Source organism: Bacteroidetes Order II. bacterium, from assembly GCA_016788705.1.
In the GTDB taxonomy this organism is placed as follows: Bacteria; Bacteroidota; Rhodothermia; order Rhodothermales; family UBA2364; genus UBA2364.
In genome coordinates this window covers 1-57,671 of the sequence record JAEUSQ010000063.1, presented here as the reverse complement: position 1 = coordinate 57,671, position 57,671 = coordinate 1, and the positions used below count along the sequence as shown (strand labels likewise).

General features: G+C 48.3%; 56 protein-coding genes (1 of these 56 running past the window's edge). 28 read left to right on the top strand and 28 right to left on the bottom strand.

What is annotated here, in order from left to right; genetic code table 11:
• The 3 genes in view from trpD to JNN12_16540 are tightly spaced (at most 5 nt apart) and all read left to right on the top strand, a layout consistent with a single transcriptional unit that may run on beyond the window.
• On the top strand, window positions 1-756 hold the 3' portion of the coding sequence (gene trpD / locus JNN12_16550; GenBank protein MBL7979950.1) for an anthranilate phosphoribosyltransferase. Its footprint begins 267 nt before the window's first position; the window shows 756 of its 1,023 coding nt (coding positions 268-1,023); the start codon falls outside the window, past its left edge; it ends in the stop codon at window positions 754-756.
• 4 nt (window positions 757-760) lie between these two features.
• A complete protein-coding gene (gene trpC / locus JNN12_16545; protein ID MBL7979949.1) occupies window positions 761-1,570 on the top strand; it encodes an indole-3-glycerol phosphate synthase TrpC in 810 nt (269 codons plus the stop codon).
• A 5-nt stretch (window positions 1,571-1,575) separates the two neighbouring features.
• Window positions 1,576-2,214, top strand: a complete 639-nt coding sequence (locus tag JNN12_16540; GenBank protein MBL7979948.1) for a phosphoribosylanthranilate isomerase — start codon at window positions 1,576-1,578, stop codon at window positions 2,212-2,214.
• A 94-nt stretch (window positions 2,215-2,308) separates the two neighbouring features.
• Here JNN12_16540 and JNN12_16535 read toward each other — a convergent pair whose 3' ends face one another.
• Window positions 2,309-2,893: a hypothetical protein gene (locus JNN12_16535; GenBank protein ID MBL7979947.1), complete on the bottom strand. Its 585-nt coding sequence runs from the start codon at window positions 2,891-2,893 to the stop codon at window positions 2,309-2,311.
• 222 nt (window positions 2,894-3,115) lie between these two features.
• On the opposite strand from JNN12_16535, the gene JNN12_16530 reads away from it, so the two are divergent.
• Window positions 3,116-4,657 (top strand): phosphatidylserine/phosphatidylglycerophosphate/cardiolipin synthase family protein, encoded by a 1,542-nt coding sequence (locus JNN12_16530; protein ID MBL7979946.1) that lies wholly within the window; start codon window positions 3,116-3,118, stop codon window positions 4,655-4,657.
• Window positions 4,658-4,806: 149 nt separating this feature from the next.
• Here the strand turns inward: JNN12_16530 and JNN12_16525 are convergent, their stop codons facing one another.
• The 7 genes from JNN12_16525 to JNN12_16495 all read right to left on the bottom strand — a co-directional run bounded on the left by JNN12_16525 (window position 4,807) and on the right by JNN12_16495 (window position 13,949).
• Window positions 4,807-6,348, bottom strand: coding sequence for a YifB family Mg chelatase-like AAA ATPase (locus JNN12_16525; protein ID MBL7979945.1), 1,542 nt, complete (start codon window positions 6,346-6,348; stop codon window positions 4,807-4,809).
• Between the two features lie 209 nt (window positions 6,349-6,557).
• Window positions 6,558-6,770, bottom strand: coding sequence for an FMN-binding negative transcriptional regulator (locus JNN12_16520; protein MBL7979944.1), 213 nt, complete (start codon window positions 6,768-6,770; stop codon window positions 6,558-6,560).
• Window positions 6,771-6,874: 104 nt separating this feature from the next.
• Complete coding sequence (locus tag JNN12_16515) at window positions 6,875-9,091, bottom strand: right-handed parallel beta-helix repeat-containing protein (GenBank protein ID MBL7979943.1); 2,217 nt, start codon at window positions 9,089-9,091, stop codon at window positions 6,875-6,877.
• Between the two features lie 48 nt (window positions 9,092-9,139).
• A complete protein-coding gene (gene glpK / locus JNN12_16510) occupies window positions 9,140-10,618 on the bottom strand; it encodes a glycerol kinase GlpK (protein MBL7979942.1) in 1,479 nt (492 codons plus the stop codon).
• A 154-nt stretch (window positions 10,619-10,772) separates the two neighbouring features.
• Window positions 10,773-11,735, bottom strand: coding sequence for a methylmalonyl-CoA epimerase (mce, locus tag JNN12_16505; protein MBL7979941.1), 963 nt, complete (start codon window positions 11,733-11,735; stop codon window positions 10,773-10,775).
• 35 nt (window positions 11,736-11,770) lie between these two features.
• Window positions 11,771-12,265, bottom strand: coding sequence for an Lrp/AsnC family transcriptional regulator (locus JNN12_16500; GenBank protein ID MBL7979940.1), 495 nt, complete (start codon window positions 12,263-12,265; stop codon window positions 11,771-11,773).
• Between the two features lie 103 nt (window positions 12,266-12,368).
• The gene (locus JNN12_16495) at window positions 12,369-13,949 is read right to left on the bottom strand and encodes an amidohydrolase (protein MBL7979939.1); all 1,581 of its coding nucleotides are present in this window, start codon (window positions 13,947-13,949) and stop codon (window positions 12,369-12,371) included.
• A 167-nt stretch (window positions 13,950-14,116) separates the two neighbouring features.
• Between JNN12_16495 and proC the strand changes: the two genes are divergently transcribed.
• Window positions 14,117-14,938 carry a pyrroline-5-carboxylate reductase gene (proC, locus tag JNN12_16490; protein ID MBL7979938.1) on the top strand — a complete coding sequence of 274 codons (822 nt, stop codon included), beginning with the start codon at window positions 14,117-14,119 and terminating at the stop codon, window positions 14,936-14,938.
• A gap of 13 nt (window positions 14,939-14,951) precedes the next feature.
• Complete coding sequence (locus JNN12_16485; GenBank protein ID MBL7979937.1) at window positions 14,952-15,698, top strand: hypothetical protein; 747 nt, start codon at window positions 14,952-14,954, stop codon at window positions 15,696-15,698.
• Window positions 15,699-15,790: 92 nt separating this feature from the next.
• Here the strand turns inward: JNN12_16485 and JNN12_16480 are convergent, their stop codons facing one another.
• A complete protein-coding gene (locus JNN12_16480) occupies window positions 15,791-16,960 on the bottom strand; it encodes a PD40 domain-containing protein (protein ID MBL7979936.1) in 1,170 nt (389 codons plus the stop codon).
• Between the two features lie 200 nt (window positions 16,961-17,160).
• Here JNN12_16480 and trxA point away from each other — a divergent pair, with 200 nt between their 5' ends.
• Window positions 17,161-17,997, top strand: a complete 837-nt coding sequence (gene trxA / locus JNN12_16475; protein MBL7979935.1) for a thioredoxin — start codon at window positions 17,161-17,163, stop codon at window positions 17,995-17,997.
• Window positions 17,998-18,001: 4 nt separating this feature from the next.
• On the opposite strand, the gene JNN12_16470 is transcribed toward trxA, so the two are convergent.
• Complete coding sequence (locus tag JNN12_16470; GenBank protein ID MBL7979934.1) at window positions 18,002-18,691, bottom strand: DUF2461 domain-containing protein; 690 nt, start codon at window positions 18,689-18,691, stop codon at window positions 18,002-18,004.
• A gap of 227 nt (window positions 18,692-18,918) precedes the next feature.
• Here JNN12_16470 and JNN12_16465 point away from each other — a divergent pair, with 227 nt between their 5' ends.
• The 3 genes from JNN12_16465 (at window position 18,919) to JNN12_16455 (ending at window position 21,919) form a co-directional block, all read left to right on the top strand.
• A complete protein-coding gene (locus JNN12_16465; GenBank protein MBL7979933.1) occupies window positions 18,919-19,785 on the top strand; it encodes a DUF58 domain-containing protein in 867 nt (288 codons plus the stop codon).
• Window positions 19,786-19,979: 194 nt separating this feature from the next.
• Complete coding sequence (locus JNN12_16460) at window positions 19,980-20,990, top strand: hypothetical protein (GenBank protein ID MBL7979932.1); 1,011 nt, start codon at window positions 19,980-19,982, stop codon at window positions 20,988-20,990.
• A gap of 29 nt (window positions 20,991-21,019) precedes the next feature.
• On the top strand, window positions 21,020-21,919 hold the full coding sequence (locus tag JNN12_16455; GenBank protein ID MBL7979931.1) for a hypothetical protein: 900 nt from the start codon (window positions 21,020-21,022) through the stop codon (window positions 21,917-21,919).
• A gap of 62 nt (window positions 21,920-21,981) precedes the next feature.
• Here the strand turns inward: JNN12_16455 and JNN12_16450 are convergent, their stop codons facing one another.
• Window positions 21,982-22,488 carry an SRPBCC domain-containing protein gene (locus JNN12_16450; GenBank protein MBL7979930.1) on the bottom strand — a complete coding sequence of 169 codons (507 nt, stop codon included), beginning with the start codon at window positions 22,486-22,488 and terminating at the stop codon, window positions 21,982-21,984.
• On the bottom strand, window positions 22,485-22,805 hold the full coding sequence (locus JNN12_16445) for a winged helix-turn-helix transcriptional regulator (GenBank protein ID MBL7979929.1): 321 nt from the start codon (window positions 22,803-22,805) through the stop codon (window positions 22,485-22,487). The genes JNN12_16450 and JNN12_16445 overlap by 4 nt, the downstream gene beginning before the upstream one ends.
• A 215-nt stretch (window positions 22,806-23,020) precedes the next feature.
• Between JNN12_16445 and fabD the strand changes: the two genes are divergently transcribed.
• On the top strand, window positions 23,021-23,965 hold the full coding sequence (gene fabD / locus JNN12_16440; protein ID MBL7979928.1) for an ACP S-malonyltransferase: 945 nt from the start codon (window positions 23,021-23,023) through the stop codon (window positions 23,963-23,965).
• A 7-nt stretch (window positions 23,966-23,972) separates the two neighbouring features.
• On the opposite strand, the gene JNN12_16435 is transcribed toward fabD, so the two are convergent.
• The 3 genes from JNN12_16435 to JNN12_16425 form a co-directional block, all read right to left on the bottom strand.
• Window positions 23,973-24,686 carry a hypothetical protein gene (locus tag JNN12_16435; protein MBL7979927.1) on the bottom strand — a complete coding sequence of 238 codons (714 nt, stop codon included), beginning with the start codon at window positions 24,684-24,686 and terminating at the stop codon, window positions 23,973-23,975.
• 31 nt (window positions 24,687-24,717) lie between these two features.
• On the bottom strand, window positions 24,718-25,164 hold the full coding sequence (gene tsaE / locus JNN12_16430) for a tRNA (adenosine(37)-N6)-threonylcarbamoyltransferase complex ATPase subunit type 1 TsaE (GenBank protein ID MBL7979926.1): 447 nt from the start codon (window positions 25,162-25,164) through the stop codon (window positions 24,718-24,720).
• A 77-nt stretch (window positions 25,165-25,241) separates the two neighbouring features.
• A complete protein-coding gene (locus JNN12_16425; GenBank protein ID MBL7979925.1) occupies window positions 25,242-25,514 on the bottom strand; it encodes a hypothetical protein in 273 nt (90 codons plus the stop codon).
• Window positions 25,515-25,780: 266 nt separating this feature from the next.
• On the opposite strand from JNN12_16425, the gene JNN12_16420 reads away from it, so the two are divergent.
• Window positions 25,781-26,710 (top strand): M28 family peptidase, encoded by a 930-nt coding sequence (locus JNN12_16420; protein ID MBL7979924.1) that lies wholly within the window; start codon window positions 25,781-25,783, stop codon window positions 26,708-26,710.
• A gap of 96 nt (window positions 26,711-26,806) precedes the next feature.
• Here the strand turns inward: JNN12_16420 and JNN12_16415 are convergent, their stop codons facing one another.
• Window positions 26,807-27,208 carry a hypothetical protein gene (locus JNN12_16415; GenBank protein MBL7979923.1) on the bottom strand — a complete coding sequence of 134 codons (402 nt, stop codon included), beginning with the start codon at window positions 27,206-27,208 and terminating at the stop codon, window positions 26,807-26,809.
• A gap of 175 nt (window positions 27,209-27,383) precedes the next feature.
• Complete coding sequence (locus tag JNN12_16410) at window positions 27,384-28,727, bottom strand: L-lysine 6-transaminase (GenBank protein MBL7979922.1); 1,344 nt, start codon at window positions 28,725-28,727, stop codon at window positions 27,384-27,386.
• Between the two features lie 383 nt (window positions 28,728-29,110).
• On the opposite strand from JNN12_16410, the gene lipA reads away from it, so the two are divergent.
• The 5 genes from lipA (at window position 29,111) to JNN12_16385 (ending at window position 33,498) form a co-directional block, all read left to right on the top strand.
• Window positions 29,111-29,998, top strand: a complete 888-nt coding sequence (lipA, locus tag JNN12_16405) for a lipoyl synthase (GenBank protein MBL7979921.1) — start codon at window positions 29,111-29,113, stop codon at window positions 29,996-29,998.
• Entirely contained in the window at window positions 29,979-30,488 is a 510-nt protein-coding gene (locus JNN12_16400; protein ID MBL7979920.1) for a TlpA family protein disulfide reductase, read from the top strand. The genes lipA and JNN12_16400 overlap by 20 nt, the downstream gene beginning before the upstream one ends.
• Window positions 30,489-30,520: 32 nt before the next feature.
• Entirely contained in the window at window positions 30,521-31,747 is a 1,227-nt protein-coding gene (locus JNN12_16395; GenBank protein MBL7979919.1) for a geranylgeranyl reductase family protein, read from the top strand.
• 151 nt (window positions 31,748-31,898) lie between these two features.
• Window positions 31,899-32,177, top strand: a complete 279-nt coding sequence (gene yajC, locus JNN12_16390; GenBank protein MBL7979918.1) for a preprotein translocase subunit YajC — start codon at window positions 31,899-31,901, stop codon at window positions 32,175-32,177.
• A gap of 55 nt (window positions 32,178-32,232) precedes the next feature.
• Window positions 32,233-33,498, top strand: coding sequence for a bifunctional 3,4-dihydroxy-2-butanone-4-phosphate synthase/GTP cyclohydrolase II (locus JNN12_16385; GenBank protein ID MBL7979917.1), 1,266 nt, complete (start codon window positions 32,233-32,235; stop codon window positions 33,496-33,498).
• 130 nt (window positions 33,499-33,628) lie between these two features.
• Here the strand turns inward: JNN12_16385 and nhaA are convergent, their stop codons facing one another.
• Together nhaA and JNN12_16375 are read right to left on the bottom strand one after the other, a co-directional pair.
• Complete coding sequence (gene nhaA / locus JNN12_16380) at window positions 33,629-34,795, bottom strand: Na+/H+ antiporter NhaA (GenBank protein MBL7979916.1); 1,167 nt, start codon at window positions 34,793-34,795, stop codon at window positions 33,629-33,631.
• A 161-nt stretch (window positions 34,796-34,956) separates the two neighbouring features.
• Window positions 34,957-37,908 carry a TonB-dependent receptor gene (locus JNN12_16375; GenBank protein ID MBL7979915.1) on the bottom strand — a complete coding sequence of 984 codons (2,952 nt, stop codon included), beginning with the start codon at window positions 37,906-37,908 and terminating at the stop codon, window positions 34,957-34,959.
• Between the two features lie 209 nt (window positions 37,909-38,117).
• Here JNN12_16375 and JNN12_16370 point away from each other — a divergent pair, with 209 nt between their 5' ends.
• From JNN12_16370 to JNN12_16345, 6 genes are all read left to right on the top strand, one after another.
• A complete protein-coding gene (locus JNN12_16370; GenBank protein MBL7979914.1) occupies window positions 38,118-38,825 on the top strand; it encodes a TIGR02206 family membrane protein in 708 nt (235 codons plus the stop codon).
• Window positions 38,826-39,105: 280 nt separating this feature from the next.
• Window positions 39,106-39,708 (top strand): sigma-70 family RNA polymerase sigma factor, encoded by a 603-nt coding sequence (locus JNN12_16365; protein MBL7979913.1) that lies wholly within the window; start codon window positions 39,106-39,108, stop codon window positions 39,706-39,708.
• 59 nt (window positions 39,709-39,767) lie between these two features.
• Window positions 39,768-40,538, top strand: a complete 771-nt coding sequence (locus JNN12_16360) for a hypothetical protein (GenBank protein MBL7979912.1) — start codon at window positions 39,768-39,770, stop codon at window positions 40,536-40,538.
• Window positions 40,539-40,585: 47 nt separating this feature from the next.
• Entirely contained in the window at window positions 40,586-41,335 is a 750-nt protein-coding gene (locus tag JNN12_16355; protein ID MBL7979911.1) for a hypothetical protein, read from the top strand.
• A 123-nt stretch (window positions 41,336-41,458) separates the two neighbouring features.
• Window positions 41,459-42,601: a hypothetical protein gene (locus JNN12_16350; protein MBL7979910.1), complete on the top strand. Its 1,143-nt coding sequence runs from the start codon at window positions 41,459-41,461 to the stop codon at window positions 42,599-42,601.
• Window positions 42,602-42,912: 311 nt separating this feature from the next.
• Complete coding sequence (locus JNN12_16345; protein ID MBL7979909.1) at window positions 42,913-43,650, top strand: polyprenol monophosphomannose synthase; 738 nt, start codon at window positions 42,913-42,915, stop codon at window positions 43,648-43,650.
• A 22-nt stretch (window positions 43,651-43,672) separates the two neighbouring features.
• On the opposite strand, the gene JNN12_16340 is transcribed toward JNN12_16345, so the two are convergent.
• The 3 genes from JNN12_16340 to JNN12_16330 all read right to left on the bottom strand — a co-directional run bounded on the left by JNN12_16340 (window position 43,673) and on the right by JNN12_16330 (window position 46,435).
• Window positions 43,673-44,692, bottom strand: coding sequence for a dipeptide epimerase (locus tag JNN12_16340; GenBank protein MBL7979908.1), 1,020 nt, complete (start codon window positions 44,690-44,692; stop codon window positions 43,673-43,675).
• A 224-nt stretch (window positions 44,693-44,916) separates the two neighbouring features.
• Window positions 44,917-45,177, bottom strand: a complete 261-nt coding sequence (locus JNN12_16335; protein ID MBL7979907.1) for a hypothetical protein — start codon at window positions 45,175-45,177, stop codon at window positions 44,917-44,919.
• A gap of 241 nt (window positions 45,178-45,418) precedes the next feature.
• Complete coding sequence (locus JNN12_16330; GenBank protein MBL7979906.1) at window positions 45,419-46,435, bottom strand: ketoacyl-ACP synthase III; 1,017 nt, start codon at window positions 46,433-46,435, stop codon at window positions 45,419-45,421.
• A gap of 188 nt (window positions 46,436-46,623) precedes the next feature.
• Between JNN12_16330 and JNN12_16325 the strand changes: the two genes are divergently transcribed.
• A complete protein-coding gene (locus JNN12_16325) occupies window positions 46,624-47,295 on the top strand; it encodes a Fic family protein (protein MBL7979905.1) in 672 nt (223 codons plus the stop codon).
• A 443-nt stretch (window positions 47,296-47,738) separates the two neighbouring features.
• Here the strand turns inward: JNN12_16325 and JNN12_16320 are convergent, their stop codons facing one another.
• Complete coding sequence (locus tag JNN12_16320) at window positions 47,739-49,727, bottom strand: protein kinase (protein ID MBL7979904.1); 1,989 nt, start codon at window positions 49,725-49,727, stop codon at window positions 47,739-47,741.
• Between the two features lie 310 nt (window positions 49,728-50,037).
• Here JNN12_16320 and JNN12_16315 point away from each other — a divergent pair, with 310 nt between their 5' ends.
• The 4 genes from JNN12_16315 (at window position 50,038) to JNN12_16300 (ending at window position 53,836) form a co-directional block, all read left to right on the top strand.
• A complete protein-coding gene (locus JNN12_16315; GenBank protein ID MBL7979903.1) occupies window positions 50,038-50,373 on the top strand; it encodes an SCP2 sterol-binding domain-containing protein in 336 nt (111 codons plus the stop codon).
• A gap of 333 nt (window positions 50,374-50,706) precedes the next feature.
• The gene (tatC, locus tag JNN12_16310; protein MBL7979902.1) at window positions 50,707-51,474 is read left to right on the top strand and encodes a twin-arginine translocase subunit TatC; all 768 of its coding nucleotides are present in this window, start codon (window positions 50,707-50,709) and stop codon (window positions 51,472-51,474) included.
• Window positions 51,475-51,571: 97 nt separating this feature from the next.
• Complete coding sequence (locus JNN12_16305) at window positions 51,572-53,227, top strand: S41 family peptidase (GenBank protein MBL7979901.1); 1,656 nt, start codon at window positions 51,572-51,574, stop codon at window positions 53,225-53,227.
• A 45-nt stretch (window positions 53,228-53,272) separates the two neighbouring features.
• A complete protein-coding gene (locus JNN12_16300) occupies window positions 53,273-53,836 on the top strand; it encodes an AAA family ATPase (GenBank protein ID MBL7979900.1) in 564 nt (187 codons plus the stop codon).
• 133 nt (window positions 53,837-53,969) lie between these two features.
• Here JNN12_16300 and JNN12_16295 read toward each other — a convergent pair whose 3' ends face one another.
• The 5 genes from JNN12_16295 to JNN12_16275 all read right to left on the bottom strand — a co-directional run.
• Window positions 53,970-54,971: a MoxR family ATPase gene (locus tag JNN12_16295; protein MBL7979899.1), complete on the bottom strand. Its 1,002-nt coding sequence runs from the start codon at window positions 54,969-54,971 to the stop codon at window positions 53,970-53,972.
• A 143-nt stretch (window positions 54,972-55,114) separates the two neighbouring features.
• Window positions 55,115-56,425, bottom strand: a complete 1,311-nt coding sequence (locus JNN12_16290) for a PD40 domain-containing protein (GenBank protein ID MBL7979898.1) — start codon at window positions 56,423-56,425, stop codon at window positions 55,115-55,117.
• A gap of 71 nt (window positions 56,426-56,496) precedes the next feature.
• The gene (locus tag JNN12_16285) at window positions 56,497-56,928 is read right to left on the bottom strand and encodes a hypothetical protein (protein MBL7979897.1); all 432 of its coding nucleotides are present in this window, start codon (window positions 56,926-56,928) and stop codon (window positions 56,497-56,499) included.
• Window position 56,929: 1 nt separating this feature from the next.
• A complete protein-coding gene (locus tag JNN12_16280) occupies window positions 56,930-57,424 on the bottom strand; it encodes a hypothetical protein (GenBank protein ID MBL7979896.1) in 495 nt (164 codons plus the stop codon).
• Window positions 57,421-57,671: hypothetical protein (locus tag JNN12_16275; protein MBL7979895.1), on the bottom strand; the 251-nt coding region annotated here is incomplete at its 5' end. The genes JNN12_16280 and JNN12_16275, both read right to left, overlap by 4 nt.

The window sequence follows — 57,671 nt, the reverse complement described above, 5'->3', positions numbered from 1 at the left end:
GTCTCGACCACGGTTGCATTTGTTTGCGCAGGGGCTGGTGTGACCGTAGCCAAACACGGCAATCGGTCGGTTTCCTCCCAGTCTGGTTCGGCAGATGTATTGGAGGCATTAGGCGTGAAGTCCGAGTTGGGCAAAGAAGCCGTGGAGGTTTGTTTAGACGAAGTGGGAATTGCGTTCATCTTTGCCCCGTTGTTCCATCCCGCTCTAAGGCACGTCATGCCTGTGCGGAGGGCACTGGGCGTTCGGACATTTTTCAATATTTTAGGTCCGCTTTGTAATCCAGCACGGGTAAAGCGGCAATTGGTGGGGGCATTCAGCAAAGAAGTAGCCCATACCATGACCGAAATTTTGGCGAGATTGGGAAGTGAAAACGTTATAGCCGTTCATGCACACGATGGCTTAGACGAATTTTCGACTTCTACGGCAACAGATGTTTTTGGGTACACGACCAAGCAAAACCTATGGCACAAAACCGTTATCCCAGAGCAGTTTGGCCTTCGACGGGTAGATCCTGTACAACTCAAAGGCGGCAATGCAACCGAAAATGCCCGGATTCTGAAAGCGATCTTATCTGGCGAAAAAGGACCACATCGCGAAATTGTACTATTGAATGCGGCATATGCTCTCTTCGTCTCTGGACAAGTGGGCGATCTGGAACAGGCCTTTGTCGCGGCCAAAACCAGCATAGACAGTGGGGCTGCACAAGCGAAGTTGAGCGCCCTCATCCGTGCCTCCCACCTCGTTAACCCTGACTGATTTCATGAGCATCCTAAACCGTATTATTGAAGATACCCGTCTGTTGGTGGGCGAACGGAAGCAGCGGATTCCAGTGGATGATTTAGAACGAAGTTCGCACTTTAGGGCGCCTACCCTTTCTTTGGCATATGCCTTACGAAAGCCTGACCTCACCGTGATTGCGGAAATTAAAAAAGCCTCGCCTTCCAAAGGATTGATCCGCGCCGAGTTTCCGGTTCAAGAATTGGCATTGTCCTACAAACATGGGGGCGCACACGCCCTATCGGTACTGACGGAGCCTAAATATTTTCTTGGTTCGCCGGAATACCTGAAGCATGTCCGCCGGACGGTAGATTTACCCCTCCTCCGTAAAGACTTTATGGTAGATCCGTATCAGGTCTATGAAGCACGAGCTTGGGGGGCGGATGCCATTTTATTGATTGCTGCCGTGTTAGACAAAGCTTTGCTTTTCGACTTACACCAATTGGCGGACGAATTGGGCCTTTCTTGCCTAGTAGAAGTACATGATCCTTCCGAATTGGATAAATTGGATTTAGATCAAGTGAAGGTGGTGGGCGTAAACAACCGAAATCTACACGATTTTTCAGTGGACTTAGACCAAAGCCTGCGGGTTTTTGCCCAAGTACCCGCACCAATTGTTCGTGTTGCGGAAAGCGGCCTCCGTACCCCACAAGACTTGGCTTATTTGCGCCAAAATGGAATAGATGCGGTACTAATTGGCGAAACCTTTATGAGGGCAACCCAACCGGGAGATGCCCTCCGAAAGCTCTTGCAAGACACCCAAACCCTGCTCGAATCCACAATCCTTGCCTAAAAACCATGAAACTCAAAATCTGCGGTCTTACCAATTTGCCCGACGCCCGCTATTGTGCTGCCGCTGGCGCAGATTTCCTCGGCTTTATTCGCTACCCCAAAAGTCCACGGTTCATCTCGGAGAACGATGCCAAAGAAATCGTGGATTGGATAGGCGGCTCCGAAACGGTGGGGGTTTATGTCAATACCGATCCCGAAACCATCAATCGGGAAGTAGCAAAAACAGGTTTTACCTATGTCCAACTTAGCGGCGACGAAACGCCAGAAGACTGCGGCCAAATCCAGCGACCCGTTATCAAGGGCTTTCGCGTATCAGATGACGATACAGCACAAAGCCTTGGAAGAAAAATGGAGTCCTATAGAGGGCAAGTGGCTTTTTTCTTGTTGGATACACACCGTGCAGGGGAGTTTGGTGGTACTGGTGCGGTATTTAATTGGGAAATTGCCCGCGAACTGGCAAAAAACTTCCCACTTTTCTTGGCGGGTGGGCTTTCCTACGAAAACGCACAAAACGCCGCAGAAACCGTCCGGCCCTTTGGCTTAGACCTTTCTTCCCGCCTCGAAGAAAAGCCCGGAATCAAGGATTTCGATAAGGTAGATGCATTTTTCAACCTGTGGGCTAGCATCCAAGATCAAGAACGCTGATCAGATTCTGAGAAAAGGCTCGTCATTACAGTCATAGCAATGTACGTATGAAAAGCAATTAGTAATCGAAGGATTGAGTCCTAAATGAATGATGCTACCTAAGCCACATTGGATCCCACCAAAAAGGCGGTTCAACCCAAATTAAAAACACAAGTACACCCACCATCATGGCCACAGGTCGCCAACGGGTGTCTTCTTTTTTGCGATAGAACCGGAACAAGAAGGCACTGGCCACCACCAGGAGCAAGGCTTCGGCGGGTGTCCGTACAAGCCGTAATACCAGATAATTGGCCACAATTTGCCCACAAAGCAACCAAATAAACGAACCTGCCATTGGAAAAACCCCAAAAGGCGACTTAATGAGCGCCCCTCCCTGCCATTTTTTCGGAAACAGATCGAAACACATATGGATGGCATATCCAGGAAAAAAGCCCAATCCAAAAAAACGCAATAACCGCGACCAGTCTTCGGCATTTAGTTTAGCATCTTCAAAATACGGATCAGCAATGCTATACCCCGAAACCAATAACCACCAAACGGTTATCGGCACAATCATGCCATGAGTCCAGAAAGAACGATGGTCCAATAAAGGCAACTTGTGGTCCCAGTCGGCCATGTGCAGGCCAATAGAAACACCCGTAGCAAGGGTCAGAAGATTGGGAATCCATTCCTGAGTCATATCATTTACATATGTTAAAGAAGTGTGTAATATAGCTTATTGCAAAAACAGATACAAATTTTTTCGGAGTGTCTGGCAAAAAATTCCGCACTTCAAGCCAATCATTAGGCGCTGTATCAAACGCCCTACGAAACCAATCGGATGTTTTGATACAAGAACGGCATACAATATCGTTCTTTATTAGAGTATCTTATGAAGTTTAACCACCTATCACCGATGCACATGCAGAAAACCCTTGTAGGACTGATTTTGGGGCTGATTTGTACCATGCCCGGCATGGGCCAGGGTTCCCCCAATTGCCCTGCCGAATCCCTTGTTCGCAGAGACGACTCGGCTTTATACCAGATTGTGGCGGGGCCGCACCACATCCGGTTGGTGGATGAAGGGGCATTGGCCATGCAACTACGCTTAGACATGATCGAACGAGCGCAGTGTTTTATTTTGCTGGAATACATTATTTATTATACCGATGAGGCTGGGCGAATGGTGGCACAAGCCTTAATTGCGAAAAAGCGAAAAGACCCCCATGTGCGCATCCGTTTGTTGTTAGATTCCCCGCCGCCAGTATGGGTTATGCTGGATGATTACCACGTCTCTGAGCTGATCAAAAATGGGATAGAAGTCCGGCATTATAATCCAGGCTGGAACCTCCGGAACATCACCCATCGGAATCATCGTAAATTGTTTATGACCGAGCAAGAAGCGATTACGGGCGGGCGCAATATCGGGAACCACTATTTTGATATGAGCGATGCGTTTAATTTTGACGACCGCGAACTATGGATCAGAGGCCCCGGCTTACGTGCGCTGGCCGAAGTTTTCGAGATGTATTGGCAGAGTAATCGGGTCAAAATACCCAGATGGCCACTTCCTCCTAATCCACATACGCTGAGTCGCGAACCATTGATTCCGGACTCAACCGACGAAACCGGGCTTTTCTGGCCCCCTACGGATGCTGGAATGACCGACAAGAGCCGTTTTCTGGCGTTGCAGGCAGTGTATGCCGAGAAGAAAAAGTATGCACATCACTTCATTACACCCAATGAGCGCGATCGGTATTTGCGTAGCCGTGTTCTCGAAATTGCTATCGCACAAAATGCACAAGAACCTGTTTTTGTTGTAGATACACTTTCCTTTATTTCTGACCATCCAGACTTTCATCATCCGAATGCCAATGTCACGGGCTTGGCGGCATATCCTTTTATGCGTACCGCACGCGATAGTGTTTGGCTGGAAAATGGGTACTTCATTCCGCAAAAAGCAGAAAAACGCATGATCCGAGAATGGATGAGGCGCGGGGTGAAAGTCCGGTTATTGACCAATAGCCGGGCTTCTACCAACGAGTTTGCCCCCAACACCTTTACCCAGTGGCGGGCCAAAGAGTTGGGTCGTGATGGAATGGGTGTATGGCTCTATTATGGTAATATCCCGACGAACCAATTGCCGGACTCCACATTTTCGCAACATGCCGTTTGGACCACCCATGCCAAAACCATTTTGGTAGATAACCGCGATACCTGGATTGGGACGATGAATTTCGACCCGCGTTCAATCCGTCGTTTAAATGCCGAAATGGCGATTATTGTCCATAATAATCCCATTTTTGCACAACATGTAAGCAGGCATCTCTACGAACGCTTGGCCCAATCCCGACCGATGAATATGAATGGTGCCGATGCCCGCGAGCGGCTTAGGTCTGCAAAACAATGGTTTAAAGTATTGTTTTTACATTTCGGGGTAGCCGTTGCCGAGAGCCAGTTTTGACCACTTCATGGGTTGGTTTTTGGTGCTGAAAGGTATCCAGAAAGCCTAAGAGATTGCTTGTGCCCCCTTGTTCAGACATGCGTTGGAGGAAGTGTTTCTCGCTCTTGGCTCGCACGCTCATGTCTTGGCAGAATAAGCATCTCATAACATTAACCTTGCCAACGACTACGGTCTAAGGATCGGTATTGGATGGCCTCAGCCACGTGTTCTGCCTGAATACGCGGGCTTGCAGAGAGATCGGCGAGGGTACGGGCCACTTTCAGCACCCGATCATAGCCTCGTGCGGAAAGTCCCAGTCGCTGAATGGCCATTTTAATAAGTTGCGTTCCTGTGGTGTCTAACTCGGCGTGTTTGCGGACAAGGCGAGCGCCCATTTGGGCATTGCAATAAACCCCCATCTCTCCCCGAAATCGTTCTTGTTGGATTGCACGCGCAGCTTCCACCCTTTCCCGAATGGCGGCGCTACTTTCGGAGACGGTGCGGCTATGCAACTCGTCGAACGGAACCGGAGACACTTCAATATGCAGGTCTATACGGTCCATCAGGGGGCCAGAAATCTTGGCGAGATAACGTTGTACTTGATGCGGCGAGCAAGTACACTCCCGTTTAGGGTTGTTCAGGTGGCCACACGGACAAGGATTCATACTGGCAATGAGCATAAACCGTGCGGGATAATCTACGGTATAGCGTGCCCGGCTGATTGTAATGTGTCCGTCTTCCAGTGGTTGCCGCAAGACCTCTAGCGCTTGTCGGTTAAATTCTGGAAGTTCGTCCAAAAACAGAAGACCATTGTGGGCCAGCGAAATCTCACCGGGCAAAGGATTGGAGCCCCCGCCACAAAGCCCAGCATCGGAGATGGTATGATGGGGTGCGCGGAAGGGTCGGGTGGCAATTAATCCGTGCTTGGCGCGGAGTTTCCCGCCTACAGAGTGAATTTTGGTGGTTTCCAGCGCTTCATCGGAGGTCAGGGGCGGTAAAATGGTTGGGATGCGTTGGGCAAGCATGGTTTTTCCTGCCCCCGGAGGGCCAACCATCAGCGCATTATGTCCTCCGGCAGCCGCTACTTCGAGGGCACGTTTTACATTTTCCTGTCCTCGAACGTCGGACATATCTACCGCATAGACTTGGGCTTCCTCGAAAAGTGCGCCCAAATCTCGTTCAAAAACCGGAATTTCCTCCCGTCCAGTGAGGTGTTGAAATGCCTGACGGATGTGTTGAACCGGAAAAACCCTGATCCCCTCTACCACAGACGCTTCTGCGGCATTTTCAGCCGGTAATAGCAGATTCGTCCGGCCTTCCTTACGGGCTTGAAGGGCAATAGGCAGAACGCCTTTTACAGGCCGGAGCGCACCATCCAGTGCCAATTCGCCCAAAATGCAACAGGTGTCTAATTGCGCTTGTGGAATTTGGGCATCGTGTGCTGCAAGCAGACCCAAAGCAATGGGGAGATCATAGGCCGCACCTTCTTTTCGGACGTCTGCTGGTGCTAAATTGATGGTAATAGCGCCATGCGGTGTTTCGAGTCCTGCATTTTTTAAAGCAGCCCAGATGCGGTCGCGGCTTTCACGGACGGCTCCGTCTGGTAGCCCGACAACCGTGTATCGAGGAAGTCCGTTGGCAATATTGGTCTCAATCTCAATGGGAAAGGCAGAGATGCCCTGTACGGCACTGCTCCAAACGTGGGAAAGCATGGGATTGGGGATTGGATGTCTGGTCAAATTTTCGGTTAGACACCGGATCAGGGCGTTTCATAACCTGAGCGCCAAGGCACGGTGTAAAAAGAAACCTTTGTTAAACGGCCTCAAACTCCTTATCCCTTTTGCATCTTTAGACAACGGCACCTAACAATCCTTTGTCGCCCATGCCCAACAAGTACTTCATCCGAGCCTCTTCTTGCATGTCACCTTTTGTCCCCTGAATAATAGGATTTGCACGGGCAATATGCGCCAGTAAGTGCCCATTGTTCACCCGTATGGAACCTCGACTCAAATGGGAGATGATTGACGTCTAAGCCATTTGGCCCATGGAGTACCAGTGCCCAAAGTGGAAACTCGGTTATGACCCGATGAAGGTCTTCTATATGGTTTTCTTCAAAACATGCAGGTAAGTACATTCAATCATATTTTTATGTCACTCCTAATAGGGCGCGGCAGGACAACATTCAAGGCAAAAAAGAAAACCAAAGATGACGCATTTGTTCCGACTGCCTTTTCTCTATCACCGCTCCACCAACTGAACATCGAGGCAAGCAAACCCACCGCCTTCAAAATGCTCCACACGTAGCTTGTGTTTACCCTTCAAAATGACTGGCACAACATCGGTGGTAGGCACATGGATGTCCCAGCGTTCCAGAATTAGCTTATCGTCCAGCCAAACCCGCACACCATCATCCGAGGTAATTTGCAAATTAAACGACCCTTTTGCATCGAAAGTGGTTTCTGCACGGGTTGCAAAGCGATCGGGTGGAATGGCCGCATCATTTTCGGGAGAACGCCACCAATTGTAGCCTAAGTCGCGGGTTTGGATGCTCCGAATGGGTTTTCTATCCAAAATTTGCCGGAAAGCTTCGGGATGTTTAAGCGGATGGGAAGCCTCATCGTAGGCAAAGAAATGTACGTCCCAACGCCACGCCGGCTCGATCCAGCGCGTTTCAAACAAATGGATTTGGTTGGCTGAAACAACTTCTCCAAAAGCCGTCTCGAACGCTGGCCCAGTATAAGCCAGTGTGATGGCTACTTCGTTACCAGATGCCCGCTCAGCCGTGATTTCAGCCGGAAAACGACCTGTTTGTGCCGATAAATTCTTGAGTCCTCTGATGGATTGTACCCGCCATTGTCCCGCTTTCCCCAAGACAGAGAACCGATACACATCCCCTGAAAGCGAGTCTAAGCGGATATGTGGATACCCAAAATTATACGGGCCATAGGCCGTCATCAGGATAAATTTTCTGCCTCTTGGATGATTGGCAGGGAGCATGGCATCCATACCGTCGGATAGGGGATTGGGCAAGCGCAGTCCTTTTAGACCCAAATCAGCGGAAAAATCCGCGATACTGATTTTATTTTCGGATTGCCAGTCTTCTAAACCTGTACCCCATTGGGCCACCTCGCTTAAGCCATTCCCATAAACCAGAATGTCTGCAGAAGTTGCGTTTTTCACAGAAACGAAGCGCTCGGATGCCGTTACCTTATTGTTGTAGAACCGCAAATGTTGTCCACGCTCCACCTCCAATACGGTTTTGTGTCCAGTAAAACGATTGCTTGTCATGTGGTAGTGGCGGTTTCTAGTGTCGCGTTTTTGGGCATAAATCCAATCTTCTGGCTCTTTTTCTCTTTGCCATAGCCGGATTGCGGTTTGATCTCTTTGAAAGGAATTGTTTAGAATATTATTGAATTGCCCGTGTTCAATCGCAATGGCAATGCGGTTATCCGCAAAATCATTTCCTTGGACGAGGCTTTCAAAACTGTATCCTCCCCAAATGCCGTGATCGCACTCGTGGATGCGATTTTGGAGGATGATGCTCCGGCTAAAGGTCACTTCTATGCCATTGGTGGGCGCATGAGAAAAGTCGTTCCGATATAGCAAGTTGTCGTTACATCCGCCTTGTCCGGTATCCATGGTGCTTTGTCCGGCCCAGAGGAAAAACCCATCGCCGGAGTGTGTGGCCGAGTTGTAGGCAAAAATATTTTCGTTGGATTGTTCATAAATGAGAATCCCTGCCGAGTCTTGGCCACGTTGATAAAACCCGTGACTATATCCCCGCACATTCCAGTCTAAGCGGTTGTGTAGGATGCGGTTCCGACTGCTACGATACATCCCAATCCCCAAACCAGAATTGAAGGAAAAGTTATTGTTATAGATTAAACCATCGTTCACCCGCATCAGCATCAGGCCATTAAAGCCATTTTGGGCCTCCACCCGTCGGATGGTGGGTTTTTGGCAGTCTTTTAGGTAAAGCGCCATGCCATAGTTCAGCCATTCATCCTTTTCGTTTTGGTGAAAAGACAACCAATCATCTATGTTTTCGCGGGTACGCTGGCTTTTGAGTTTGGGCCGATAATTATAGCTCAGGCTCAGGTCTTCCAGTACCAGCCCTTCCACATTCTCTGCCATGAGGGCCACTTTATAGCCACGGATGGCGAGGTTTTTTAGGTGGATATTTTTGCCATTCTTAATCAGAATCCCCAATCCTCCAAATGAATCCGGACGGTTTACGTTGGGGCTTCCCCTCAGTATGGCCCCGCCAAAGTCTATGGTGAGGTTCTCTCCGGTAATGGTGAGTACGGGCGAGTCGAGGTTTTTTGCCCCGGAAAAATCATAAACCCCACCGGAAAAAGAAACGGAGCGGCTAATGACCTGACCTTGTTGTAAGGTATTTTGTCCAAAGGTCGCAAAGGGAAGGCATAACCAAAGTAGAAAAACAAAGCGTTTCATATGGATAACAATGGATTAATAGGGCCTTAATATTTATGTGTGAATATTTTAATTTGTCCAGTTTTGCGACCGTCCGATGGCCTTGGCCCAACCTACACGGCTCTCAGCCACTTTTTGTGGCGACGCAATGGGAATAAACCGTCTATCGGTGGCCCATAGTTCGGCAATTTCGTCGGTATTGCGCCAGAATCGAACCGTAAGACCCGCCAAGAAAGCAGCTCCGAGGGCCGTGGTCTCGGTGACAATGGGACGAATGACGGGCTTTTGGAGTAAGTCTGCCTGAATCTGCAAAAGCAAGTTATTGGCGGTCGCACCGCCATCCACACGCAATTCTTCGAGTGCAAATCCGGCATCGGCTTGCATGGCCTCCAGTAGGTCGCAGGTTTGGTGTGCCATGCTTTCGAGTGCCGCCCGTGCCAAATGAGCGGCTTTGGTTCCGCGTGTAAGTCCGGTAATGGTTCCGCGTGCATAGGGGTCCCAATAGGGCGCACCCAAGCCCGCAAAGGCCGGAACCAGGTACACGCCCTCGGTATCGGACACTTCGGCGGCCAATTGTTCCACCTCGCCCGAAGTTTGGATGATACCGAGTCCGTCACGAAGCCATTGTACAACGGCTCCGGCAATAAATACGCTCCCTTCGAGGGCATAAGTCCGGCAGCCATTCATTTCCCAAGCTACTGTTGTAATTAGGTTGTTTTCGGAAACAACAGGGGTTTCTCCTGTATTCATTAACATAAAACAGCCCGTTCCATAGGTATTTTTAGCCATGCCTTTTCGGTGGCAGGCTTGTCCGAAGAGGGCGGCTTGCTGGTCTCCGGCAATTCCCGCAATGGGTGTGAAGCCACCCAAAAGACCCGTATGCCCAAAAACCTCGCCATTGGTGCGAATTTCAGGCAAGAGGGCGTGCGGAATTTTCAATAGATCCAGTAATTCATCGTCCCATTGACCCGTATGTAAATTATAGAGCAACGTTCGGCTCGCATTGGTGGCATCGGTCGCATGAACTTTCCCATCTGTAAGGTTCCAAAGCAACCATGTATCCACTGTTCCGAAGGCTAATTCGCCCGCCTCGGCGCGTGGTCTTATGTCTGGCCACGTATCCAACATCCAGCGGAGCTTGGTTCCGGAGAAATAGGGATCCAGCAACAAGCCCGTTTTTTCTCGAAAGAGCGACAAGAGGCCGTAGTCCCGTAATTCATCGCAGATGAATGCTGTACGACGGTCTTGCCAAACAATGGCAGGACCGAGGGGTTTTCCGGTTTTGCGGTCCCATAGCAAAGTGGTTTCCCGTTGGTTGGTAATGCCTATGGCCGCAATTTCTTCGGGGGCAATACCGGAGGTAACGGCCTCCATCACCCGTTTTTGCGATTCCCAAATATCCATCGGATTGTGTTCCACCCAGCCCGGCTGCGGGAAAAACTGTTTAAATTCGCGTTGGGCTACGCCGTGAATTTGGCCGCTGCGGTCAAAAAGAATGGCACGGCTACTGGTGGTTCCTTGGTCTAAGGCGAGGATAAATCGCGACATGGGGTTTCTAATAGGTTATTGTTGAGGGAAAGATACGTCTGCATTGGACGAAGCGATTCAGTTTTCCACCCATGCCCATAAAAAAAGGGATGTCCACACAACGGTCGGACATCCCCCATAAAGTGGGCTGGCTGGGAGGCCAAACCCACAGGTTTCACGAATTGCACCACCACTTTATGAAACCTGAATCGGATAATACCGAGAGGGTTGAATGGGATGTGGTTGAATTCGACGAACAGGTCTTTGAAGCAGGCAATACAGCGATTTCGACCGATGGAACAAGGTTTTTTATCGAAAAAAGGTGGGGGGCTTCTGGGTGCGTATCGTCGCAGGCCAACAAAATCGGATGCTGGATCTGGCCTAAAAATGCCGTACCGACTTTGGATAGTGGAAAATTGTAGAGCACCATTTTCTGGATGGCTTTGGGCTGGTTTCGGGCCACCTCCAGCGCCAAAACACTGGTTTCGGAGTCTGCAACCACATAAGCATCTGCCAACTGGAGTTGTCGGAGGGTGTTTTCTATCTTTCCAACCGTTAGCGCTTGCGGGTCGAAGACCAACACCCGAAATTGTTGCTCCAGCGTTAATACAAGCCCCGCCCAATCCGTGGACGGCGTATCTAAGTTGGGGAGAAGCAATAGTACAGGATTGGAAACAGCACCGCGTTCACACATTCGGACGGTTCCGCCAGTTGTTTCGTAATCCGTATAATCAAAGAATACGGGTGTGGATTGGCACAATTCCACCAAAACGCCCTGTGTTTGTTTGGGATGTAGAAAAAAAATGCGCTTTCCGTCTGCTCCTGCTTTGGGCGCTTCGGCAAGCGGCTTGAAGCCAGCATCCACCAACCGACGCATGGCTTCGTCGGCATCGTCCACCTCAAATGCCAAATGATGTAAGCCCTGCCCTTTCGAAGCAAGGTACTTGGCAACAGGAGAAGACTCGTGTAGGGCTTCCAATAATTCAAGTTTAACGTTTCCGGCAGCCAGAAAATGGGTACGGACCCCTTCGCGTTCTACGGTTTCGGTTTTGTAGCGGACAATCCCCAAAATCGTGTTATAGAGGGCTTCAACGGTTTTTACGTCTTGCACCGCTATCCCAATATGCTCGAGTTTCATGTGTTACAGGATAAGTGGATAAACGCACCAATGGATTAGTTCTCAGACCAATTTCTGGTCTCCAATGGGCGTACTAAATGTAGGTCTGGCTGGGCTATTTTATAAACCCGCAAATACATAGTGGTTTTTGTACTGAAAATCCCGTCAATTTTGTGGACGCGGTTCATGATTTCGATGAGGTGCTGGTTGTTGCGGCACATCACATTAACCTCCAACTCATAATCTCCCGATATCATGGCAAGGAACGAGACTTCGGTAATGGCAGCAATTTCGGCAGCCACTTCGTCTATTCGCGAGGCGGGACGAACGGCAATTTGCACATGTGCATACACATTTAAGCCGATATGTTCTGGGTTTACACGTCCAAATACCGTGAGGGTTTTTTCCTCTGCTAGACGATGATAGCGGTTACGAATAGTCCCTACCGAGGCATTAAGCTCTTTTGCCAAATCAGTGAAAGACATTCGTCCATCTTTTTGAAGGGCGCGAAGGATGGCAAAGTCCAGTTCGTCTAATTGTATCACTGCCATTGGGATTGTGGGATTAGGTGGCGGAGGATTGTTGCGTAAGTCAAGGATAGTAATTTTTATTAGAGTTCGCAATGGGTGTGCCAACCATAAAACGATTTGTGGTTTAGGCGGCAAATACCCGTTTTCCGCCCACCCACGTCTCTTTAATCTTAACTTCCGGAAGTCGTTCCGGATCAACTGCAAGCGGCGAGGTCTCTAAAATTACAAAATCTGCGAATTTGCCCGGCGTAAGCGATCCGATCTGGTCTTCCATACTGTTGGCAATCGCTCCACCCATCGTGCATGCGTACAAACCTTCCATCACCGAGACCGATTCTTCGGGTGTGATGACGCCACCCGTGAGGTCGCGCCGGAAGTAGGCCGCATGTAGGTTTTCCAATGGATGAATTCGCTTTACGACAGGTGCATCCGAAGAAAATGCCACCGTTATGCCAGCCTCCAGCATAGATCGTATGGGGTAGCACTGTGCCAAAAAGGCATCATCTAAATATTGTCGGAAGTTTCCACCCAATTCCCGCAAAAACATCGGCTGTGGTGCTACCGCAATGCCAGCAGCCGACACCCGTTTCAGATGATCCGAATTCGGCAACCCCAAATGTTCTATACGGTGTCGGGCAGGCGAGGGCGTCTCCCGATATAAGCGCTCGTAGGTGGACAAAATACCTTCTATCGCAACATCGCCAATGGCATGTGTGGCAATTTTCCACCCTTTCTCGTGGGGTTCATGCGCCAATTCATAAAAAAAGTCTGGTGGTAAACGCAAAACGCCGAACTCGTTTGCAGTCCCACGATACGGACGGCTTACCGCCGAGGTCTTTCCACTAAGGCCGCCATCGGCAAAGAACTTGACTGTATTGATGGTCAAAAAATCGGAGGAAGAGCGTTCGGGCAGGGGCAATGCGGTCTTCCCACCATCTGGCAACCGAATAGGCATCACATTAAAACGCATTCTAAGGCGTTTTTCTGCCTCCATCTTTCGGTAAACCGTCAAGAGATCCGGCATTACCCCAGGATCTGTGGCGGTAGTGAAGCCATGTGCGAGGAGTGTTTCGGTTGCCGCCGAGATCATGGTAACGTAGTCGGCTTCGGTAAAGGCTGGAGCCGCACCAAACCCCAAACCTTGCGCCGTTTCTGTAAGGATCCCATTGGGGTAGCCATCTGGCCCCAAATGAATTTCACCACCAATGGGTGGAGACGTCTCTGCGGTGATGTCGGCATATGCAAGCGCTAAACTGTTCAAAACCAAGATATGGGCACACGTTCGTTGAACCAAAACGGGGCGATCTGGTACAACGGCATCCAAATCTTCGCGCGTAGGCATTCTACGCTCTAACATGGCTGCTTCATTAAACCCACGGGCCTGAATCCAGGCCGCCTCTGGACGCTCCGCTGCAAATGCCCGGAGTTGCTCTTGTAGATCGAGGATACTGGTGGTGCCACGCAAATCGAGTGTATGGGTTTGGAGATTTCCCACTTTCCAGACATGGATGTGCGCCTCCACAAATCCGGGAAGAAGGCATTGACCATTCAAGGAGTAGTGTTCGGCATCAGGTGCAAGGTAGGTCAACTCTTTAAACGTACCAACCGCTCGTATGCGGTCATTCTCTACCCAAACCGCTTCTGCTTCGGGCATCTTCGGATCCATGGTCAGAATGGGGCCATTAACAAAAAGAATAGATGACATAGATTGAGGATGATTAGCAAATAATTCGTTTATTTTTATCGTACTTCATGGAACGGAATGCGGATTCACTTTTTGAAAAGTAGTAATTTTACCAACCTGAATTCGTTTTATTTATCTTAATTCGGATGGCAATCTCCAGTCCTTTCAGAAATTAAACCTTTTTTACTTTGCTAACCAATAAAACCATTGCTTTTTTGGGTGCAGGGAACATTGCCCGTGCCCTGATCGGTGGCCTCATCAGAGGCGGGAACGTCCGGCCAGATCAAATCTGGGCTACCCGAAGGAACCCCTATGCCCTTGAAGAATTAGCGCGTATGTTCCCCGGTCTTCATACCACTACGGCCAATGCCGAGGCCGCAAGCGTGGCCGATATTGTGGTACTTTCGGTGAAACCACAAAGTATTGCTGAAGTACTGGAAGACATTCGTCAGGTTATGACGCCACAAACACAAATTGTTTCGATTCTTGCAGGGATTACCACCAATTCTATCTGCGAAATATTGGCCCAGACCTTACCCGTCGTGCGGGCAATGCCCAATACGCCTGCGTTGGTGGATGCGGCTGCCACCGCTATTGCCGCTGGAACCTATGCCCAAAAGGAACATTGGGACGTAGCCTCAGAGATTTTTAAAGCAGTAGGACTGGTGGAGAAAGTGCCGGAATACCTGATGGATGCCGTTACCGGGTTGTCGGGAAGTGGTCCTGCGTATATTTATATGGTCATCGAAGCACTAACGGATGGAGGGGTAAACCAAGGGATTCCCCGGAGCGTGGCTTCAAAATTGGCCGTACAAACCGTTTATGGCGCAGCAAAGATGATGATAGAAACAGAAAAACATCCGGCGATTCTACGCGACGAAGTGACCACACCTGGTGGAACGACCATGGCTGCTATCGCGGACTTGGAGCGGAACGGCTTGCGAACCATGTTCATCAATGCCGTCGGTGCTGCCACCGAACGCGCCCACGCCTTAAGCAAGAAAAAATAATCTCCCTAAAAACGTGCTCATCATTCCCACCATAGTCCTACAAAACGGGATGTGTCTGTTCCGTACCGAATACCAGGTAGGGGCCAACCGCACGTTCTTTGACGATCCGGTCAAAATGGCCAAATTATGGCGGTTACAAAATGCCCGTACATTGCTGGTTTTTGATTATGACGCCGCCTATAGTGACAAAAATAATTTTGCCTTTATCGAGACCATCTGCCGAGAATTAGACATTCCGGTAATGGCTTCAGGTGGTGTACGCACCCCCGACGAGGTTGAAGCCTTGCTCTCGCTTCAGGTTCACAAAGTCATTGTGACGGCCCGTTCGCCCGAACAAATGCAAACCCTGTTCCGCTACTTTCCCTCCCACCGGATCGGCGTACACGTAAATGTTACCGAAAACCAGGTTGTCTGTGGTTCCGAGTCCTACGATGCTGTATCCTACCTAAAAGCATTGGAGCAAGCCCGATGTTATCGTGTGGTTTGTACGGTGCGCAATGCACAGCAACAGGCGGTTTTTGCCCCATCGGTCTTCCAAGCACTTGCTTCGGAGGTCCGGAGAATGAAATTAGTCATATCGGGAGGTATTTCGGATTATGCCAAACTGACCATCGCACGCTCCTTAGACAAGCGGATAGATGCTGTCATGATCAACCGTGCCCTATATGAGAACCGCTTTCCATGTCAGGCGTTTTGGTGCTGGCACGCCAAAGAATCTTTAGACCTTGATTGCTTCTCTACGGCCAAATTACGTGGGTAAAGGTGCTGCTGTACGCCACCAAATATAGGTTCTATCCAAAACAAACGGCCTCCCTTAACAAGTAGAGGCCGTTTTCGCATGATAACAAACGCTTATCTCCAACTTTTGAAATTCACATCAACTGGTTCGGGATTGTCCACCCAGTCGGCCACAAACACATTCGTGTCGCGGGTTGGTGTACGGCCAACATTACGATTGGAGGCAAAAACAATTTTTTTTCCGCTAAACGAAAACATCGGAAAAGCCTCAAATGTGCCCGATTTGGTTACCTGTTGCAAACCCGTACCATCTACATTTACCATAAAGATCGCAAATTCGCGTCCGGCCTCGCGTCCGGGGCGGTTCATACTGTGGTGGTTGGAGGCAAACAGTACGCGCTTACCATCCGGCGTAAAGAAGGGTGCCCAATTGGCCCCGGGCAACTGGGTGACACGTCGCACATTCTTGCCCTCAATATCAGCCACATAAAGGTCTAAAGCTTTCGGTTCCACTTGGTTTTGTTTAAGAAGCGCTTTATACGTTTCCGCTTCTTCTCCAACTTTAGGCCGACTGGCACGCCATACGATATGTTTGGAGTCACGAGAAAAAAAGGCGCCGCCGTCGTAACCAAGTTCGGTAGTAAGTTGCTTATGCTCGCCGGTTTGTAGGTTATAGCGCCACAATTCAAGATCGCCACTACGGGTAGAGGTATAAATAATCCACTTACCATCTGGCGAAACGGTTGCTTCGGCATCGTAACCGGAACCGCCAATCAGCACTTTGGGATTTTTGCCCTCTTTATCGGTTACATAAATATCATAGGAATCATAGATACTCCATACATATCGCCCTTGCGAAAACATTGCTGGAGGTGGGCATTCTTTGGCTGCGCCATGAGTAGAACCAAAGACCATCCGGCCATCCGGCAAGAAATAAGAACATGTGGTACGGCCTTTTCCTGTAGAGATCTCTTCATAGGCTTTTCCATTCGGCAGTTTTGAGCCATCGGCATTCATCCGATAAATCTGATCACAACCTTGCCCGTTAATCAGCCCCCAATCACTCTGAAAAATCAACTGTTTATCATCGAAGCTCCAATAGGCTTCTGCATTGTTGCCACCAAAAGTGAGCTGTTTGATGTTCCGGAGGTGTACCTCGCCCGTAAAGCGGAGGGAGTCTGTCGCAGGATTGTATCCCCCAGAAGTCACCTTATTTGGCCGTTCTTTCGGCGCAGAGCAAGCCGCAATACTTAGAAAAATCACAAACAAAACGTAAAATCGCATGGTTGATTATAATGTAATGGTGAAACAAAATAAGCCACTACGATACGAAGTTTAGCGAAATAGTATGATGAATGGCACAATAATTTTTTTCTGCCTAATTATATACTTAAAAGATTAAAATATATAATAACACAATAATATACAAGATGGCGACAAATTATTACACAAACCAATGCCCTCTTTCATTTAAATAATGCTATATGACAAATGATCCAACCGTCCTTAATGTTACCGCAACTCAGTTCGAGGAAGCGGTCATTCGGACCAGCTTTGAAAAACCCGTATTAGTAGATTTCTGGGCACCGTGGTGTGGCCCATGCCGAATGATTGGCCCGATATTGGAAAAATTAGCCGCCGAACAATCGGAGGTGTGGTCTTTGGTGAAACTGAATACCGACGAAAATCCGGACATCTCGGCGCGTTATCAGATTCGCGGAATTCCGGCGGTAAAGTTATTTGCTGGTGGAAATGTGGTGGCTGAATTCACGGGTGCGTTACCGGAGCATGCACTCCGGAAGTGGCTTTCCGAAAACATTCCGTCTCAGGAAAAAAAACTATTTGAAGAAGCCAAGCGCCACCTTGCCGAGGGAGAAACGGGCGCAGGGGTAGCCCTTTTAGAGGAACTCCTCGCCGAAAAGCCGCAACAATTGGAATATGCCCTATCGCTGGCCGAGGTTTTGCTCTTTAGCAATCCCGATCGCGCTTCAGAATTATTGGTCCCACACCAAAACGCCAAACTCTCGTCGGAGTGGTCGCGTATTTCCGGCCTGACCAGTTTGCTTACTTGGCTCACCACCCCGCCAGATACCCTTCCGGAAGGGCCAGGGAAGTCTATATTAGAAGCGGTTTTGGTGGCCATGCGGCAACAAGATTTTGCAACGGTCGCAGCGGGCCTTATTGAGTTACTCCAAAAAGATCGGACGTATTTCAACGATGCGGCCAAAACGCTGGGTGTTGCTTTTTTCTCGTATCTTGGTTTTGCACATCCGGTTGCCAAGCAATACCGACGTTCGTTTGATATGTGGCTCTATGCATAACCGCTTAACCACCCATTATTTCCCAGCCGTACCGCAAGAGAGGTAACATGGCACGGGCGGCGCCGGTGACTTCATGCACAAAGTGAGAGGTCTGCGCCACTTCGTTGGGAAGTTTTTTCATGCAGAAGAAGGACTTCCACTTCAGAAAATCGGCAGCAGGACTCTCACTTTCCTGTTCATACCCTTTGGGCAAACGCTTCAAGGCGCCGTCTGTCATAAGCGGCATCTTGGCACCTTCTAAGGCTTGCGCCATGTGTACAAATCCATGAGGATCATCCGAAATACGCTCCCGAAATTTCTTCAGGAGATCCGGTTCAGGATGCCAATAACCACCGCCAATGAACATTTCGCCCGGCTGGATGTGGATGTATAAATCTCCGATGCCTTTTGTGCCGCCATCCCGCGATAAAACCGCGCCCAGGTGGTTTTTATAAGGCGATTTGTCGGAAGAAAAACGGGTATCACGATAAATTCGGAAGAGTCCTTTTTTAGGATCGCCTAATAATGGGATCCCCTCCATTTGGCATTGCTGCCCGGCATCGTTCAACAAAGAACGCATTGGCGCCAACAATTCGGCCTCATATATTGGCTTATGGATCGCAAACCATTCGCGGTTGTTGTTCTCCGAGAGGTCGTGCAAAAATTGAAAGGCAACGGGGCTAAATCCTGTAAAAGGTGGTATATCGAGAGTCATTTCGGATTGAATAGGGTTGCAGAAACAGCATATGGCTTAAAGTACAACCTTTTCCGACCCGCAAACAAGCACTACAGCAGGCACAATTCTTGCATTCTACGGAACGAAGCCCTATTCATGGCGTTCAGTAACCGCGCCAAGCCGTCTAAAACCCCAACCCTGTGATCGAAACACCTGCAAGTTCACGCCGCTTTTTAGAGCCAGCGACCATCTCGCAACTCAAAAACATGGAGCTTCGTGCCCGCATGATTGTCGAGGGCTTTATCACGGGCTTGCACAAAAGCCCCTATCATGGCTTCTCGGTGGAGTTTGCCGAGCACCGCCCATATAACCCCGGCGACGAATTACGCCACATAGACTGGAAAGTTTTCGCCAAAACGGGTCGCTATCACGTCAAACAATACGAGGAAGAAACCAACCTGCGGCAATATGTCGTCTTAGATACCTCTTCCTCGATGCAATACAAACACCAGAATGGCGTTACGAAACTGGAATATGCCTCGTATCTGGCTGCGGCTTTTCACTATTTGATGACCCTGCAACGAGATGCGACGGGTTTGATTGGGTTTGATGAAAGGGTCCATACCTATATTCCTCCAAAGGCGACCAGTCAACATGTGCGCGGGTTGTTGTCGCAATTAGAACAATTTGTACAAAAACCCGATGCCCGAAAAACCGGGGCAGCAGCGGCGCTTCACGAGGTGGCTGAACGCATTACAAGACGTGCTTTGGTTGTGGTGATGACCGATTTGTTTGAGAATGTGGGTGAACACGAAGAACTACTTCGTGCCCTAAAACACCTACGCCACCGTAAACACGAGGTTTTGGTGTTCCATATCTTGGAATCCGGAACCGAGCGGCACTTCCGCTTCCCCGACTTGCCGATGGTCTTCCGCGATATGGAAACGGGCGAAACCCTTACCCTGCAGCCAGCCCAAATCCGAGACGCCTATACCGAGGCCGTATCGGCCTTTTCGGAATCATTCCGCCGACGTTGCAGAGAATTTAATATAGATTTTGTGGAATTGGATACGGCCACCGCCTACGACAAAGCCATGCTGCACTATCTGAACAAACGCCGAATGCTCATGTAAACGGCATCTGTCCCCCTTCGCGGATATCATATAGGAAACCCTAATTGTGGCATCCGTTTTTTATACCGCAAAACAAGGTTCATGCCCAATAAAATTCAAAAAGCAATCGAAATGATTTCTATCCGGTTTTTTAGTTTTTAACGATGTGAAGAATGGCCTATATTGATCTGCTAACCGTAAATCGAAAAACCGTTATGAACGCTTCGTTTGGATTGTTGCCTCGAATTTTGCTCTTGGGTTACTTCGCCTTCTCGGCTTGTACCCAACCCACCGAGACACCAGAAAATACCAAACCCATACTCAGTAGCGCCCAAGCCACTTCTTTGCCGCCGCTTCAGCCCATAGAACTACTGCGGAACATGCAAGCATACCAGCACAAAGAACTATTGCCTATCAAAAATTTTTCTTATGCTACAGATGAAGACCTAAGTGTCTATGTACGCAAAGAAAAACAAGGAGCAGATTCAGTCTTGCACGCCCTTACCACCAACCGTGTCACACCCGGACGCCAACGGTTAACCTGGCGAGGCAATCAATTTGAAATCTGGAATCGTGGGGGGTTTGCCAACCTAAAAAAACCCGAAAAGATTGCAGGATTTTTTACCGCACAAGGAACTGGGTTTGTGGATGGAGTCTTGTGTTATAAACTGAGTGTGGACAGAAAGCAGTTATTCACCACCGAGGAAGGTCGTTCGTTGTTCTATGATACCCAAACCACTGGAAACGGTCCATTGATTATGTTTGTGGACCCAAACAACTGGTTAATTCGTCGCTTTGAAGGACAATCCGAAGCCAAAGGAAAACCCATAACGGTCATGGTAACATGGAAAGAACCTGTTCGCTTTGGGGGGGTGCATTTTTGGCAACGACGCGAAACCGTGATCACCGGAGAAGGGGTTCTCCTCTCTACTGAAGACCGCAAACAGGTAGAGCAGATGCTTGCCGAAATGCGCCAACAACTCCGGCAAGTAGAGTCGGGAGAAATCCAACTCTCTGAACAAGACAAAACACAAGCAATAGAAGCCTTACAGACCGATATTGTTCGCACAGAAGACCAAATGCGTGCCCTGCAACAAGGCAAAATGACAGAACAGGTTTATCTGAAAAACATTCAAGTAAATAAAGGAGTGCCAGAAGCATTGTTTAATCCTAACGCGCCTGTTCCTCCACCAAAACCGCCGAATATGCAAGGCTTATCTAACTGATTTTTATCATCCTACAATAAATGTTAATCATGAAGTTATCTTTTTTTGCCATACTAAGTATGCTGCTGTTGTGGACAGGCTGTAATCCCAGTTCCTCTGGAAACGGTGGGACGAACGTAAAAGAAGTAAGCGTAACGGATGTCCTGAAACAGGTACGGGGGCGCTGTGCCGAGGACTTGGGCAAGTTTAATCACTACGCCTTGGTGCTGGAGGACGATGCCACTATCTATAACCAAAAAGTCTTGGTGGCTGGAAGTGCCAAAGCCCGTGTAGAAACCCGCGTTGCACGGAAACAAGATGGAAAAGAAACCCCTGTGGGTGACCAGAATATCTATGAAATGTGGGATCGGGCCGCATGTGCTGCTTTGGCTGATAGCGCACTAACACGTATTGCAAAAAATACCACGCTCGACAAGCCAGAAAAGGTGGATGGTGCAGACACCTATGTACTCGCCATGACGCAGTCCAGCGTCGGAACAATGGGCAGTATGGCTTTTGCTGGGATGCCCAAAACGGCTAAAATTGAGATGGTGCGGGTATTTGTGGACCAAAAACACGGCTTCATCCGGCAGATTCGTTCCAATATCACCGAGAAAATTAAAAATAAAGATAAGACCGCTACGGTCACTTCCATCTGGAGAGATTACCGCGATATCAAAGGCTTGATGATTCCGTTTGAAACCGTTTTATTAATGGAAGGCGAAGGTATTGGACTTTCTGACGCTGATAAAGCCCAGATTACCAAAGAATTAGAAGCCAATAAGCAAATGATCGCTCAATTGCCCACCAAAGAGCAACAAGAACAAGCCAAAAAAATGATCGAACGGAATGAGAAACAACTGGCAAAAACTTCGGCAAACCGTGTAGAGCAGGGCCTCAAGTTGTTGGATGCCAAGGTAAACGAACCTTTGCCACCCGGCCTGTTCTAAAACAAACAATTAAATACAAGATAGGGCTGCTTCCATAGAGACGAGGCAGCCCTTTTTTAATGTCATGCGACCAGATCGCCGAGCACCTCGTCTAAATTTCCATGTGCCATTTTCAAACCTTCTTCCATGCCCATATTCAGTACTTCTTGTAATGCTTCCGGATTAGGATATTGCACAAAGGTTTTTACCAAGGTTCCTTCCACTACATCGGTAAAGACATTTTCCCAAGTGGCTACCGGAAGTAGCCCATTGATGTTGCCCTCTTCGTCTGCAAAAGCATCTTCGCCTCTAAAGAAGACTTCTTTCAAAATCTCGGAATAGCGCTGAACAGCGCCATGCCGCTCACCATTTGGCCCCACCATTGCATAGATCCAGCGGCCTCCTTCCCTAAAGTCCATATGCTTTGTTTCACACCTCCAAGGCTTCGGGGCCCACCATTGATCCAATAAATCGGCTTCCGTCCAAGCACGCCAGACCAATGTACGGTTTGCAGCAAATATGCGACTAATTTCCAAGGAACCCTTTTGTATATCTATCATAAAAAGGGTTCCTGTAGCAGATTGATTCATTTTTTCTCTTCTGTTAAAGTTTGTAATACGTTGTCTAACTGTATAAAGCGCGATTCCCAAAGTTGCTGGAAAGGTGCAAGCCAATCGGCCACTTCTTTCATCCTAATGGGATTTAAGTGATAATACACTTCTCGCCCATTCGGCTTTGCATATACCAATTCCGCCTCAGAAAGAAGGTGTATATGTTTAGACACCGCCTGACGACTCATCTCAAAATGGGTCGCCAATGTATTGGGCGTCATTGCTTGGCAGGCAACCAAACCCAAAATAGCACGTCTTGTTGGATCAGCGATCGCCTGAAAAACGTCTCTTTGCATCACGGATATATTTTATGCAACCATACAATTGCTAATATACATGCAATTATTGGGTTGCACAACAGGATCATTGCAAATAGGTGCCATAAAATATACCGAGCACCCCGCTTTGATAAATGGATGTAGGTTGTGACGCTGGTAGCAAGAGAGCCGTATATTTATCCGTCCTTTCATCCGATAACTGGATTTAAACCCTTTTTCCAAACAGTTAATTCATGAAAACCGCTTTCTTATTTCCCGGCCAAGGTTCCCAGTTTGTGGGGATGGGCCGCGACCTATACGAACACAATACGGCTGCACGTGCCATTTTTGAAGAAGCAAACACCGTATTAGGCTTCTCTCTTACCGACCTCATGTTTGGCAAAGGGGGCAATTCTGATGCAGAAGCAGATGAACTGCGCAAAACCCAAAACACACAGCCAGCGCTCTATGTACATGCTATGGCGGCGCTGGCTGCAATGAAGGAGGTTGCGGTTTTTGAGGCTGCCGCCGGACATAGTTTGGGCGAATACTCGGCATTGGCAGCGGTGGGAGCTTGCACCTTTGCAGATGGATTACGGGCTGTACGCCTTCGCGGTGAACTGATGGCGCAGGCAGGAACAAAAAGACCGGGCACCATGGCAGCCATTCTTGGCATGGCCAACCACACCATAGAAGCCCTATGTTCGGAAGTAACCGACTTGGGCGCGGGCGTGGTACAACCAGCAAACTTCAATTCACCAGGGCAAATCGTGATTTCCGGAGATGTATCGGCAGTAGTGCAAGCAATGGCGCTTGCCACCGAAAAAGGAGCAACCAAAGTGGTCCCTCTCTCGGTATCTGGTGCCTTTCACTCCCCTTTGATGGCCTTTGCAGTTCCTGGGCTTGGTATAGGACTTCAAAAAATGGATATACGATCACCACAAGTACCCGTCTATCTGAATGTAACGGCAAAACCAGAAACGCAACCTGTGGTCATCCGAGAGATGCTCCTGGCCCAACTGACAGCGCCTGTCCGGTGGGCGCAGACTTTAGAGCAAATGAAGACCGATGGCTTTGAACGATTTGTGGAAGTTGGCGCAGGCAATGTGTTATCCGGCTTGGTGAAACGTACATTAGGTCGTAACACTCCCACCGTACAAGTGGGTACACTGGACCAACTGGCCAAATTCCTTGGCTAACGCCGCCTTAAAAAGCCAGGACAGCACGCACACCCACGCCATTGGGAGCAACCGAAAAGGATTGTAAGCGGGAATGGTACTTCTGTAGGGAGCGCGGAATGGTCACCATATTGTATAATGTTCCGCCAAAAACAAGTGCCATTCCCACCGATTTATGGCGCAGCTCTTGTCCTGCCGAAAGAGGATTCGTCTCGCGTCGTGCGTCCGGACGCGCTATCAGGACCAAGCCACCCACACGGAGGACACTTCCTAGTATTCCGCGTTTCCAATCACCCGCATATAGATTTCCAACGGCCGGCCCAAACGCCAAACCACCAGCCAAAAGCATCGCACCCGGCATGGAGCCAGCACCTTGGTCTAATTTTAATATCCCTGCACCACCTGCCAAAGAGATCGCCGTCGAAGAAGCCATCCAGCCATAAGCATCAAGGGTAGATTTTGCTTTACGAAGGGTTCTATCGGTAAACGCAGATTGTTCAATGACTTCCCCCGTAAGTTCTACGGGCGCCATAGATGCAACATCGGAGCGCCTAAGCTCCCAAACTTTCCCGGAGTGGCTGCGGATGGTAAGGAAATGAGAGGTTTCCTCAAGGACAGTTCCAAGCAAGAAACCACCTTTGGTAAAGGTAATTCGGTAAAGAGGACGATCTGCTTGGGCAAACAAGAAAACAGGAACAAAGACAAACAACAAAGGGGCCGTTTTGAAAAAACGAACGAACATGGCGGTGTAAATTTAGTGAGGATTGAGGAACTTATGAGCGTAATGAAATAAGGCGCTTGCCTTCGTCCAAATGGGTTAATTGCAGACAAACCGCATCGGCAGGCAACCATTTTACAACACGCTCCGGCCATTCGATGATGCAAACCCCCTTTCCGTAAAAATATTCCTCAAAACCCAACTCCAGAAAAGCTGTAGGGTGCTCTATGCGATACGCATCAAAATGGTAAACAGGAAAATTATTGCCCTGATATTCATTCACCACCGTAAACGTGGGACTGTTTACCATGTCATGCGGAATCCCCCATCCCATACAAAGACCTTTGACCAAATGTGTTTTTCCTGCCCCCATTTCCCCATACAAAGCCAATACACTACCCGGCAACAACAAGGGTGCAAGCAACCTCCCGATATCAAGGGTTTCGGTAACAGACAAAGAGGTATAAGGGAGTAGGGACGTAAATTTAGCAGGCATCTTCATGTTTGGGGTCAACCATCTTAATACAAGGCGCTTGGGCTATTATAACATACAAAAAAAGCCCCTTGCGGGGCCGATACCTAACGTTTGAACTTTTTATAAACCGAAGTCATCCGGTCTCGCGAGATTAGTTGCATATAATCCGCAAGCTCACGCTTTTGCTTCTCCGAAAGCCGATCATCGCCCAAGATTTGATACAAGACCTTGGTTTTGTCCTTGCTGCTGGAGAGTTTTGCCTTATAAGAGGTTACCAATAACATAGTTGTGGTGGTGATGTATGATGTAAGAATACAGACCCGATCGGTATTACTCCCATTACAGATTGGGCCTACGTAAGATGCAGGGACTAGCAAAGGCGTTTAACATAATACGCTTTGCATGGCTTTTGTAGCTCAATTATATAGAGGCGGAGGATGCTGGAATACAGCAGAAGAAAGTTTTGTGCAGATAAGTGACAATATGTAAGACACATAAAGTACATTCATAAAATACAACCTAAAAAAACCTAAAGCGATCGAAAAGGAACGATTAATAACATTTTTTTCTTGTACGCAACCAATTTTATATTATACTGGTTTAAAGGCATTACTCTTCCATACTTCTTATTATCCTATCCGACATGAAAAAAACAATCCTCTGCCTTCTTCTTTTGCCAATGAGCGCCTTTTCACAGGCCTTGTCAGATTCTACTCAGCTGCTTCAAGATCTCCGCTGGCTCTCATCCGACATTCTTGGTGGCCGTCGTCCGGACTCGCCTGGTGGACGAGCAGCGGCCCAGTATATATCGGCTTTTTTTGCCTCTCATAACCTAAAGTTCTTTAAAGACGAATATTTCCATCCATTTACGGTCAGCCGTGGGAATGCGTCCTTAAGTGGGAAAAATGTCATTGGCTACATCGAGGGGGCAGAACAACCCCAAATCTGGATGGTCATCTCCGCGCACTACGACCATGTCGGAACGATGAACAATCAGGTTTATAATGGCGCCGACGACAATGCAAGCGGAACTGCGGGGCTACTGCAAATAGCTGCCTATTTTAGCAAGAACAAACCCAAACACTCAATTCTCTTTGCCGCATGGGATGCCGAGGAGATGGGTTTGCAGGGAGCGCGGGCATTTATGCAAGAACCAGCGGTTCCGGTAGATCAAATTGCCCTCAACCTGAACATGGACATGATTTCTCGAAACGAGCAGAAAGAGATGTATATCACGGGCACCCATCCCTATCCTTTTCTAAAATCCATCGCCGAGGAAGGAACACGGCAAAGCAAGATTCAGATTCGCTATGGACATGACCGGCCAGAAGATCATGGCGCACAAAACTGGGTTTCGGCCTCAGATCATGGTGTGTTTCATCAGGCCGGAGTTCCTTTTTTATACTTTGGTGTGGAAGACCACCCCGACTACCACCGCCCCACTGATGACTTTGAGCGCATCATGCCTTCCTTTTATTTCCAAGCCGTTCAGACGATCCTTCAGGTGGCCATTTCGATGGATCAGCATTTGGATACGGTGATGATTCATCGGAAAGAAGCGGTAGCAAAGTAATAAACAACGTACACTGTGCCCAGCTATGCAATTAAAAAACGGCTCCTTCTGTTTATGAAGGAGCCGTTTTTTATGCCAACCAATACACATAGCAGTTCAAATTAGCCATTCCAAGAAGCTTGTGGCCGCAAAAAAGGCACTATAATGATTCCGATTGTTATGTGATGAACGCTTCTTAGATCGGCGAGAAGGAGTATCAGGATTATTTAAACTAGGCGTATTATCCGCATCATAATTTTCGTAAGTCTTACGTTCACCCGTGGTATAAACCGTTGCAGTGCGGTTCTCGTAGCATTTTAGCTGCAACACACCCCAAAAAAGGAAGGTTTTTTTCTGTGCGTTGAAAGACCCTAATCCGGGAATAAGCGCAAGCCTTCGCCACTTTACAGGGCGGGTGGCATTAATTTCTATGGTGATCCGGCGGGGGAAAAGTCCGAAGTTAACGGCAATGGTTTTCCATTTACCAGTCCTAAGGTGGTAAGCACGGTGACTGCTCATTTCAACAAATAGTGGGCGGGTGTGGTATAATCCAATCTCACTGAAGAGCTTGAAGTACAATGATAGTAAATTACAACCAAAATACAACCCGAATCGGGTTTATACAATGTAAATCCGATCCGAGCAAATAATAGACACCCACAACCTCCAAACGCAAAAAAGGTTTCAGACCCTGTTATCTGCCAAACAATTGCAAAAGCGTGGACTGAATGAGGCCCATCCCTTCTGCAATACCGTTTTCATCTATTGTCAAGGCTGTTCTGAAACGCACCGTACGCGTACCACATCCCAAAATAATGAGGCCATTATCATAGCAAAGATGTCTGAATTTTTCACGAATATCAGTTGAAGGTAAATCAAAAGCACACATCAGTCCCAAACCACGCGGATTTTCCACTTCCTCAAAGGTATCTGCCAACGCCCGAATTTCCTTCATGAGCAGGCTGCCCATATGCCGGACATTTTGTAATAGTTTTTTTTGTTCAATCACTTCAAGTGCTTTTTCGGAGCGTACCATATCTACTAAACTGCCACCCCAAGTGGAGTTGATGCGGCTATGTTTCTCGAATACATTTTCCCGCACTTCCCGTATCCGATCTCCGGCCAAAATACCACAAACCTGCATTTTTTTACCAAATACCAGAATATCTGGCTTAACACCCGTTTGTTCGTGCATCCAAAACGTGCCTGTAAGGCCTACACCCGTCTGCACTTCATCAAAGATGAGAAGCGCCTCGTTTTCATCTGCCAAATCGCGTAAGGCTTTCAAGAATTCCTGTCGGAAGTGATTGTCTCCCCCTTCTGCCTGAATAGGCTCAATGATGATGGCGGCAATATCATCAGGATTATCCGCAAAGTGACGCTTGATTTGGGCAATGGCTATTGTTTCACGAGCAATAACTTCATCCAAGTTCCCTTTTGTAGGCAGTTCGTTGGCATGTGGAGAAACCACGCGGCACCAGTCGAACTTCGGAAAAAGGGCCACTTTGTTCGGATCTGTATTCGTGAGCGTCATCGTATAACCACTACGCCCATGGAATGCCTGTTCAAAGTAGATGACTTTGTGCCCTCGCTCTGAGCGGTATCCTTTGGCAAAATTTTTCCGCACCTTCCAGTCGAAAGCTGCTTTTAGGGCATTTTCCACGGCGAGTGCCCCTCCCGAAATCATAAACAGATTGGGGAGATAGTCTGGGATACCCACCCGTGAGAACGTATCTACAAAGCGGGCCATATGTTCTGTATAGAGGTCCGAGTTTGAGACTTTGTTCAACGCAGCATCCATCAAGCGGTCTAAAAAGTCTTGGTCTTCACGAAATTCCGGTGGATTAAGCCCAAGTGGTACCGAGGCGAAGAAGGTAAAATAATCTATGTACCGTTTTTGGGTGAGTTTATCATAGATGTACAAACCCTGACTGCGCGACATGTCCAAGACCATCGGCATACCATCTGCCAGCATATGGCGATGTAGCGTGCGGTGTACGTCTTCTGCGGGAAAGATGGGGGATACAGAATGAACCATGGGTGTGCTCCGGATTAAGGTATAAGGGAAAAATATTGGACTGTTCAAAAAAACAGCCCGGACACAACCAGCCGGAAGCCAACGTTAAAGGGGACGTTCAGAAAATAGGTCTGCGGCATGATTGCGCCCATGGCGATCATGGAAGCGGTGAGAGGCAAGGTCGTCACTGGGTGAACACCCAAAAAGCTTCGCAAACCATTTGAAGAAAAAAATGATAATTGGATCGTAGATAAGATACGAACTTCGTACATAAAGAAACACCCCCGTCGGATCATTTCTTATATTGATCGTAAAAGTGGATTGTTTTTTTTTGACCCAATTGCACTAAAATGCCAAAAACGTTTCCCCAAGCCCCCCCTCCGTCCATAGGAGACGGACTGGATATGATTGAACTACCGGTGATTCAAAAGCCGTTGGTGGAAAATGTGCAAGGCAAACGACCGGATTGGCTGCGGGTACGGTTGCCTTACGGCCAAACGTTTAACCATGTCAATCAGATCATCGAAGACCATAGCCTGCACACAGTCTGCAAGAGTGCCCGTTGCCCCAATATGGGGGAATGTTGGAGTGCCGGGACCGCTACGTTTATGATCTTGGGAGATATTTGTACCCGAAGTTGCGGTTTCTGTGCCGTAAAAACAGGTCGGGCGTTGCAATACGAATTGGATTATGACGAACCTCGGCGGGTAGCCGAAGCGGCTAAACTCATGGGGTTGAGGCATACGGTGGTCACCAGCATCAACCGCGACGACCGGAAAGACGGGGGCGCACCCATTTTCGCCGAAACGATCCGGCTGATTCGCGAATACCAACCTGGTTGTACCGTAGAAGTATTAATCCCTGATTTTCGCGGATTGTGGGATGCCCTGCAACTGGTGATTGATGCTCGGCCCGAATTGATGAACCATAACATGGAAACCGTGCCGCGTTTATACCGCCGAGTACGCCCACAGGCCAATTATCAGCGCTCTTTAGAGGTGTTAAGGCGCTCCAAGGAAGCGGGACTCCGAACAAAGAGCGGCATTATGGTGGGTCTTGGCGAAACGGACGAGGAAGTGGTGGCGCTGATGAAAGACTTGGTAGCTGTCGGGTTGGATGTGATGACGATTGGGCAATACCTGCAACCCACCAAAATGCACCTGCCCGTAGAAGCCTTCGTTCACCCAGAAAAATTCCGGTGGTATAAGGAAATAGGCGAAGCATTGGGGCTTGGTCACGTAGAAAGCGGCCCGCTGGTGCGGTCGTCGTATCATGCAGAGCGCCATGTTTGAGCGACGGCTTCGTTGGTGTTGGATGGTTCTGATCTTGGGCAGTTCCTCGTCGTGTACGTCGCCTGGCGCATTGCCGCACCTCCAACTTAGGTATTCTTCAGGCGAATCCATAAATATTCCAAACCTTCGTGGAAAAGTGGTGGTCTTGGATTTTTGGGCCTCTTGGTGCGGCCCATGTGTGCGGATTATGCCACAATTGCAACGCCTCTACGAACGCTATGAACAACATCCGAAAGTAGCTTTTGTGGCTATCAATCATTCGGAAACCCCGCAAGAAGCCGAGGCTTTTTTACAACGACTTGGTATTCGGTATCCCAACTATTACGATATAGACCGGAAAACCTCGGCGTATTTTCGGGTTGTAGGTCTCCCAACCACCATTATGCTGTCACCCAAAGGCGAGATTGCATTTATTCACCGTGGTTTTAATCCGCATGACGATGTGGCAGCCTTGCTCTCGCGAGAAGTTGAGGCGCTTCTGGTTCCTTGACTTCTATTCAATCATTATCCCATATCCCTTTTATGAATTCTTTCGACTGTATTATCGTTGGTGCCGGGCCGGGGGGCAGTACGGCGGCGGCATGTGCTGCCCGTGCGGGCTTGAGCGTTTTACTCATAGACAAAGACCTCTTCCCCCGCGACAAAATATGTGGCGATGCGATTTCCGGAAAAAGCATGTCTGTCATCAAACGGTTGGGCATGACAGAGGCCCTACAAAATAGCACCAGTTTACCTTCTTGGGGGGTAACATTCAGCGGACCTTACGGCGACCAGGTGTCTATTCCATTTACCAAAGAGCTTAACAAACCTGTGGCACCGGGCTATATTTGTCGGCGCGAATTTTTTGATGCCTTGGTCTTTGAACAAGCACAAGAGGCGGGGGCTACCATCTGGTTACAAACGACCTTTACAGGCTTGTTACAGGAAAACGGTACTATAAGAGGTATTACGACCAAAGCCGCTGATGGAACGGAGAAACAGGCATTTGCGCCTTTGGTGATCGGTGCCGATGGGGCCTACTCGGCAGTGGCAAAGTCGCTGGGGATGAATCAGTTAGACGAGACCCATTATTGTGGTGGACTGCGGGCGTATTATAAAGGGGTAACAGGCTTTCATCCGCAAAACCATGTTGAATTGCACTTTGTGGACGAGGCCGTTCCTGGTTATTTCTGGATTTTCCCAATGCCCAATGGCGAGGCCAATGTGGGCGTGGGGATGCTGAGTTCGGAAATTAAAAGCCGAAAAGTGAAGTTAAAATCCTTATTAGATAAACTGATTGCCCATCCACGCTTTCGGGATCGGTTTACCCATGCCGAGGCGATCGGCCCTGTAAAAGGGTGGGGCTTGCCACTGGGATCGCGTCCGCGTACAATGGCCGGAGACGGTTGGTTGCTGCTGGGAGATGCCGCCAGTTTAATAGACCCCTTCACCGGCGAGGGTATCGGAAATGCGATGGTAAGCGGCGAACAAGCCGCTATTTGGGCAAAAAAAGCAATGGATACCCAACGGTACGATGCCGCTTTTTTGTCTGGTTACGAAACCGAAGTTCTCCGCATCCTCACCGATGAGTTACGCTTGAGTCATTGGATGCAGCGCCTGACCAATTGGAAGTGGCTGCTCAATACAGTTATTGCCAAAGCCTCGCGGGATCCCAAAATTGCCGATACCATTTCCTGTATGTTTGACGACCATGACCAACGGAAACAACTTATTTCCCCAATGTTTTACCTCCGGTTGCTCATGGCTTAAGCCTGAAACTTTGGAACGGTTTTCAAAATCCCCTCACGCATTATTGCCAAAACAAACCGTAACTTCATGGCTTCATCCGAACACATATTGAACGCGAAGCGTTTAAGCGCTGTTTTTACTTAACCCTTTTCCACTTACTCCCCTACACAATATGGATCCGAACAACCCTTTTATGTCGTTTCTACCGCTGGTACTCATCATGCTGGTCTTTTATTTTCTAATTTTGCGACCACAGCAAAAGAAAGAAAAAGAGCGGAAAGAGCAAATCAATGCCCTTCAAAAAGGGGACGAGGTACTCACGGTAGGGGGCATCTTCGGCAAAGTAACTGAAGTAGCTGAAGGCCACGTGATGGTTCAGATAGATACCAATGTAAAAGTACGAATTGCCAAAAATGCCGTTCAAGACGTCGTCGGTAAATCAAAAAATTGATCTCACCCAAGCAGGGCAATCTTTGAGGATTGCCCTGTTGTTTTTTTGAGTGCATATGCAGACCAACTATCGGTTCCATACTATTTCGGAAGCTATCGAAGATATTCGCGCCGGGCGATTGGTGATTGTAGTGGATGATGAAGACCGCGAAAATGAAGGCGATTTCTTGGGGGCGGCTGAAAAGATGACCCCAGAATTAATTAATTTTATGGCCACATATGGTCGGGGTCTTATTTGTGCACCCATTACCCGTCAACGAGCGACGGAATTGGAACTGGACCTCATGGTGACAGAGAATACAGCCATTCACGAAACGCCCTTTACCATTTCAATAGATTATAAACTTGCAGGTACCACCACGGGCATCTCGGCATATGACCGATATGCAACCGTTAAGGCCCTAACCGATGTGAAAGCACGGCCTTCGGACTTTGGTCGGCCAGGTCATATTTTTCCATTGCGGGCAGTAGAGGGCGGTGTATTACGCCGCGCCGGACATACCGAAGCCGCCGTGGATTTGGTCCGTATGGCGGGTTTGTATCCGGCGGGGGTTATTGTGGAAATTCTAAATGAAGATGGCACAATGGCCCGTGTCCCACAACTGATGGATTTAGCGTCGCAGTTTGGGATGAAAATCATCACCATCAAAGACCTAATTGCCTACCGGATGAAACAAGAGAAGTTGGTGAGCCGAATCATTGAGGTGGATATGCCTACGCGCTTTGGACACTTCACCATGGTTGCCTACGAAGAACGGCTTACGGGTGATAATCACCTTGCCATTGTAAAAGGCACATGGGACGAAGGCGAGCCCGTTTTGGTGCGGGTCCATTCCCAATGTGTAACCGGAGACATTTTTGGCTCTATGCGTTGCGATTGCGGAGACCAACTTGCCACAGCATTGCGGATGATTGAGGCCGAAGGAAAAGGCGTGGTGCTCTACATGAAGCAGGAAGGGCGTGGAATCGGATTGATCAACAAACTTCGGGCATATCAGCTACAAGAACAAGGAATGGATACGGTGGAGGCCAATTTGGCACTTGGGTTCAAAATGGATCAACGAGACTATGGCATTGGCTGCCAGATTTTGCGCAACCTTGGGGTAAGCAAACTTCGGCTGATCACCAATAACCCCACTAAACGCATTGCACTTTCGGGTTATGGATTGGAAATTATAGAGCGTGTACCCATCGAGATTCCCCCTAATGAGGTCAATGAACAATACCTGCGCACTAAGCGCGACCGGATGGGACACGAGATAATGAACGAATCCGACTCAGGCATACACCATAACCAGATTTTGCAAGACTTATTGGGGTAGCGTAGCACTCGTTTAGATCATGCAAAACAGAATCTGGTATAAGTTGGGCACGTAGTAGATCCATCTGGCTACAAAATAGCCTTGTCGTATCAACAACGAGGCTATTGGAAATCAAACCGCCCTTTTATCATCAATGCACGAACGTATCTTTGTCGTCGTCTTCGAATGCAGGATTTGCAGCCAACGATAAAATCAACAATCCGAGAAGGGCAGACAATACCGAGCCAATGAGGATGGCGAGTTTTGCCACATTGAGCATAGCGCCTTCCGAAAAAGAAAGCGAAGCAATAAAGAGCGACATCGTAAACCCAATACCAGCTGTAAAACCTAACCCAGCAATTTGGTACCAAGAAGCATTTTGCGGTTGCTTCGTAAGTCCTAACTTTACCGAAAGATAGGTCATTCCTAAAATACCAACTGGCTTCCCAATCATCAGTCCAAGGACGATGCCATAGCTGAGGCTACTAAACACCATGCCCAATTCATCAAACGGAATTAAAATCGCCGTATTCGCCAAGGCAAAAACAGGGAGAATTCCATAATGTACGGGTTTGTGTAACGCATGTTCTAAGTCTTCTACCTTTCCAAGCGGGATAGTCAGGGCCAATAGAACCCCCGCTATGGTAGCGTGAATGCCAGACTTCAGGATGAGAAACCAAAGGATTATCCCCAGAATGGCGTAGGGAGTCATCTGCTTGACGCCCCCTTTGTTCAAGAGAAATAGCCCCCCCATCACCAAAACGGCAAGCCCCAACATCCCAAATTGGATACCTGAAGAATAGAACACTGCAATAATAAGAATGGCCGCAAGATCGTCTATAATCGCGAGTGCCGTTAGAAAAACTTTTAATGCCAGCGGTACCCGTTTCCCAAGCAAGGATAAGACACCCAAGGAAAAGGCAATATCGGTGGCGGTTGGGATGGCCCAGCCAGCCATATACGGAGAACCCCAATTAAAACTTGTAAAAATGAGCGCCGGCACCACCAACCCCCCCACTGCCGCCATTGCAGGCAATAAGGCTTTTTGGGTATCCGACAATTCGCCTTGGAGCAACTCCCTTTTGATTTCCAGTCCTACCAAAAAGAAAAACAAGACCATTAGGCCATCATTAATCCAATGACCCAGAGATTTTTCGAGTATGCCCGCTCCCACCTGAATCTGCCAAAATTGTTGATAGGCCGCTCCGAGAGCGCCATTGGTCAGGGTAATAGATACCAACGTAGCCAGCACCAGTAAAATCCCAGATAGTTTCCCATCTTCTGACCATTCTTTGATGGGATGAATAAAAGGGTGCATTAATTTCTTAACCATAGGCGTTGTATTTTAAAGGTTTAGGACAAGGAAACACAACGAATATCTTGCATACAAGAAGCAAGCGATTTCTAACCCCTACGTATCAAAGAGGCAGAACGTTCCAACTGGTTGTACGATTCTTGATGAAGGAAACGGGAATATGGCTAAAGTCCCAAACCAACCGAGAATAAAATACGACGGTTTTGTGGGATGGTAAAGCGTTCTTGTCCCCAGGAATAGGTTCGGGCACCAAAGGTGCGAACCGTTGGATCAGCGCCACTATAGCGAGAGAACAGCCCTAAATGGGTGACCTGTAAGCCCAGCGTGAGACGTTTCAGGTGTCCTTCACCACGTTTGGCGTGAAGGCGGGTGTGGTTATAACGTAATTGCACTGCCGAAAGCCGTATATAATCGGCCCGTTCTACGAAGTTTCCGGCAAAGTTGGGGTCCGCTTGGGCAACACGGAGTGCTGCTTGGTTATAGGTTTCTGTACCGGGCAGCAGCGGTGTAACATCATTACGCACCGCCAATCCGATTTGCGCCCGTGCTATATTTATGGCTTGGTCACCGTTTTCACTGATTCGGAAGTGTCGGGAGCCATTATAAACCGAGACGCCCTGTGCTCCTTCGACCGTGGCTCCCATCTGCCAATTTCGCCATTGCGCGTTTAGTTCGAGCACGCTTGTCCATGCAGGTTGTGCATTTCCCAGAAAAGCATTCCCGTTTGCATCCACCGTTTTCCCATTATAGGTCGTGCCTGGTGCAGTAGTAACCGGATGAAGATACTTTTGGGTGAGTGGGTCAAATGCTGCGGCCACCACAACTGGTGCATAAAATGACAGCCGTGCCAATCCGGGCTTGATAACATTGAGCTTGTTGGCATCATATATATCCGGCGTGTTGCCGAGGGTTTCTACGCGGTTTCGTTGCCCATGAAGGCCCATGGTAAGCCTTATTCCGGCTTCAGAAGACCGGAATAAGGCACTGGTCACTCGTGCAACAACACCATACCCCACCGAGGCACCCCCATTCTGAGGCAATAAAACATTTCCCAATCCAGAAGAGGGTACAGGCAAGGCATAGACCACCCCGTCGGTTATGTGCTGGCGATAGATCAAGGCATAAAAATCCAATTTATCCAGCCATTTGTTTATAAATCCGAGTTCCAGCTCTCGCATACGCTCCGGTTTAAGAACATCATTTCCGACAGAAGAAACCACCCACCCGTTACCGAACCCACCTGGCACACTCACCCAAAAAGTTCCTCTGGCATCTAAGGCATTGGGCAGATTTCCTGCTTCGCCATAGGACAGATAAATAGAACTTTGGCTTTTGGGTAAGAAAGAAAGGTTTAGTGGATAAGTCAAACGGGCATAGGGAAACACGACCCATTTCACCTCTTTCCCAATTCGGTCGGCATCATCGTAGGCAAGCCCCAGCCGGAGCCGCATTCCACTTCGCCACGTCACGTCTTCTTGTATAAAAATACCCATTTCACGTTGTCCAGTACGTGCTTCCTCGTTTGCAATCACATCACGACCTGTCCCTACATTGGTGGGATCACCCTCTGTGAACCCATCTTTGGTGATCAATAAATGATAGGCATTAACATCAAATGCACGAATTCCAGCTTCTGTTGAAAGAGAAAAGACCCCTGGTTTGTCGTAAACATGGCGTAAGGAGGCTTCATAGGTAAAGGCCGCCGATTTTCGGCTGATGACAGCTCTTCGCACCAGACCAATGCCTACTCTTGCATTGGGTGGACGGTTTTGCTCGCCTTGCAAATCGGTACCTTCATAACCCATTTTACCACGAATGAATACATGGGGAATAGGCTCTAATTGAACATTTATATGTGCCAAGGTGCGTCGTTGTTCATGCAATGTCGTGAACCGTCGTATAAGGCTGCTGTCCGCAAGACCATAGGGCGCATTGGTTCCAGTGGTATTAAGCAAATAGCCATAGACACTGGCACCGCCTTGCGGAGATCCGGTCTCGGCCTGACCATGGGCAAGCATGGCAGTAAGGCGTAAGGTAGGAAAAGGCTGGGTAACCAGATGTAAACGAGCGCCGCGTTCGCGCAAGCCATCGTTAAGCATAGCACCATCCGAGCGGCCCACATAGCCGCTTGCAAAATATTGTGTTTCGTCACGCCCCCCTTCAAAACGCAGATTGTGGCGTACAATAGACCCATTTCTTAGTCCTGTATTCGCAACATCCGGGTTCGATGCGGTGGAGAAGTCAAAAGGTGAAGCCAAACGATGTTGCCCTAAATCGGTGTGATAGCTGGCACGGGTTTCACCTGATTTACCGGATCGTGTTGTTAAGAGAATGGCCCCTGCACCCGCAGACACACCCAAACGGGCAGATGCAGCCGGGCCAGCAAGACAAGTAACTTCTTCGATGTCTTCAGTCTTTAAGTCAGTAAGTGCCGAGACCCGTTCTCCACCCAGTTCCAGAAAGCGATACTCTTCGTTTTCCAACCGTATGCCATCAATAAAAACAAGTGGTGGCGCCGTCGCCGTCAGGCCACCACCATTCCGGAACGCCATAAAAAGTCCACTGCTCTGGCTACCAGACGAGGGCATCACCCACAAATCGGGGCAAGACGCTTGTAACCGCTGGGCTACGCTAAAATAGACAAATGAGGGGGAGGGTATGGCATAGACCGGATCAGCATCTGGTGTTGTGGGTTGCATAGGCGGCGAGGGAGGAGGCATTGACGGTCTTGGTACCAGACGAATATCCGGATTGGCTGTCTCCCGTGGCTTCATGGGTACATCGGACAGACTGACCTTTCCAATGGGGCGAAGGCCAATATCCACCAGAATGTCTGCAGTTTTGACCGTGACCGTCTTACTCGCCGGATCGTAGCTCGGGAGGTTGACACTGAGGGTATAGTTTCCGGCACGTATCCGCGAAAAAGTATAGTTTCCACGTTCATCCGTATAGATACTTTGCCCACCGGGTTGTAAAAAAACACGCGCCTTGAGCGGAAGACCCGTAGAGGCATCATATACCGCACCAACTATGCGCAATCCTTGTGCTTGTATGGCAAGCGGGAGCGCGATAAATACTCCCCAAAATACCAAAAGTAAAAAGAAAGTTCGTCTCATGGTCGAGGTAGCTGTAAGGAAAAGGTTTCCCATATTTTGTGAGAAAATACAGTGCCAAAATTTATTACCACATTCATTTTTCTATTGTATTCTCCCAAGAATCCCTTGAACAGGGAAAACAAATCTTTTCCCTCCCGTTTAATCCGATAATTTTTGTATGATTTGATCGTAAATTTCGGTTCCTACTTGATGCTGTATCCCCGAAAAATATGAACGAAGACATTACCCTCCGTCAGGGAGACGACGAGATGCAAGAAGCCACAGCCAAAATATTTAGTGGATTTTGGTGGCGCACGTCTGGACTCACCCTCGCGATTACGGGCATCAGTTTACTCATGCTGATGCAGGTTCCGCCCGAACAAACGCGGTTTGCCGGACAGTTATTGGGATGGTGGATTTTGGTTTGGGCCGTCTTACCGCCGATCGTACATGCGCTTAAGAAACAGTGGGATTGGCGCTACGGACTACCGCTCCAATTGTGCGACATCACAGCCTTTTTTACAGGATGGGCCTTGGTTTCGGAAAACCAGTTGATACACGAAATTGCTTTGTACTGGGGCATGACCGGAGCCTTACATGCACTACTGACGCCACAATTTACACAAGGCACTCAGTTTTTTTTCTTGATAGAGTTTTATGTCTCGCATACAGGACTTATACTGGGCCCAATGTTCCTTACCTATGCACGAGGAATGGAACTCCGCCCGTGGTCGTGGTTAGAAGCAGGAGGATGGCTTTTTATTTGTGGCATTGTGGTCGGGCTGATCAATTGGCGGCACCAGTGCAATTATATGTTCCTTTGTCGTCCACCAACAGCCAAAAATCCATTTATCATCGGACAATGGCCGTGGTACCTTATCGCCTTTGCGGTGGTCATGTTTTTGCATTTCGGAGTCTTCTACCTCATTTTTCGTTAGAGCAAGGCGGTTGCTTTGACGATAAAAAAACATGACAAACCCTTGCTGAAAATTATCATGAGGTCTCATACACCTTGTCTGTCCTCGTGTTGGCTATCCCAAATCCCAATGTACTGTGCCTTGTCGCTCTTCCTACAACCCAAACCTTTGATGGATTTATAAAACGTGAATTCGCTAAATAAAATTTCTATACCCACACAATAAGCCCACATGATCCTGCGTTCCATCATAAAATGCAGGAAACTGCATCCACGACCAACCCCTAAGAACATCGTAGCACATGACTTGGTCGGATGAAGAATTGGTAGCCGCATACCTTGAAAAAGGAGACGAGCGGGCCTTCGGTTTACTCCTCAGTCGTCATCAGGAACGCGTTTTTAGCTATCTGATGGGCATGGTAAAGGATGTAAACATCGCCAACGACTTATTCCAAGACACCTTCCTGCGCGTCATTTCCGCGTTGCAGGAGCGTCGTGGGTCGTATCAACAACAAGGCCGCTTTATCTATTGGGTTATTCGGATTGCCCGTAACACCACCCTTGATTATCTGCGTACCCGCAAAAAGTGGAAAGACGTAGCAGACCCCGATGATGATGAGAACAATTTTTGGGACCGCCTTTCGGACGACGCGCCCAATGCAGTGGAACTCATGCTCAATCAGGAACAACGCGAATGGTTAGAAGCCTGCATTGCCCAGCTGCCGCCCGAACAGCGCGAGGTCTTGCTTATGCGTCATGAAACCGGACTGAGCTTTAAGGAAATTGCGGCCTTAACCGATTGCTCCATCAATACGGCATTAGGACGGATGCGGTACGCATTGTTGAACCTACAAAAAATCATGAAACGAATGGGTAAACCAGAATTGGTGGACCTACACGAATAAATGTGGCAATCATAATCCTCCAGATGGACACCACGCACCCAAATCTCACCACAACCACTATGGACAAACGGTTACAATTGATACAGCGCCTTTACGGCGAAACGGATCCTGCTGAACCGTTGACAGAAGACCCTGCCTTGCGCCCGGAGTTAGATACCTTGTTAATGGTCAAATCAGTATTAGACCGTTTACCGCCCCAGTCTGGCCCAGATCAGACGGTTCTGGTAAATCTAATGACGCACGCCAAGACCGCTACGCAAAATACGTCTGGCCTTTCTGAGGAGTCAGCCCTACCTGTCATAGCCTTGCTTTACAATCAGAGCCATCGTCCAGCAGACGAAATTCTAAAGGACGAGGCCCACCGTAAAGAATATGACATGCTCTTGACGGCCAAAGCATTTTTGGAACAACCCCGTACACGACCACAACCCAATCCGGAGGTGATCCAAGCCATTCTGAAGGCCGCAAACGCCAGCCAACCCCGCCCACGGCTTTTATATATAGGAAGACATCTCCTACAAAAACCTGTGGCCCGCTGGGTAGTGGCAGCGAGTGTGGTATTGGTGGCCATTGGAGGCTTTTTCTCCCTCCGTACTTTCTGGTCGTCGGAGAACACAATGGCTGGTTTGGATGGGCAACAATTGGAGATTTACGAACCGCCTGCATCGGAACGTGTATTTTCTTGGGACGAACGCCCCGTTTTTAGCACCATCTCGCAACGGGTGGAACACTTGGAAGCACGGGTGGAAGATGAGTGGGGTAATTCGCCCGTGCCAATAGAGTTGACCCGAAACAATGCCACACAAAATCGGAATATAAATCCGCGTTAATTTTAAACACTATTGCATAAACCTCCTTTTATACGGTTCTAAACCCTATGAAACGTTTTCTAAAGTCTCACCGTCTCGTACCAGTTTGTTTGTTGATGTGGTTTCCCGTACTTGTACTGGCCCAAAACCCACAACCTGCCTCCTCGCGGACAACCCGACAGCCTGCTTCGCAGGTAAGCCCCGTTCAAATGCAAACATTTGTGATTCGCGAAGGAAAAGCGTATCTGAATGGGAAACAACTTACGGGTTCGCAATTGCCTACCGAGTTGGATTTACGTGGATTGGATGTGGAGTATATGTTCTCGGTGGGTGTTGCACCGGTTATTCAAATCAACAATAAAATGTTTACCGTGGAAGGCGGGAGTTTGCTGGCCATGACACGTCAGTTCAAAAACGAAGCAGAATTCGGTTCTTTTTTGGATCAGCAAACCGAACAGTTTGGACAATTACACTCTATGATGACCCCGTTGGAGAGTACGAAACAATTATATTTCCTGCGGAATGAATCACCAGATTTGTATCAGCGCTTTCAACGGGAGCAATGGCTGGAACTACAATCCCAACGATTGGCAGTCAAAATTCGGCTTTCTGCCGAAAGTGAACAACGGTCGCAGATGATGAATGAATTGCGCAAAACACTGGGCAATATCTTTGATCTACGATTAGAAAACCAACGCGACGAAATTCAGCAGCTAAACAACCAATTGATCTTGCTTCGCTCGCGGCTGCGCGACAAAGAAATGGCCCGTGAGCGCATCATTCAGCAACGACTAGAAGAATTATTACAAGGCCAATAGGCCCTAATTCACGTTTTACCACCCTTTTCCGCGTTCACCGAGGTACTTTATGGCCACGGAGAATGTGTTACACCCGTTATATCCACCCAATTTTACACCAAAAAAACAGGAGGTATAAACCCCATGTCTAACCCATTCCTTAAACGTTTCTTAGGCGTTGCGCTGATTGCCAGCGGCTTCTTGGCCTTACCCGTTACTGCGCAAAAACCTGCACCCAAAGAACGTAAAGAATCCAAAAGTGTTATCCGCATTGTGGAAAATGGTGAAGAGCGAAAAGTTGAGGTTGTGGTAAAAGAGGGCAAGGTTTGGCTCAATGGCAAGCCCCTTGAGGAAGCCAGTGCCGAGGACAAAGAATTGTACAACGAGTATAAGGTTCAGGATGCAACCGGAGATGACACAACCGAACGTCGTGTTACCGTAACAGCACATCCTAAAAACAGCGCCTTGCCAAAAGAACGGAGGGAGTCGCGAAGCGTTATCCGAACCATGCAAAATGGTGAAGAGCGCGTTATCGAGATTATTGATAAGGACGGCCAAATCATGTTGAATGGTAAACCCATTGAAGAAGCAAGCGCCGAAGACAAAGAACTCTACAGCCAGTTTAAAGTGGAAGACACAACCACCGATGGGTTAACGGAGCGTCGCGTAACCGTTACAGCGCGCCCCAAAGAAGGTGCCAAGACAACGGAAGAAAATGAGGTGGAAGTGACCATTGATGCCGATGGACAAGGTAGGGTTTTTGTAATGCCAGAAGAAGATGAAGCTGGTAACCATGTATATCGTTGGAAACGTAAATCTGCCGACGGCAAGGAAGAAGAAATAGAGGAAATGCCACGTTTCCGGACGTTCCGTTGGGACAGTAGTGAACCCTTCCGTCAATTCAGAATGGCCATGCCCAAAAGCGAACTTTTCCTACGCGAAAGTCCACTTGGCGATGTGATGGAAGATGTACGGGTAAACATCGAGGAGTTGAGAGGAAGCGAATTTGCCGAACTAGCCCGTATGGAGCGTGAAGCCCGCGATTTGTCGCGTCAAATCAAAAATGCAAAAAACAGCGAAAAGGCTGGCTTAGAGCGTGAACTGGAGGCCAAACTGAACGAAATCTTCGACAAAAAAATCGAAGCACGTCGCAAAAAAGTGGCTCGCCTCGAAGAAGAATTAAATGCACAACGGGATCAACTCCGTACCCGCGAACGCGCCAAACGGGAAATGATTGAACGCCGTAAGCAGGAATTACTGCGCGGCAACGATCCACTTTCGTGGTGATTCTTGCCTATAATGGGATAAAAAGGAAAAAAGCCAATGTTTTTAAGACATTGGCTTTTTTTAATGGTGACCAAAGCCACCAACATACCTTTTGACGGGTGCTAAAACACAATATTATATATATTGGTATAATATTATTGAACATTTTTAGATATTTATTATAAGATTAGGCAAGCTAATGCTGTAAGGCCTTATTCTGTCCTTGGCTAACGGACCGCAGTTCCAGCATGATAAACCGAATTCATCTTTGAACACTGAATTATTTTGAAAAAATATATTTTTGAACGTATTTTTATTGGCCCTGTTAATTCATGCCTGCTTCCGCCTTGCAGCCTTTAGTAATCATTCCAACCTATAATGAAGCCCGCAATATAGAGGCCCTTTTGCTTCAGGTTTTGCACCTACCTGAGGGCTTTTTCGTTTTGGTGGTAGATGATGGATCCCCCGACGGGACGGCTGATCTGGTTAAGGCGCTCCAAAAAGAGTATTCGGAACGTATTTTTTTGTTAGAACGCACAGGAAAACAAGGTCTCGGAACGGCATATCGTGCGGGGTTCCAGTTTGCTTTGGAACGCCAATTCGATTGTATCTGTGAGATGGATGCCGATTTTTCCCACAATCCATCAGATTTGTCGCGTTTGGTGGAGGCTGTCTGGACGGATCAATGTGATCTTGCCATAGGCTCGCGGTACATTGGTGGTATTCGGATTATCAACTGGCCCCTGATTCGTCTCATTATATCGTATGGAGCCAGTATTTACACGCGCATCATCACACGTATGCCCATCAAAGATGCCACGGCTGGTTTTAAGTGTTTTTCACGTAAAGTTTTGGAAAATATTAACTTGGAACGGGTAAAGTCTAATGGTTACTCGTTCCAAATCGAGATGCACTACCGTACGTGGAAGGCTGGATACCGCATCAAAGAGGTTCCCGTTATATTCACGGAACGGAGCGAGGGTCTTTCAAAAATGAGCAAGGCCATCATGCGTGAAGCCGCCCTGAAGGTTTGGGAATTGCGCATCAGGGCCATGATTGGTAAGCTCTGATTGAGCGTGGCAACACCAATATTCAGACACGAAGCCGCACCCCAAGACCGGGCCAATCTGGCAGCACCAAACGCCCTTCTTCCACCTGAATGCCTTCGTAGGGATCGTTGCCTACCAAAAGATGTCCGTCTAAGTCGGCATAATCGGCCATGAGTGCTAAATGTGCCGCAGCAGAGATGGCCACCGATGCCGAAGACATACAACCGATCATCACCGAAAGTCCCAATTCTCGTGCACGCAAGGCCATTTTTCGCCCCTCAAGCAATCCGCCGGATTTATCTATTTTGATATTCATCCCATGAAAAGCATCTTGCAGGGCATCCACATCGTGCAATCGACCACAATTTTCATCGGCAATCAGAGGCAATGGCGACCGTGCCTTCAACCAAGACATCTCCGCCAATTGGGCTGCTGGCATGGGTTGTTCAACAAATTCAACCCCTTCCGAAGCCAGCCATTCGATTCGTTCCAAGGCTTCCTCTTTGGTTTTCCAACCCTCGTTCGCATCTACACGTATGGGTTTATCCGTCACACTACGGATTGCGGCAATGGTTTCTTGGTCCCGATCGGTTCCTACCTTCACTTTAAGAATGCCATATGGAGCGGCCTCCTGCGTTTTACGGACCATTACCTCGGTCGTGTCTATTCCAATGGTAAACGAGGTTATCAATCGGTTTTGTTCGGCAATACCCCATGCTTTATAGAGCGGAAGGCCCATTGATTTGGCCCACCAGTCATGTAAAGCGGCGTCTAACGCTGCTTTTGCCGACCATTCTCCCGGCGCCAAGGCATCTACATAGGCCATGATGGCAGGAATCTCGGCAGGGGAAGCAAAGCCAGAAAGGTCTAAGCGACTAAGGAAGTGACTGGCCGAGTTGTATGTTTCGCTATAGCGTGCATTGGGCGATCCTTCGCCGATGCCCTCGATACCGTCGTGTAGGATGCGTACAATGATACTGGTGGTCTCGGTACGTGTCCAACGCGAAATACCGAAGGGATGACGGAATTGGAGCACTAATGGCTCGTATTGAAAGGAAATCATGGTTTATTTGGATTGATTTTCTGGCAACGCCAGCAACGGCACATCTTACACTGGTGTGAATAAGAAAATAAGGCATTCAGATGCGTATCCAAAAGGACAAAAGGAGGTTCGGCACGCCTTTCTTGGCCCAACTCTATTGATTAGGCGCAAGCAACGGGTATTTTTGGCCAGAAAAAACTCCCACCCTACAACGTGTGAGGTGGGAGTAAAACGCATTTCAATCCTTAGGTATGGCCACCCACTTGTAGGATAACGCATAGCTTCCGTTTTTCGTCCACTCGGAAAGTGGCGCGGTTTTTCTGGCTCAGACGAATTTGATACACATCGTCGTAAAGACATTTAAAGTCGTAATCAAATCCGGTAGCGGCATCTTTAGGATGGCTTCCCCAGTTTACGGCGTTTTGAAAATTGTCGAACTTCATTTGTTCAGTGGCATGCAAGACAACATCGAATCTTGCGCCTGTTTTGTCGAGGCTCCAGTTCATGATGATTGGTAATTAAGTGATGCGCGTGAAGGTGATTTTTTTATTCTCCGACAACAATTGTCGGGAGTAGCAGATTGCTGTATAGCCAAGATAACGCATTCGGATCTTCAAAGCAGATCATAAGACAAAAAGTATAGATGTAAGCGAATAAAGCTTTGTGGTGTAGTTTGGCACCTTAGCGATGATTTTATCCCACTCAACCTGCCCTTTTAGAGCAACTTTATGGTATCTCCTGTGGGTTTCAGGCGTCGCGTTCTGGAAGTCCGGGCACGTCTTTCCCCATTTGTACCACTGCCGAAGCCCATGTGAGTCCTGCACCGAAAGCCACCATACATAAGACATCCCCTCGGTGTACTCTTCCGGCCTCGATGGCTTCGCAAAAAGCAATGGGAACAGAGGCAGCAGAAGTGTTGCCGTATTCGTGTACATTCATGAATACCTTTTCCGGAGGCAGATTTGCCATATGAGCGGCGGCCTCAATGATACGTGCATTTGCTTGATGTGGAATTAAAAGGTCCAAATCGTTTAAGTTTAGTCCTGCTTTATGAACCGCTTCTGTAACGGCTTCGGGCATTTTCCGACTGGCAAACTTGAACACCTCTCTACCATTCATTTTGATATACCCCTCACGGTTGGCCAACCGTTCAGCCGTAGGCGGACAAGCGGTTCCGCCTGAAGGGTGGATAATGTGTTCATACCCTTCACCATCAGATCCCATCACAAAAGAACGCACACCACATACCTCGTCGGTAGCTTGCAGAACCACTGCACCGGCTCCATCGCCAAACAAAACCGCTGTATTCCGGTCTTCCCAGTCCAACATTCGGGTGATCAGTTCCACGCCAATTACCAAGATATTGCGCAGGGCGCCAGAAGCAATAAACTGATTTGCAGTGATGAGCGAATACACAAAGCCCGGACACGCAACCGACATGGTAAAGGCCCCCACATGATGTGCTCCGAGTTGGGCCTGAACCTGGCTGGAAACGGGCGGCGTCAGGTAATCCGGCGAAGAAGTCGCCACAATAATCAGGTCTAAATCGCTAGGGGCCAGTCCTGCTTGCGCCAATGCACGCTTTCCGGCTTCGGTGGCCATCGTAGAGCACTGGTCGGTTTCTGCAGCCACATGGCGCCTACGAATCCCCGTCCGTTGGACAATCCACTCGTCGCTGGTGTCTATAAATGTAGCAAAATCTGCATTGTTCATTACTTTTTCCGGCACATATTTGCCCCAGCCTATAATTTTTCCGTAGCGCATGAAGTTGGTGTTTCGGGAATCGAGTAAATAAGATATTTAGAACAGGTGTACCTGAGTGCGATATAACATACAAAAGATCCATCCCAAAAATGGTTAAAAAAACCGTTCCTTGTATCTTTTTTTATACTTGAAAGGGTTTTTCTGAAAAATGGAATCGTATATTATGGTTCACCCAAACGCAACCGCCTATGGAAGATGAAACAATCTACCGATCAGGGCCAGATCACAACCTGTTGGGCATTACAGATCTAACGGCTATCAATGCTGAAGAAGCGAAGGGGATTGCAAAAGCAGAAGTTTATCTGTTTACCGCACACGATCTGGACGAACAAATCAATATCTCGCTGCTCTTAAAACTGCACAAGATGGCCTTTGGTCACCTCTACGAGTGGGCTGGTCAGTGGCGAAAAGTGCAAGTGGTTTTCGGGAATATTACGCCTCCCGCCTCCAAAAATGTCCTTCATCTTTTGTATCAGTTTTTAGACAATCTGAACTTTAAGATTGGCATCATCCGAACGGAGGCCGATTTGGTGGAAACACTCGCCTATGCCCATTATCAATTTATCTATATCCATCCCTTTATGAATGGTAATGGAAGAATGTCGCGGCTTATCACCAATTTAGTGGCCCTCAAAAAAGGGTATGCACCTGTTTTATTGGGTCATCGCCGAGGCACTAACCGACCATTGTATATTGCGGCCATGCGTGCAGCCGATGAAGGGGATACGGAGCCACTTAAGCACTTAATCCGCGAAGACCTCTATCTCCTTGAGTGCGGATTCTACCAAAGAGGAGACCATAGGGATGATTTGAGAACGGGGGACGTCTTGCGTTTCCAAGGCCATGTTGGTGTAAACTGACTGGCTGATCAGGGATATTAAAAATTCGCTTTCCTGCAAACAGGGGTATTTTTCAAGGGCTGTCATGATCATTCTACGGTCTTAAACAGGCGATAAATCGCCCAGTATCTCCTTTGTGCTGCATACCAATGAGTATTATCAGGTTTGTGAGCAGATGAGGTGTCACGAAAATACTACATTTCCAATTTCGTACCAAAATCGTTTTAGATGAATGGGGATTTTGTGTAGATGGATGGGCATTTTTGAGGATCAAAGATCACGAAAGGTTGAAGTGCCCTGCTCTATAAACGACTTTCCCCCGCCATTGGGATGACGAGGGAAGCCGTGCAAGCAATGAGTTGGAAAAATTGGTTATCCCTTTAGGGGACGTTTTTTACCATACAAGCCCGGCATTGGTTCCACTCTGTAACAGAAAATCTGGCTTAGCCTTTGGGCGCCTAATTTTAGAAATCGAAAATTTTACCGGGTGCGTTGTTTTCTGGAGGAGTTTCCTCATCTGACAATGAATCTTCTTGTTGCTCCAACATACTTCCACGTTCGTAGGTTACAACAAAGCGATCTCCACGCCAGTTGAGGGTAAAACGTTTCTTTTGCCGAAAACTACGACGGACCCCATCGGTTACATTATCCCCCGAAAAGGCCAGATCAAACAAGACTTTGTAGCGGTTGAGTCCGGTGGAGGCTTCTACCTCTATGGGAGAGACAATTTCATAAGACGCATTGGTATATTGGTTCATATCTTCAGCCAAAGCGGTTTTGATGTCTTCGCGTTTAAGAGTTCCACGCCCCAAATAATCCACGGTATCATCGTATAAATTATAGATTTCAGACGAATCTCCGCCATTCAGCACATTCAGGTATTGCTCGGCAAAGGTGCGGGCTCGTTGTGTCATGACATTAAGCCCTTGACGGGCCTTTTGTAGCCGTTGGGCCACCTCGGGCGAGTCGGGAATGGTTTGCTGTGCTTTTTCATAGGACTCGATGGCTTTGGCGAACCAAGATTCACCGCTTTGCGCATCCCCCTCACTCAAGGCTGTTTGATAGGTACTTAGCATCTTGATGCGATCGCGAACATAGGGTGTATCTTGTTTTTCCAGTGCTGCTTCAAAACTTCTGAGTGCATTGGTATAGTCCTTGTTCGCCAAAAAGGTATCACCGTCTTTTTTGTATTCCTCATAAAGTTTTTCGGGGGTAGCCACAATGTTGGGGAGAACGTATTCATAAGCAACATAGGCCATGCCACCAAAAACCAAAAACATGAGGACAGGAATCCACCACCGGAATCCTTTTGGCTCTGGCTCCGCCTGCAACACTCGATTGGGTACTGTGGCTGACTCTGCCGGACGTACGGGGCGGGTAGCACCCACTGGAGCCGCTGCCACCGGACGGGTAGCACCAATGGACTGTGTAGCGGGAGTGGAAACCCTTCTTGTGGCGTTAGGATCATCCATGCCCGGAAAAGCAGCAGGGGTAATGGGTTGTGGGGGATTCTGCATCCCAACAAGACTGGCCTGCCCTGTGAGCATGATAGGCTCTCCCAATAACGCATCCTGAAACACGGCTGCATCCGGAAAACGCTCTTGTGGATGGATGGACAGACCTTTTGATAGAATGTTAGAAAAACGGGCCGTAAGTCCCATACGTTCGGGTAGTTGCAACTCGTCGCGCAACATCCGATCGGTGGCTGGCGGAGGCTGTATGCCTGTTGTGGCATGATACATGGTTGCGGCAGCCCCATACACATCTGTCCATGGTCCCAAATTTCCTTTGCTTTGGTATTGCTCGTAGGGGGCATAACCGGGCGTAACAATCATCGAAATATTCTTGCTCCGCTCCCCAATGGCAAATCGGGCCGCCCCGAAGTCTAAGAGGATGGGCCTAACGTTGCCCGTATCCAATTTGGCCAGATAAATATTGGCCGGTTTAATGTCTCGATGTAGGATGCCTTTCCGATGTGCCTCGCGAAGGCCATCCAAAAGTGGAATAAATAGATTGGCTACCAATTCTTCGGGCAGCCGCCCGCCACGCGCCACCATAAACTCTTCAAGGGTTTGCCCTTCATAGTAGTCCATGATGAAATAAGCCGTACCGTTTGATTCAAAAAAATCGCGAACCCGAACAATATTATAATGCGTTAATTGTGCCAAGGTTCGGGCTTCGTTGAGGAAGCGGTCTAAGCCAAACTGGAATTCTTCCGGTCGGTTTGGATGAAGGGTTAGTTGATCCGCATCGCGAACGGTCATGCCCGCTGGTAGAAACTCTTTAATGGCCACAGGGATGTGCAAAACCTCGTCCCAAGCCAAATAGGTGATACTAAAACCACCAACCCCCAAGACCAAACCCACGGTATATTTGCCGTTCAGCAGGGTTTTAAGCGGCAATGCAGCCGGATAGCGGGCAGCAGGTTCTTGAAAAATTTGCTGTTTATCCATAACAGACGACATTTAATAAAACGCGATACGTTGTGCAAAATAAAAACGCTCGGATGCAAAAAACGAAGGCGCTCTCAATGCTTTGATGAACGAATAAGTCCCTCCGAAAGTTGCGGCAGGCGCCAGATGTCCTAAACTACGCTCTATCTTATGCACAATCTATGGGGTTTCTTAAAAGAATACCATTTCTATAAATGGATGAAGGTCTTTTGAGAGATTTTTTTTAACGCAAAGCGTCAGAAAGCCTTTTCTTTACGGAATGGATTTAGTATTTTACATCTTAACACTGTTAATTAACTTTATAAATCACATGGCACGTAAATTTGAAAACATTCGGGACGTAGTGGCTTCCATGCCCAAAAGTTTCCGGCCCGATAAAGCGGAAGGCGTTGAGTCCGTTATTCAGATTCACTACACGGGAGACGACGGTGGGGACTGGTGGTTAGACATCAAGAACCAGACGGTAGTTCTCAACGAGGGTACGCACGAATCCCCGGAACTGACCATGACCTGTTCTTCGGAGGACTGGCTAAAATTAGTGAACCGCGAGGCCAATCCGATGGCCATGATTATGCAGCGTAAGCTACAGTTTTCGGGTTCCATGCCGATGGCGATGAAATTTGCTGGCATGTTTGGCTTGGCATAGACGCCTTATACAATCCACAACAGTCCACGCCCTCTTCATCGGATGAGAGTAAGGTTTTTTTGTTGTGTCATCCCCCCTGATTGGCTGCCTCTGCCCTAGTAATCGCGTGAACAATCGCTGGAAAAGGAACCAAGCCCCTTTGAAGGCGTTTTTTTGTGCTTCAAGAATACGTAAGTTCCAGCACCACCTGCTGGGGTCTCCGTTTTGTTTTGCTCATATACCGACTTAAATATGCTCCGGCTTCTCTCTCGTTCCAAGAACCAACTTAAGCCTACACAGGGCGATGGTCTGCCAGCACCTGTTGACGTATCGCATGTGGAAGGTGGGCCAGAAATGGGCTTTTTGGATCATCTGGAAGAATTACGTTGGCATGTCATCAAAGGTGGGCTGGGCATTTTGGCCGGCATGGTGGTATGTGGGATTTTCTCTGAGTTTGTGATGCACCAGTTGCTATTAGGTCCTGCACGATCAGATTTTTTCGTTTATCAATGGCTGGGTTTAACGATTCCATCCATAGATTTACAAAATCGCACCATCACAGGGCAATTTTTTGCATATTGGGGGACCATTTTTATTGCGGGGCTTACGCTGGGGTTGCCCGTCGTGATCTACCAATTCTGGCGGTTCATTGAGCCGGGTTTATATCCACACGAAAAATCGGGAATGCGGTTTGTGGCTTGGTTTGTCACCTTCTTTTTCATTCTGGGTGTTGCTTTTGGGTATTCGGTTCTTATGCCCATGTCGCTTCAGTTTTTTGCCCGTTTTTCTATCTCGGAAACCATTACCAACCAATTTGACATCTCGGCCTATTTCGACATGCTTTTTGCTTCGATTATGGGAACGGGGATGTTGTTTGAGCTACCAGTGGTGGTATATGCACTTTCCAAACTTAGGATTGTTACGCCCGATTTGCTAAAACGACAACGACGGATGGCATTGGTGGTCATTTTGATCTTGGCAGCACTGATTACACCCTCCACCGATATGATTTCGCAGATCATCGTAGCCATTCCGCTGATGCTTCTCTACGAATTGTCTATCCAAATTTCGGCTTACGTAAACAAAAAAGAAGAAGAGGCTACTCGAAAAGCCCTTGCCTAATTTTTTCTGACAATACAATACCTTAGGCAAGGTATTTGTTACGTTTATGATCCGGATGACGTCTTTTGTACATCCATAACCTAATCCTGTTTTGCTCATGAAATACCTACGTGTCTGGTTGGTACTCATTCCCATATGTGCGTTGTTGTTTGTGGGTTTCCGGAATGACGATTTGTTTTTCCAACTCAAGAAAAATTTCACGATCTTCGGAAAGATTTACGAAGAGTTGGCAACTGGTTATGTGGATCCAGTGGACCCCGAAAAATTGTTGCGCAAAGGGGTGAATGAAATGATGCGTTCGCTGGACCCATACACAGTCTTTTTTGATGAGGCCGACAACGAAGATGCCGAAATGCAGATGCGGGGCGGCCTTGGTACAGTAGGTGCAGCCATTGGGATGCGAGAAGGAAAAGTGACAGTGGTGGAACTCTTGGAAGGATACAGTGCCGCCGAGCAAGGCATTCGAGTGGGAGATGCCATTATACAAATCAATGGAAAACCCACTACGGGGCAAACCATCCGAGAAATCGCTTCGTTGCTTAATGGCGAACCAGGCTCGGCACTCACCCTTAAAATCGAACGCCAAGGAGAAACCGAATTGCTTAATTTCTCCCTTCTCCGTAAGAAATTGGAACTAAAGAACGTAACCCATGCCGGTTTTGTGGCAGACGATACCACCCGCGGCATTGGATACATCAAACTTGCACAATTTGGTCGCGACTGCGCCCGCGAAGTTAAAGAGGCCGTACTTAGCCTAAAAAACACCCATAAATTAAAAGGATTGGTATTAGACCTACGCGGTAATCCGGGAGGATTGTTAGACCAAGCCATTATGATTACCTCCCTCTTTGTTCCGGAAGGTTCTGCTATTGTTTCTACCAAAGGCCGACTGGCCACTTCGGAGCAGTTGGTGAAGAGTGCCGTACAGCCAGTTTTGCCGGATACACCGCTGACCATTCTGCTGGATCGGGCCAGTGCCTCTGCCAGCGAGGTGGTTTCTGGTGCGATCCAAGATTTAGACCGTGGCGTCATTATCGGAGAAACTTCCTTTGGAAAAGGGCTGGTTCAGGCTGTCAAACCATTGGTATATAATACCTCGATGAAGTTCACCACTGCCAAGTATTATACACCCAGCGGGCGGTGTATTCAAGCGCTGAATTACTCGGATGTGGACGAAGATGGCGCACCTGTAGCTGTACCAGATTCTTTGCGTAAGTCTTTTAAAACCAAAGCTGGAAGAACAGTAAAGGATGGAAAGGGAATAGACCCTGATTTGGCCGTAAAAATGGGAACCACCACCGAGTTGGAGCAGGCACTACAACGGCGATCCGCCTTTTTGTTCTTTGCCAACCAATTTGCAGCCAATCGGCCCACCATTGCAACCAATTTTGATGTGACCGATGGCTTGTTAAATGAGTTCCGGCAATGGCTAAACAGCCAAAACTTCTCCTATAAGACCAAATCGGAAAAATCTCTCGAAAAACTTCAAGCCGAGCTAACAAAGGCGGGTTACACACGTTCAAATGCACAAGCCCAGTCTCTGCTCAACCAAATTAACCGGGAGAAGAATGACGACTTTTCCCGAAATGCGCCGCGCCTAAAACTATTGCTCCGGTCGGCAATTCTTGCGCGATACTACGGCCCTGTGGCGCAAATTAAAGCCCAGATGATAAACGATCCGTTCCTATCAGAGGCCGAAAAGGTGATCCGTGATAACAAACGCTATATGCAGATTCTTGGGCAAAAAAGCTGAGAAATTGGCTTTTTATCACACACAAAGTTTATTTGTCCCGTTGTTATGCAACTCATTATCCTGTTTGGTCCACCAGCGGTAGGAAAAATGACCGTTGGTAAAGCATTGGAGAAAAGAACGGGACTCAAACTGTTCCATAACCACATGACCATCGAACTTGTGGTCCCCTTTTTTGATTTTGGCACCGAGGCGCATAACCGTTTGGTCCGTCTGTTCCGCTGGTCAATTTTTGAAAGTGTTGCCAAGAGCGACCTGAAAGGCTTGATTTTTACATTTGTTTGGGCATTTGGCTTGGATTCTGAAGAGACCTATGTAGATGAAATTGTACAGGTTTTTCAAGCCGTAGATGCCGACATTATGTACGTAGAGCTTGAGGCAACTCTTTCCGAAAGACTGTGGCGCAATAAGACCGAAGAAAGACTCCTACACAAACCAACGAAGCGAGATACAGAAGCCTCCGAAAAAATCCTGCTTGAGCACGAAGCCACATACCGATTTAACTCTTATGAGAACGAGTTTACACGACCGAACTATCTTAAAATCAATAATACCCACCTAAGCCCAGAGGAAGTCGCAACACAAATCATTACGCATTTTGGATTGTCTTAACAAGAACGTTTGGACATGCGCCGAGGCTGCCTAATGAACGTATATGGTTTAGTGCTCGTCTTTCACCATTTTATTGCATTACACCTTAAAGAATCTTGGGGCACATCGTTTTTGAGCCGTTTTCGTATGCTGTTTAGCGCCCCACGAGCCCTATATAAGCACGCATGGCTTGTTGTAGCCGCACGTCTTTTTGCACCAATTGAGCCAATTCTCCTAACAACTCCCGCTGCCGGAATGCCCGGATCAGATCGGTAGCAAAGAGTTGCAGCCATTCTGCTCCAGCCTGTTCTGCCAACCAGGAAAATGCATGATAGCCCTGTTCGGCATTTTTAGCCCGAACCACCAAGCCAATCACCGTCGCATATCGAGCGGAAGCCTCCGTCGGAAACACCCATTCTTGACCATTGCCTCGAATAATGGCATCAATATCCGGCAAGGTTTCGTAGAGGCGTACAAAAGCGGTAAACTCGGCTCCGGCGGCTTCTCCAACAGCAGGGATCACGGACAATCCGGCTTGGTGCAAACGGCTGGCCATCTCCCATGAACGCGGTGAGGGCCACGCCGGACGCACGGTATCCATTTTGTGAAGTAATTCCGTACGGAAGGCTAAAAAGGCCAAAACCTGCTCATGGATTCCGCCAGAAAATGCAAACCGCTTGAAAGATTCAAAATCTACCCGCACCTCGATGTGCAAAAACCGATTAGCCAGCGGGGTGGGCATATCAAAAATGGCGGCGCGGTCTTCTTTTCGGTTGCCGGCAGCCCAAATAAACCAGTCCTCCGGAACCTCGTAGCTCCCTACTTTCCTATCCAAAATCAATTGTTGTGCCATACCCTGCATAATGGGCGGCGCCAAATTTAATTCGTCCAAGAACAAGATACCAGCTCCATCGCGTGGCAGGAATTCTGGTGGGTACCACCGCGAAACGCCGTTTTCGGCAACAGGGAGACCGCGCAAGTCAGTCGGAGCCAATTGGCTAAGGCGGACATCTATTAGGGGAAGTTGATGCACTTCCGCAACTTGTGCTACAATACTAGACTTTCCGATGCCAGGAGCACCCCAAATCATGACACTCAGATGGAGGTCTTGGTCAATAAGGTTGTGTAAAAATTGCTGGAGGTCTGCGGGTGTCATGGTAAAGTGTTTGGATGAACAAGGTGACCCGAAAAGGCGCAATATAGCCCATGTCCCCACGCAACAATGCAAGTGCCGTCCAAAATTTGCATTTCCAATGCGCACAGAGGGAACTGTCTCCAGCGAAGTCTTTGTAAGCGCCCTTACTCTTGGCCAAGGTCCGGAAGTAATGCACTAAAGGAAATTTGGTACAAGTCTCCGGGCCGTCGTTTATCTTTTGGAAAATCTTTCACCAGACCCGGCCTTTCGGACGTAAAAAACAGTGTTTTTCCATCGGGCGAGAAAGAGGGCGCAAAATCGGCATACGTGGAGTTGATACGCGAAAGATTGACAAATGACGACCAGCGATTTGGCCCGATTTGCTTGGTTGCATACAGATCTCCACTGCCTTTTCCTGTTAAGCCACCCGAAGCAAAGACCAACCACGTTCCATCGGGGGAAATGGCAGGATTGATGATAGAGACGGCTTCCGTACCGGGAATGGTGACTCCCTCTGGCGGCTGATAACGTCCATTTCGGAAAACCGATCGGTAAATCTGGGCTTTATTGCCCACAAACCTCGAAAAATAGAGGACACCGTCGCGGGTCAGGGTAGAATAAATCTCGTCGTCTTTGCTATTCAGAACGGACGATACAGGTTTAGGAGGACTCCATTGCCCATTTCGCAATGTAGATTGCCAGAGGTCAAAGTCTTTTTTCTCGTTTCCTTTCATCGGCCGATTAGACGAAAAAATGACGGCACGGCCATCGGGCGAGAAAATGGGATCTATGTCCATAAAGGTGGTGTCGTTGTGTGGGAAAAGACGTGCTTCGCCCCATCCTGTATTGTTTTTTTCGGAAGTTAGCCAATAAAAACGACTACGGTCTGGAGAGGTTCGGTTAAAAAAGAGCCAGCGGCCATCTGGAGAGAGTGCGCTTGCAAATTCCGGGTCGGGGCTATTGATGGCAGGCGCCAGTAATTCAGGCACAGCACCCAGAAACACCGCATAGTTCGTCCATTGTAACCGCCAAATCTTCCAAGTTCCATTGCTTTGTCGCCGTAAAACCGCAGATGCCCATCCAGACTGTATCCGAGCGACCGTGTTTCCATCCTTCAAATACGTCCAGTCTAAGCGTGTTTTTTGCGTGGTAAAAGCCATATTTTGCTCTACCTTAACCGAGATTACGTCAAGATCAAAACCATGAATGTGGGTCTCGGAACCGTCTTGGGGGAACCAATATGCCTGAATATCGGCGAAGCCCTTTATGGGTACAAGGCCATCTGGCGAGATGCGCGCCTCTTCCTCGAAAGGTGCCATAACGCCTGCCGGATCATTTTTCAACCATGCCAGTCGGTATTGCTCCCACACCATCCGAATGGCTTCTTCATCGGATACGACGGATTGCGCAGGCAAACATTGGATGCAAAGCAGCATCCCCAACCACCAAGTGGTTATCGAAAGGGTCTTTTGCATAACGTTGAGGGTTCTAATGGAACGATACGGTAACAAGATCGCCCGTGTGCCAAATGGTTACAACCGTTGGCCTAGCCACCCCGTTTATTGCGCATTGCGTTCAGACAGGCAAGGCCTTCGGGCGGCCTTTCGGTGAATTTTTGGTATTGCTCATCCTCAATAGCTACCAAGGCTGTTCGCCCAGCCTCGTCGAAATGAATCCCCCAGCCAAATTGCTTGGGCAATGGGGAGGCCCGTAAACAAGCCATCGGTTTGCTAAAAAACACTTCTCGCAACTCGGCCTTCTCCTGCTCCGAAAGGCCCTCTGCCGACCCTTTATGCCGAAGGTGTGTCTCAAACAAGATGTCTTCTTGGGTATAAACGTAAGGGGATGTTGCGATCATTTCAAACTGAATACTGGCAATGGTGGGTTTTCCATTACGTGTCACAGGTTCTTGCGCTGTCGTAACCGGACAATCGGGGGCGGCTTTAATAAACGTATGGTAGTAGTTAATGTCAGGCATTTTATTCACCGCAGGCAAATGGAATTTTTTTGGTCATCGAAGAGATACTTTTCCCTGCTTTGACCAATGACGCAGAAATACTAATTTCTTCGCACCCCGTATCATTCAATAAAAACAACAACTTATATACAGCATCCTGACCAATTACTGAAAAAGTGCGTTTCTCGGTCTTTAGTACCTTATTACCTGCACGGGCGGTAAACTGCAATACCTGATTTTGGTTTGAGGCACCTTTGGCCGAGACCGTCACCACCACAACGGTTTGGTGCGAGTAGCCCTCTGCATATCCTTCGCCGATGATGGTGTTCCAGAGCGAAATGTCAGGATTGCCGATCACGTTCTCGGAGAAACCACCAGCAACTTTGGCCGCGTCCATCTCCTTTTCTTCGTTATAAAACAACCGTGCCTCGATGGCGCTGATTTTAGATTGACTCCATGCCGTCTGAAACATAACGACAAGGCATATGGCTATTAAGCCTAAAGAATGTTTTTTCATATCAAAAATACTTTTTCTAAATATGTTTTGAGCCTGAATATTCGGTTCAAATCCGCCTCCAAAAGTTTTTTGGCTTTAGAAAGCCGCTGCCGATTTTCCGTAACCTTGCGGCGGACCACCGCTTCGTCTAAAACCACGTCTAATTTGGGCTTCCGGCCCTGACCCGCCTTGTTATGCAAAACCTGAAGACCTTCCGTTTCGTAACCTTCTTTGTAACGCCGAACCCATGCATTAATCTGGGTTTGGC

Excerpts from the sequence above, each read along its gene's own strand:
- trpC (MBL7979949.1), top strand. The coding sequence starts at position 761 with ATGAGCATCCTAAACCGTATTATTGAAGATACCCGTCTGTTGGTGGGC.
- JNN12_16540 (MBL7979948.1), top strand. The coding sequence starts at position 1,576 with ATGAAACTCAAAATCTGCGGTCTTACCAATTTGCCCGACGCCCGCTAT.
- JNN12_16535 (MBL7979947.1), bottom strand. The coding sequence starts at position 2,893 with ATGACTCAGGAATGGATTCCCAATCTTCTGACCCTTGCTACGGGTGTT.
- JNN12_16530 (MBL7979946.1), top strand. The coding sequence starts at position 3,116 with ATGCAGAAAACCCTTGTAGGACTGATTTTGGGGCTGATTTGTACCATG.
- JNN12_16525 (MBL7979945.1), bottom strand. The coding sequence starts at position 6,348 with ATGCTTTCCCACGTTTGGAGCAGTGCCGTACAGGGCATCTCTGCCTTT.
- JNN12_16520 (MBL7979944.1), bottom strand. The coding sequence starts at position 6,770 with ATGTACTTACCTGCATGTTTTGAAGAAAACCATATAGAAGACCTTCAT.
- JNN12_16515 (MBL7979943.1), bottom strand. The coding sequence starts at position 9,091 with ATGAAACGCTTTGTTTTTCTACTTTGGTTATGCCTTCCCTTTGCGACC.
- glpK (MBL7979942.1), bottom strand. The coding sequence starts at position 10,618 with ATGTCGCGATTTATCCTCGCCTTAGACCAAGGAACCACCAGTAGCCGT.
- mce (MBL7979941.1), bottom strand. The coding sequence starts at position 11,735 with ATGAAACTCGAGCATATTGGGATAGCGGTGCAAGACGTAAAAACCGTT.
- JNN12_16500 (MBL7979940.1), bottom strand. The coding sequence starts at position 12,265 with ATGGCAGTGATACAATTAGACGAACTGGACTTTGCCATCCTTCGCGCC.
- JNN12_16495 (MBL7979939.1), bottom strand. The coding sequence starts at position 13,949 with ATGTCATCTATTCTTTTTGTTAATGGCCCCATTCTGACCATGGATCCG.
- JNN12_16480 (MBL7979936.1), bottom strand. The coding sequence starts at position 16,960 with ATGCGATTTTACGTTTTGTTTGTGATTTTTCTAAGTATTGCGGCTTGC.
- trxA (MBL7979935.1), top strand. The coding sequence starts at position 17,161 with ATGACAAATGATCCAACCGTCCTTAATGTTACCGCAACTCAGTTCGAG.
- JNN12_16470 (MBL7979934.1), bottom strand. The coding sequence starts at position 18,691 with ATGACTCTCGATATACCACCTTTTACAGGATTTAGCCCCGTTGCCTTT.
- JNN12_16465 (MBL7979933.1), top strand. The coding sequence starts at position 18,919 with ATGGAGCTTCGTGCCCGCATGATTGTCGAGGGCTTTATCACGGGCTTG.
- JNN12_16460 (MBL7979932.1), top strand. The coding sequence starts at position 19,980 with ATGAACGCTTCGTTTGGATTGTTGCCTCGAATTTTGCTCTTGGGTTAC.
- JNN12_16455 (MBL7979931.1), top strand. The coding sequence starts at position 21,020 with ATGAAGTTATCTTTTTTTGCCATACTAAGTATGCTGCTGTTGTGGACA.
- JNN12_16450 (MBL7979930.1), bottom strand. The coding sequence starts at position 22,488 with ATGAATCAATCTGCTACAGGAACCCTTTTTATGATAGATATACAAAAG.
- JNN12_16445 (MBL7979929.1), bottom strand. The coding sequence starts at position 22,805 with ATGCAAAGAGACGTTTTTCAGGCGATCGCTGATCCAACAAGACGTGCT.
- fabD (MBL7979928.1), top strand. The coding sequence starts at position 23,021 with ATGAAAACCGCTTTCTTATTTCCCGGCCAAGGTTCCCAGTTTGTGGGG.
- JNN12_16435 (MBL7979927.1), bottom strand. The coding sequence starts at position 24,686 with ATGTTCGTTCGTTTTTTCAAAACGGCCCCTTTGTTGTTTGTCTTTGTT.
- tsaE (MBL7979926.1), bottom strand. The coding sequence starts at position 25,164 with ATGAAGATGCCTGCTAAATTTACGTCCCTACTCCCTTATACCTCTTTG.
- JNN12_16420 (MBL7979924.1), top strand. The coding sequence starts at position 25,781 with ATGAAAAAAACAATCCTCTGCCTTCTTCTTTTGCCAATGAGCGCCTTT.
- JNN12_16415 (MBL7979923.1), bottom strand. The coding sequence starts at position 27,208 with ATGAGCAGTCACCGTGCTTACCACCTTAGGACTGGTAAATGGAAAACC.
- JNN12_16410 (MBL7979922.1), bottom strand. The coding sequence starts at position 28,727 with ATGGTTCATTCTGTATCCCCCATCTTTCCCGCAGAAGACGTACACCGC.
- lipA (MBL7979921.1), top strand. The coding sequence starts at position 29,111 with ATGATTGAACTACCGGTGATTCAAAAGCCGTTGGTGGAAAATGTGCAA.
- JNN12_16400 (MBL7979920.1), top strand. The coding sequence starts at position 29,979 with ATGCAGAGCGCCATGTTTGAGCGACGGCTTCGTTGGTGTTGGATGGTT.
- JNN12_16395 (MBL7979919.1), top strand. The coding sequence starts at position 30,521 with ATGAATTCTTTCGACTGTATTATCGTTGGTGCCGGGCCGGGGGGCAGT.
- yajC (MBL7979918.1), top strand. The coding sequence starts at position 31,899 with ATGGATCCGAACAACCCTTTTATGTCGTTTCTACCGCTGGTACTCATC.
- JNN12_16385 (MBL7979917.1), top strand. The coding sequence starts at position 32,233 with ATGCAGACCAACTATCGGTTCCATACTATTTCGGAAGCTATCGAAGAT.
- nhaA (MBL7979916.1), bottom strand. The coding sequence starts at position 34,795 with ATGCACCCTTTTATTCATCCCATCAAAGAATGGTCAGAAGATGGGAAA.
- JNN12_16375 (MBL7979915.1), bottom strand. The coding sequence starts at position 37,908 with ATGAGACGAACTTTCTTTTTACTTTTGGTATTTTGGGGAGTATTTATC.
- JNN12_16370 (MBL7979914.1), top strand. The coding sequence starts at position 38,118 with ATGAACGAAGACATTACCCTCCGTCAGGGAGACGACGAGATGCAAGAA.
- JNN12_16365 (MBL7979913.1), top strand. The coding sequence starts at position 39,106 with ATGACTTGGTCGGATGAAGAATTGGTAGCCGCATACCTTGAAAAAGGA.
- JNN12_16360 (MBL7979912.1), top strand. The coding sequence starts at position 39,768 with ATGGACAAACGGTTACAATTGATACAGCGCCTTTACGGCGAAACGGAT.
- JNN12_16355 (MBL7979911.1), top strand. The coding sequence starts at position 40,586 with ATGAAACGTTTTCTAAAGTCTCACCGTCTCGTACCAGTTTGTTTGTTG.
- JNN12_16350 (MBL7979910.1), top strand. The coding sequence starts at position 41,459 with ATGTCTAACCCATTCCTTAAACGTTTCTTAGGCGTTGCGCTGATTGCC.
- JNN12_16345 (MBL7979909.1), top strand. The coding sequence starts at position 42,913 with ATGCCTGCTTCCGCCTTGCAGCCTTTAGTAATCATTCCAACCTATAAT.
- JNN12_16340 (MBL7979908.1), bottom strand. The coding sequence starts at position 44,692 with ATGATTTCCTTTCAATACGAGCCATTAGTGCTCCAATTCCGTCATCCC.
- JNN12_16335 (MBL7979907.1), bottom strand. The coding sequence starts at position 45,177 with ATGAACTGGAGCCTCGACAAAACAGGCGCAAGATTCGATGTTGTCTTG.
- JNN12_16330 (MBL7979906.1), bottom strand. The coding sequence starts at position 46,435 with ATGCGCTACGGAAAAATTATAGGCTGGGGCAAATATGTGCCGGAAAAA.
- JNN12_16325 (MBL7979905.1), top strand. The coding sequence starts at position 46,624 with ATGGAAGATGAAACAATCTACCGATCAGGGCCAGATCACAACCTGTTG.
- JNN12_16320 (MBL7979904.1), bottom strand. The coding sequence starts at position 49,727 with ATGGATAAACAGCAAATTTTTCAAGAACCTGCTGCCCGCTATCCGGCT.
- JNN12_16315 (MBL7979903.1), top strand. The coding sequence starts at position 50,038 with ATGGCACGTAAATTTGAAAACATTCGGGACGTAGTGGCTTCCATGCCC.
- tatC (MBL7979902.1), top strand. The coding sequence starts at position 50,707 with ATGGGCTTTTTGGATCATCTGGAAGAATTACGTTGGCATGTCATCAAA.
- JNN12_16305 (MBL7979901.1), top strand. The coding sequence starts at position 51,572 with ATGAAATACCTACGTGTCTGGTTGGTACTCATTCCCATATGTGCGTTG.
- JNN12_16300 (MBL7979900.1), top strand. The coding sequence starts at position 53,273 with ATGCAACTCATTATCCTGTTTGGTCCACCAGCGGTAGGAAAAATGACC.
- JNN12_16295 (MBL7979899.1), bottom strand. The coding sequence starts at position 54,971 with ATGACACCCGCAGACCTCCAGCAATTTTTACACAACCTTATTGACCAA.
- JNN12_16290 (MBL7979898.1), bottom strand. The coding sequence starts at position 56,425 with ATGCAAAAGACCCTTTCGATAACCACTTGGTGGTTGGGGATGCTGCTT.
- JNN12_16285 (MBL7979897.1), bottom strand. The coding sequence starts at position 56,928 with ATGCCTGACATTAACTACTACCATACGTTTATTAAAGCCGCCCCCGAT.
- JNN12_16280 (MBL7979896.1), bottom strand. The coding sequence starts at position 57,424 with ATGAAAAAACATTCTTTAGGCTTAATAGCCATATGCCTTGTCGTTATG.